General features: G+C 37.1%; 48 protein-coding genes (2 of these 48 cut by a window edge). 24 read left to right on the top strand and 24 right to left on the bottom strand.

Going from position 1 to position 57,671, the window contains the following annotated elements; all coding sequences use genetic code 11:
- Positions 1-23, top strand: the end of a protein-coding gene (gene dnaJ, locus AC0L6O_RS12015) for a molecular chaperone DnaJ (RefSeq protein ID WP_473302635.1). The gene continues 1,141 nt to the left of window position 1, outside the view; 23 of the gene's 1,164 nt are visible here — the last part of the coding sequence; its start codon lies off the left edge, out of view; its stop codon occupies positions 21-23.
- Positions 24-88: 65 nt separating this feature from the next.
- Here dnaJ and AC0L6O_RS12010 read toward each other — a convergent pair whose 3' ends face one another.
- From AC0L6O_RS12010 to AC0L6O_RS11995, 4 genes are all read right to left on the bottom strand, one after another.
- The gene (locus AC0L6O_RS12010) at positions 89-2,374 is read right to left on the bottom strand and encodes a TonB-dependent receptor domain-containing protein (RefSeq protein WP_473302634.1); all 2,286 of its coding nucleotides are present in this window, start codon (positions 2,372-2,374) and stop codon (positions 89-91) included.
- The gene (locus AC0L6O_RS12005) at positions 2,358-2,915 is read right to left on the bottom strand and encodes a hypothetical protein (RefSeq protein ID WP_473302632.1); all 558 of its coding nucleotides are present in this window, start codon (positions 2,913-2,915) and stop codon (positions 2,358-2,360) included. The genes AC0L6O_RS12010 and AC0L6O_RS12005 overlap by 17 nt, the downstream gene beginning before the upstream one ends.
- 137 nt (positions 2,916-3,052) lie before the next feature.
- Positions 3,053-6,037, bottom strand: a complete 2,985-nt coding sequence (locus AC0L6O_RS12000) for a protein O-mannosyl-transferase family (RefSeq protein ID WP_473302631.1) — start codon at positions 6,035-6,037, stop codon at positions 3,053-3,055.
- A gap of 162 nt (positions 6,038-6,199) precedes the next feature.
- Positions 6,200-6,844, bottom strand: coding sequence for a deoxynucleoside kinase (locus AC0L6O_RS11995; RefSeq protein ID WP_473302630.1), 645 nt, complete (start codon positions 6,842-6,844; stop codon positions 6,200-6,202).
- A gap of 110 nt (positions 6,845-6,954) precedes the next feature.
- Here AC0L6O_RS11995 and trhO point away from each other — a divergent pair, with 110 nt between their 5' ends.
- From trhO to surE, 5 genes are all read left to right on the top strand, one after another.
- Entirely contained in the window at positions 6,955-7,941 is a 987-nt protein-coding gene (gene trhO, locus AC0L6O_RS11990; protein WP_473302628.1) for an oxygen-dependent tRNA uridine(34) hydroxylase TrhO, read from the top strand.
- A gap of 392 nt (positions 7,942-8,333) precedes the next feature.
- A complete protein-coding gene (locus tag AC0L6O_RS11985) occupies positions 8,334-9,737 on the top strand; it encodes a tail fiber domain-containing protein (protein WP_473302627.1) in 1,404 nt (467 codons plus the stop codon).
- Between the two features lie 33 nt (positions 9,738-9,770).
- On the top strand, positions 9,771-11,348 hold the full coding sequence (locus AC0L6O_RS11980; RefSeq protein ID WP_473302625.1) for a tail fiber domain-containing protein: 1,578 nt from the start codon (positions 9,771-9,773) through the stop codon (positions 11,346-11,348).
- A gap of 33 nt (positions 11,349-11,381) precedes the next feature.
- Positions 11,382-12,965 (top strand): tail fiber domain-containing protein, encoded by a 1,584-nt coding sequence (locus AC0L6O_RS11975; protein WP_473302624.1) that lies wholly within the window; start codon positions 11,382-11,384, stop codon positions 12,963-12,965.
- 240 nt (positions 12,966-13,205) lie between these two features.
- Complete coding sequence (gene surE / locus AC0L6O_RS11970; protein WP_473302622.1) at positions 13,206-13,973, top strand: 5'/3'-nucleotidase SurE; 768 nt, start codon at positions 13,206-13,208, stop codon at positions 13,971-13,973.
- Positions 13,974-14,051: 78 nt separating this feature from the next.
- On the opposite strand, the gene AC0L6O_RS11965 is transcribed toward surE, so the two are convergent.
- Positions 14,052-15,866, bottom strand: a complete 1,815-nt coding sequence (locus AC0L6O_RS11965; RefSeq protein WP_473302620.1) for a DUF885 domain-containing protein — start codon at positions 15,864-15,866, stop codon at positions 14,052-14,054.
- Between the two features lie 135 nt (positions 15,867-16,001).
- Positions 16,002-16,550 carry an NUDIX domain-containing protein gene (locus AC0L6O_RS11960; protein WP_473302618.1) on the bottom strand — a complete coding sequence of 183 codons (549 nt, stop codon included), beginning with the start codon at positions 16,548-16,550 and terminating at the stop codon, positions 16,002-16,004.
- Here AC0L6O_RS11960 and AC0L6O_RS11955 point away from each other — a divergent pair.
- On the top strand, positions 16,549-17,598 hold the full coding sequence (locus tag AC0L6O_RS11955; RefSeq protein WP_473302616.1) for a cation diffusion facilitator family transporter: 1,050 nt from the start codon (positions 16,549-16,551) through the stop codon (positions 17,596-17,598). The genes AC0L6O_RS11960 and AC0L6O_RS11955 overlap by 2 nt on opposite strands.
- Before the next feature lie 128 nt (positions 17,599-17,726).
- Positions 17,727-18,404: a 3-keto-disaccharide hydrolase gene (locus tag AC0L6O_RS11950; protein ID WP_473302614.1), complete on the top strand. Its 678-nt coding sequence runs from the start codon at positions 17,727-17,729 to the stop codon at positions 18,402-18,404.
- A gap of 70 nt (positions 18,405-18,474) precedes the next feature.
- Here AC0L6O_RS11950 and AC0L6O_RS11945 read toward each other — a convergent pair whose 3' ends face one another.
- From AC0L6O_RS11945 to AC0L6O_RS11935, 3 genes are all read right to left on the bottom strand, one after another.
- Positions 18,475-19,224, bottom strand: coding sequence for a hypothetical protein (locus AC0L6O_RS11945; protein ID WP_473302612.1), 750 nt, complete (start codon positions 19,222-19,224; stop codon positions 18,475-18,477).
- Positions 19,225-19,371: 147 nt separating this feature from the next.
- Positions 19,372-20,088 (bottom strand): GTP cyclohydrolase I FolE, encoded by a 717-nt coding sequence (gene folE, locus AC0L6O_RS11940; protein WP_473302610.1) that lies wholly within the window; start codon positions 20,086-20,088, stop codon positions 19,372-19,374.
- Positions 20,051-20,467 (bottom strand): 6-pyruvoyl trahydropterin synthase family protein, encoded by a 417-nt coding sequence (locus AC0L6O_RS11935; RefSeq protein WP_473302608.1) that lies wholly within the window; start codon positions 20,465-20,467, stop codon positions 20,051-20,053. The genes folE and AC0L6O_RS11935 overlap by 38 nt, the downstream gene beginning before the upstream one ends.
- Positions 20,468-20,725: 258 nt before the next feature.
- Between AC0L6O_RS11935 and AC0L6O_RS11930 the strand changes: the two genes are divergently transcribed.
- Both AC0L6O_RS11930 and AC0L6O_RS11925 read left to right on the top strand, forming a co-directional pair.
- A complete protein-coding gene (locus AC0L6O_RS11930; RefSeq protein WP_473302607.1) occupies positions 20,726-21,706 on the top strand; it encodes a class I SAM-dependent methyltransferase in 981 nt (326 codons plus the stop codon).
- Between the two features lie 114 nt (positions 21,707-21,820).
- Positions 21,821-23,131, top strand: a complete 1,311-nt coding sequence (locus tag AC0L6O_RS11925; protein WP_473302606.1) for a sugar MFS transporter — start codon at positions 21,821-21,823, stop codon at positions 23,129-23,131.
- A 158-nt stretch (positions 23,132-23,289) separates the two neighbouring features.
- Here the strand turns inward: AC0L6O_RS11925 and AC0L6O_RS11920 are convergent, their stop codons facing one another.
- From AC0L6O_RS11920 to AC0L6O_RS11900, 5 genes are all read right to left on the bottom strand, one after another.
- Complete coding sequence (locus AC0L6O_RS11920; RefSeq protein ID WP_473302605.1) at positions 23,290-25,449, bottom strand: alpha-amylase family protein; 2,160 nt, start codon at positions 25,447-25,449, stop codon at positions 23,290-23,292.
- Positions 25,450-25,597: 148 nt separating this feature from the next.
- Positions 25,598-28,162, bottom strand: coding sequence for a 3-coathanger stack domain-containing protein (locus AC0L6O_RS11915; protein WP_473302604.1), 2,565 nt, complete (start codon positions 28,160-28,162; stop codon positions 25,598-25,600).
- Positions 28,163-28,166: 4 nt separating this feature from the next.
- Complete coding sequence (locus tag AC0L6O_RS11910; RefSeq protein WP_473302602.1) at positions 28,167-28,505, bottom strand: LytR/AlgR family response regulator transcription factor; 339 nt, start codon at positions 28,503-28,505, stop codon at positions 28,167-28,169.
- 277 nt (positions 28,506-28,782) lie between these two features.
- Entirely contained in the window at positions 28,783-29,526 is a 744-nt protein-coding gene (locus AC0L6O_RS11905) for a LytR/AlgR family response regulator transcription factor (protein WP_473302600.1), read from the bottom strand.
- Positions 29,526-31,463 carry a tetratricopeptide repeat-containing sensor histidine kinase gene (locus tag AC0L6O_RS11900; RefSeq protein ID WP_473302599.1) on the bottom strand — a complete coding sequence of 646 codons (1,938 nt, stop codon included), beginning with the start codon at positions 31,461-31,463 and terminating at the stop codon, positions 29,526-29,528. The genes AC0L6O_RS11905 and AC0L6O_RS11900 overlap by 1 nt, the downstream gene beginning before the upstream one ends.
- A gap of 384 nt (positions 31,464-31,847) precedes the next feature.
- Between AC0L6O_RS11900 and AC0L6O_RS11895 the strand changes: the two genes are divergently transcribed.
- Together AC0L6O_RS11895 and AC0L6O_RS11890 are read left to right on the top strand one after the other, a co-directional pair.
- A complete protein-coding gene (locus AC0L6O_RS11895) occupies positions 31,848-34,319 on the top strand; it encodes an Ig-like domain-containing protein (protein WP_473302597.1) in 2,472 nt (823 codons plus the stop codon).
- Positions 34,320-34,575: 256 nt separating this feature from the next.
- On the top strand, positions 34,576-35,559 hold the full coding sequence (locus AC0L6O_RS11890) for a sugar phosphate isomerase/epimerase family protein (protein WP_473302596.1): 984 nt from the start codon (positions 34,576-34,578) through the stop codon (positions 35,557-35,559).
- A gap of 143 nt (positions 35,560-35,702) precedes the next feature.
- Here the strand turns inward: AC0L6O_RS11890 and AC0L6O_RS11885 are convergent, their stop codons facing one another.
- Positions 35,703-36,428: a hypothetical protein gene (locus AC0L6O_RS11885; protein WP_473302595.1), complete on the bottom strand. Its 726-nt coding sequence runs from the start codon at positions 36,426-36,428 to the stop codon at positions 35,703-35,705.
- A gap of 84 nt (positions 36,429-36,512) precedes the next feature.
- Complete coding sequence (locus tag AC0L6O_RS11880; RefSeq protein WP_473302593.1) at positions 36,513-36,797, bottom strand: hypothetical protein; 285 nt, start codon at positions 36,795-36,797, stop codon at positions 36,513-36,515.
- 254 nt (positions 36,798-37,051) lie between these two features.
- Between AC0L6O_RS11880 and leuS the strand changes: the two genes are divergently transcribed.
- Entirely contained in the window at positions 37,052-39,895 is a 2,844-nt protein-coding gene (gene leuS, locus AC0L6O_RS11875) for a leucine--tRNA ligase (RefSeq protein ID WP_473302591.1), read from the top strand.
- Positions 39,896-39,979: 84 nt separating this feature from the next.
- Here the strand turns inward: leuS and AC0L6O_RS11870 are convergent, their stop codons facing one another.
- The 4 genes from AC0L6O_RS11870 to AC0L6O_RS11855 are packed head-to-tail and all read right to left on the bottom strand — an operon-like array spanning position 39,980 to position 44,677.
- Positions 39,980-40,264 carry a hypothetical protein gene (locus AC0L6O_RS11870; protein ID WP_473302589.1) on the bottom strand — a complete coding sequence of 95 codons (285 nt, stop codon included), beginning with the start codon at positions 40,262-40,264 and terminating at the stop codon, positions 39,980-39,982.
- 9 nt (positions 40,265-40,273) lie between these two features.
- Positions 40,274-41,659, bottom strand: coding sequence for a hypothetical protein (locus AC0L6O_RS11865; protein WP_473302588.1), 1,386 nt, complete (start codon positions 41,657-41,659; stop codon positions 40,274-40,276).
- The gene (locus AC0L6O_RS11860) at positions 41,656-43,011 is read right to left on the bottom strand and encodes an HlyD family secretion protein (RefSeq protein ID WP_473302587.1); all 1,356 of its coding nucleotides are present in this window, start codon (positions 43,009-43,011) and stop codon (positions 41,656-41,658) included. The genes AC0L6O_RS11865 and AC0L6O_RS11860 overlap by 4 nt, the downstream gene beginning before the upstream one ends.
- A complete protein-coding gene (locus AC0L6O_RS11855) occupies positions 43,004-44,677 on the bottom strand; it encodes a peptidase domain-containing ABC transporter (RefSeq protein WP_473302585.1) in 1,674 nt (557 codons plus the stop codon). The genes AC0L6O_RS11860 and AC0L6O_RS11855 overlap by 8 nt, the downstream gene beginning before the upstream one ends.
- Positions 44,678-44,800: 123 nt before the next feature.
- On the opposite strand from AC0L6O_RS11855, the gene AC0L6O_RS11850 reads away from it, so the two are divergent.
- Entirely contained in the window at positions 44,801-45,478 is a 678-nt protein-coding gene (locus AC0L6O_RS11850) for a TetR/AcrR family transcriptional regulator (protein ID WP_473302583.1), read from the top strand.
- 5 nt (positions 45,479-45,483) lie between these two features.
- On the opposite strand, the gene AC0L6O_RS11845 is transcribed toward AC0L6O_RS11850, so the two are convergent.
- Positions 45,484-48,336: a hypothetical protein gene (locus tag AC0L6O_RS11845; RefSeq protein WP_473302581.1), complete on the bottom strand. Its 2,853-nt coding sequence runs from the start codon at positions 48,334-48,336 to the stop codon at positions 45,484-45,486.
- Positions 48,337-48,527: 191 nt separating this feature from the next.
- Between AC0L6O_RS11845 and AC0L6O_RS11840 the strand changes: the two genes are divergently transcribed.
- The 3 genes from AC0L6O_RS11840 to AC0L6O_RS11830 are packed head-to-tail and all read left to right on the top strand — an operon-like array spanning position 48,528 to position 51,144.
- Positions 48,528-49,814, top strand: coding sequence for an amidohydrolase (locus tag AC0L6O_RS11840; RefSeq protein ID WP_473302579.1), 1,287 nt, complete (start codon positions 48,528-48,530; stop codon positions 49,812-49,814).
- Positions 49,814-50,440: an L-threonylcarbamoyladenylate synthase gene (locus AC0L6O_RS11835; protein WP_473302578.1), complete on the top strand. Its 627-nt coding sequence runs from the start codon at positions 49,814-49,816 to the stop codon at positions 50,438-50,440. The genes AC0L6O_RS11840 and AC0L6O_RS11835 overlap by 1 nt, the downstream gene beginning before the upstream one ends.
- Positions 50,437-51,144 carry a hypothetical protein gene (locus AC0L6O_RS11830; RefSeq protein ID WP_473302577.1) on the top strand — a complete coding sequence of 236 codons (708 nt, stop codon included), beginning with the start codon at positions 50,437-50,439 and terminating at the stop codon, positions 51,142-51,144. The genes AC0L6O_RS11835 and AC0L6O_RS11830 overlap by 4 nt, the downstream gene beginning before the upstream one ends.
- Here the strand turns inward: AC0L6O_RS11830 and AC0L6O_RS11825 are convergent.
- Both AC0L6O_RS11825 and AC0L6O_RS11820 read right to left on the bottom strand, forming a co-directional pair.
- On the bottom strand, positions 51,137-52,036 hold the full coding sequence (locus AC0L6O_RS11825; protein WP_473302575.1) for a lysophospholipid acyltransferase family protein: 900 nt from the start codon (positions 52,034-52,036) through the stop codon (positions 51,137-51,139). The two genes, AC0L6O_RS11830 and AC0L6O_RS11825, sit on opposite strands and share 8 nt — an antisense overlap.
- Positions 52,023-52,619, bottom strand: coding sequence for a nucleotidyltransferase family protein (locus tag AC0L6O_RS11820; protein WP_473302573.1), 597 nt, complete (start codon positions 52,617-52,619; stop codon positions 52,023-52,025). Before AC0L6O_RS11820 ends, AC0L6O_RS11825 begins: the two co-directional genes overlap by 14 nt.
- Before the next feature lie 101 nt (positions 52,620-52,720).
- On the opposite strand from AC0L6O_RS11820, the gene AC0L6O_RS11815 reads away from it, so the two are divergent.
- Both AC0L6O_RS11815 and AC0L6O_RS11810 read left to right on the top strand, forming a co-directional pair.
- Positions 52,721-53,737, top strand: a complete 1,017-nt coding sequence (locus tag AC0L6O_RS11815) for a vWA domain-containing protein (protein WP_473302572.1) — start codon at positions 52,721-52,723, stop codon at positions 53,735-53,737.
- Positions 53,738-53,826: 89 nt separating this feature from the next.
- Positions 53,827-54,480 (top strand): Crp/Fnr family transcriptional regulator, encoded by a 654-nt coding sequence (locus AC0L6O_RS11810; RefSeq protein WP_473302571.1) that lies wholly within the window; start codon positions 53,827-53,829, stop codon positions 54,478-54,480.
- On the opposite strand, the gene AC0L6O_RS11805 is transcribed toward AC0L6O_RS11810, so the two are convergent.
- Entirely contained in the window at positions 54,477-54,857 is a 381-nt protein-coding gene (locus tag AC0L6O_RS11805) for a hypothetical protein (RefSeq protein ID WP_473302570.1), read from the bottom strand. The two genes, AC0L6O_RS11810 and AC0L6O_RS11805, sit on opposite strands and share 4 nt — an antisense overlap.
- Before the next feature lie 145 nt (positions 54,858-55,002).
- On the opposite strand from AC0L6O_RS11805, the gene AC0L6O_RS11800 reads away from it, so the two are divergent.
- The 5 genes in view from AC0L6O_RS11800 to ybeY are tightly spaced (at most 2 nt apart) and all read left to right on the top strand, a layout consistent with a single transcriptional unit that may run on beyond the window.
- Positions 55,003-55,569: a YeeE/YedE family protein gene (locus AC0L6O_RS11800; protein WP_473302569.1), complete on the top strand. Its 567-nt coding sequence runs from the start codon at positions 55,003-55,005 to the stop codon at positions 55,567-55,569.
- Positions 55,570-55,571: 2 nt separating this feature from the next.
- A complete protein-coding gene (locus AC0L6O_RS11795; RefSeq protein WP_473302568.1) occupies positions 55,572-56,006 on the top strand; it encodes a DUF6691 family protein in 435 nt (144 codons plus the stop codon).
- Entirely contained in the window at positions 56,007-56,603 is a 597-nt protein-coding gene (locus AC0L6O_RS11790) for a phosphatase PAP2 family protein (RefSeq protein ID WP_473302566.1), read from the top strand. It abuts the gene before it with no gap.
- The gene (locus AC0L6O_RS11785; RefSeq protein WP_473302564.1) at positions 56,600-57,577 is read left to right on the top strand and encodes a DUF1028 domain-containing protein; all 978 of its coding nucleotides are present in this window, start codon (positions 56,600-56,602) and stop codon (positions 57,575-57,577) included. Before AC0L6O_RS11790 ends, AC0L6O_RS11785 begins: the two co-directional genes overlap by 4 nt.
- On the top strand, positions 57,574-57,671 hold the beginning of the coding sequence (ybeY, locus tag AC0L6O_RS11780; RefSeq protein ID WP_473302563.1) for an rRNA maturation RNase YbeY. 334 nt of this gene lie beyond the right edge of the window; the window shows 98 of its 432 coding nt (coding positions 1-98); its start codon is at positions 57,574-57,576; its stop codon lies beyond the right edge, outside the window. Before AC0L6O_RS11785 ends, ybeY begins: the two co-directional genes overlap by 4 nt.

Raw genomic sequence — 57,671 nt, 5'->3', positions numbered from 1 at the left:
TGAAAGATTTCTTTCAAGGATAATTAGCCATCTAAAAATTGTAAAATTAGGCTTAAAATCCCCGCTAAAAATTAGCGGGGATTTTTTTTTAGAACTTATAATTAACTCTCAGGTTAATACTCCTCCCTAATTCATCCGCAAAATAACGCTGACGGTTTAAATAGTCTCGGTAGACCTCATTTAAGACATTTTCTACTTTTAATCCTAAGCCTAGTGTATTCTTCTTCAAATGTAAAGAAGTATTAAATCCTATGTTAAAAAGCTGATAAGTAGCTGGTGGTGGTAAAAAATCCTGGTCTGACTCTAAATTTTTCTGTTCAAAAACTACCTGATGCTCTAAACTTAGCGTAGATTCTTTTATGGAGAACTTTAAGGTATTACTCCAATTATTTGACGGCATGTAAACCAAAGGCTTATCATTTGTCAAATCTGTTCCTTTCAGAATAGCTGCTTTAGAAACAAGCCTTACATGACTTATTGGCTCAAAAGACAGTAGGAAGTCCGCACCTATTAACTGAGCATTCGTTTGCTCATAGTTAAATATTGGAAATGCTCCTCTAATGGTTAAGGTATTCTCCGTTTGAGCCTGTAAATAGATAAAATCTTGAATGTTCTGATAATAGGTCAATACTTGAAAGAAGAGTTTCTTTTGTAAAGCCAAATCAAAGGCTGCCGTTACTTTAAAAGACTTCTCCGACTCCAAATCTACATTTCCTACTTCTATACTGCTCACACCTTGATGCAAACCAAAGCTGTAAAGCTCATTGACCGCAGGAGCTCTTAAGGTATAACCAGCGTTCAAATTAAACTTAAATGCTTTAGAAAAACTGTACTTAATTCCTGAGGAAACACTGTAGTTTTCAAATGTCCTATTATAACGTACTATCTTCCTCGGTAAATCTCTGCTTATAGTAGCGGCATTTAATTGACGAATGTCTGTCCTTCCTCCAAACTCATAAAAAGCTTTACCACTTTCTTTCTGATAAAACCCAAAAATTGAGCCTGTTAAGGCTACATAATCAGGAATCAAAGGTAAAATACCCGTTTCGGGGTTATTTGTATTGTCTTTTAAGTCGGCCTGAATCCCCGTTTTCACAAAGGCTTCGTTACTTAAAGTGGTGCTGTAATTTCCTTCTAAAAAGTGGCTATGCTGAAAAAGACTCAGTGCAGCTTGGTCTGACCTACCGGCTCTTCTAACATCAAATTCCTTTCTATTATCAATTTGGCCTGCATATTGAAAAGTCAAAACAGAGGAATTCTTATAACTTTTTGCCGTCTTTAGTTTTAACAAATGGTGATTTACTTTCTGAGAAGGAGCATCTATTTTGTAAGAAAAATCTTGCGAAGTAAAGAAGGGTTCCTCTCTATCAAAAGCAGACTCTAAATCAGTCAGATTACCAACATGGGCACCTCTTAATATCCCTATTTCGGTATTAAATGTACTGAAGTACAAACTACTGTTCCATTTGCCAATCACCTTTTCTAGCTGAACAGAGCCATTAGCTTCTTTCCTACCTGAATTGGTTAAATAGTAATTTGGTGTTTTCTGGTCGCCTATTCCTTTTATGCTTGCGTTTACACGCCAACCTAAGCCTTTTGAAAACTTGGTAAGTTCTGTATTAAAAGTATGGCCATGACCATTGCTCTGAAATATATAGTTCACGTTTCCGTGCAAATGAGGCTCATGATTTATAATATCAGGCTCTATCAGAACTACGCCACCCAGCGAACTTCCAGAAAACGCTAAAGCACTAACACCTTTAATGACTGAAATATGACCAGCCGAAAATGGGTCAATCTCAGGAGCGTGGTCGTTTCCCCACTGCTGCCCAGCCTGCTCTATTCCGTTATTAAGCATGGTGATTCTGTTTCCATAAAGCCCATCAATAATGGGTTTAGAAATACCAGAACCTGTTTTTAAAGAACTGACACCGCTGATAGTTTGCAGTAAATCGCTGATGCTTTTATTGCTTTCTTTGGCTATTAAATCCTTATCAATGGTATTACTATTTTGCGTGCTAAAGTCGGCTCTATCGCCATGTACCAGCACCTCATCCATCAGTTCTTCGTGATGATGTAGGTAAATATTTAATACCGTGTCGTTTTTGATAATCAGATATTGACTTAAAGGCTCACAGCTAACGTGGCTAATTTTTAAATGTGTTTTTGTCGGGCATAAGCCCTCAAATTCAAAATAGCCATCTATATTTGCAGATTTTCCCTGACTTATACTTTCTAAGTATATTGTAGCAAAGGGTAAGGCCTCACCAGTTACCTCGTCATAGACCCTACCCTTTAAACTAATTTGACAATCTTGAGCCTTTAGCGTTCCGCCAAAAACTAAGAGTACCAATATTTTATTCCACTTCCACATTAAACGATACTTCTATATCTGTTTCACCACCTGCATTTGCTATCAAACCATCAGAAACCCCTGATGCTGCTTTGCTCGGTTCATGCCTTAAAGTTATAACCAAAGTTCCGTTTGATACAGCTCCAGTCACTAAACGGCTCTTTAAACCTACAGGAGTTCCATTAACGTCGACATCATCATAAGAGATAGTGGCGTTCAAGCCAGATGAAGCCTCAAAGAAAAACTGATGCTCATCTCCCTCTTCCTCTACTTCCTCCGTAATATTGTCAGCAGGACTAACAGATTCATTAAGTAGTGTTAGCGTTCCTGCATAGGTTGTATTCGCTTTTAGAACGCCATTAGCTATTACTGGTGCATTTCCACCATCACCGTCAATGTCTTTAAAAGACAAGACTACCGTATCTCCACCGCCCTCAGGCACCAATTGGTAATTTAATGTAGTTATTAATTCCTCTTCATTCGGAATGACTGGGTCATCCTTTTCACAAGAAAAACTTAATAAAGCCACAAACAGAAAACCACTAATTACTTTCAAACTCATTTTTTTAAATGTTTATTTATGCAACAATGTTGCAAGTATAGCACTTTTTAATAAATGCAACAACGTTGCAAGTATTAAATTATCAAAAAAAATACCTGCCATTTCTGACAGGTATCTCTTATACTTTCATTACTAGCTTATTGTAGTGATGCTATGTGCTTATCATAAATCTCTTTATAACTCGCCGCCAGCACTTGGTCGTTTTGCTCAGTAATGTTTACCAGCATATTCAAGTCCCTTAAATCACTCTGAATAAAGCTCTGTACATTATCCATTCCCCACTGGGTTACTTCACCTGTTCGTTGCTTATTTATGAAGTAAGTGAGCTGCTCATCTGCCCTCTTAACTATTATATCTGATATTTCTTTGGCCTTTTCGCTTTCGCCAATCGCATAATAGAATGTTGCAAAATTAGCCGCTAGCTGGTCAAAAGGAATAGATTCGTCTGGCATTACTTCCAAAGCTCGGTCTAAAACTTCTTTTGCTTTTTCATTATTACCTTCTCTTACTAATTGGTCTGCCAATCTTAAGAAAGCAAAACGAGCAGTGATAATAGGCACTTTCAGATAGGTTTCAGAATCATAATAAATATCAGGATTATTAAGATTTCTCCACTCAAATTTATTCATGACGTTATCATACATCACATCGGTATTCACCACACCATCTCTAGCTCCAGGTACCTGTACCGGCATAAGTCTATATGCATAACCTTCTAATTCTAAGAACTCTTTCAAATTCAAGTAAGAATTAGGCGATAACGTACCACCGAAATAAATAGGTCTTTCCCAGTTATTTTGAGCAATGATGTCTAAAACCATCAGGTCATTTTTAAGCAAATCACGCTCACCAATGTTCCATTTCATTACACCTGTCAAACCAGCTTCATACTTTTCAGGAACAAAACCTTGAGCCTTAACAGCTTCCGCATCGTACTCTAAAAATAAATTGGTAGATGGCAGTGTATTGATAAGTTCACCCGTAGAAACAGACATTTGAATGGCTCTTTCATTGTTTCTAACCAAATTCAAGTATTGCTTAAGGTTGATACCCGCTTTTACTTGTTCATTTGGATTTTCAACATATGGTAACTGGTCGTTGATACCTTTTAACAATTGGTCTTTCGAGAAAGATATTGGTAAAGCCTCAGACTCATAAGTCTTACGCTTCATTTGGTCAATGTACCAGTCTGTACCTAATAAACTCAGGTTACATACTCTTACGTCCGTTCTTATACCTTCTACTTCCTGAGCATACCAAAGCGGGAATGTATCGTTATCTCCACCGGTAAACAGGATTGCGTTTGGTGCTACAGAATTAAGTAAGTTTTTAGCAAAATCTACTTGATGGTATCTGTCAGAACGGTCATGACCTTTATAGGTTTGGGTTACCATTTGAAGTGGTACTACTAAACCTACAGCTACGGCTGCTATTGATTTTGACTTATCATTCTTTAAAAACTTCAAGACAAAGTCGGCTATCGCCATTACACCCAAGCCTACCCAAATTGCGAAAATATAGAAAGAACCTACATAAATATAATCTCTTTCTCGCGGTTCCACCGGAGGTGAATTCAGGTAAACTACCAGTCCTAAACCTGTCAATACGAACAAGAGGAACATGACTAAGAAGTCTTTATCTCTTCTCAAGTATTGATAGAGTAAACCCAAGATTCCGAGAATAATTGGGAGAGCAAAGAAATTGGTTCTACCTCGATTAGTTTGCAAGGAAGTTGGCAAATCAGATGTCTTTTCAAAAATGGCCGTAGCACTGGAACCTTCTATATCTGATGCTCGTCCCCAGAAATTCCAAAGGAAATAACGCCAATACATGTGCCCAAACTGATGACTCATCATAAATCGGAGGTTCTCTCCCATTTTAGGTTCTTGTGTCTCGTTTAAGCCAAGTTTGCTTTTATAAAGAGCTACGTGTCTTGGGTCTTGACTCCAGATTCTTGGTAAAAGCATATTGCCACCCCAAACGTACTCTGGAGAGTAATCATAAATCTCATACTTATCTTCACCCATTTTATAATTGGGTGTTCCTTTATTAATGGCAGTAAGTTTTGAGGTATAAATTGGACCGTAAGTCAATGGTCTACTTCCGTACTGCTCTCTTTTAAGATAATATGTAAAGCTTAAAACGTCAGAAGGGTCGTTCTCGTTAATTGGAGGATTGTAATTTGACCTGATTAAGGCTAAGGAGTATGTAGAATAACCTACCAAAATAAAAGCAAATGAAATCAAAGCGGTATTAACCCAAACTTTACTGTTTTTGCCAGACCAGATAATTCCATAAGTCAGTGCGGCTATCAAAGCCAACACGAAGAAAATCATTCCTGAACCAAATGGAAGACCAAATGAATTGACAAATAATTTTTCAAAGAAGAAACTGAAAGATGGAATTCCGGTAATAACACCTACCATCAAAATTCCTAATATCACTAAACCTATCAATAGTGCCGAAATGATACCTGCAAGGCTTACTTTGTTTGTTTTTTTGTAATAAACCCAAAGTCCTAAAGCTGGAATAGTAACTAAGTTCAAAAGGTGAACTCCAATAGATAAACCAACTAAATAAGCTATAAAAATCAACCATTTGTTAGCGGCTGCTTCATCTTCTATTAATTCCCATTTCAATACTGCCCAAATAACAATGGCTGTAAAGAAAGATGACATTCCGTAAACCTCTGCCTCTACTGCTGAAAACCAGAATGAATCTGACCAAGTATAAACTAAAGCTCCAACTAAACTAGCTCCCAAAACCAATATGGTCTCAGAACCAGATAAGTCTTCTCCTTTTTTGCCAATAATCTTTCTTCCTAATAAAGAAGTAGTCCAAAACATAAAAAGAATGGTAAAAGCACTGGCTAATACCGACAGCATGTTTATGGTTAAAGCTACATTCTCCACATTGCCTCCGGCAAAAAGAGATGCTAAACGCCCTAACAATAAGAAGAAAGGTGCACCAGCAGGGTGAGGAACCTGAAGTTTATAAGCACAGGCTATAAACTCGCCGCAGTCCCAAAAACTGGCAGTGGGTTCCACCGTTAGTGTGTAGGTTACAAAGGCAATCAGGAAAGCTAGCCATCCGCCTATAGTATTCAATTTTTTAAAATCCATAAGTGTTTTATTAGATGCAGTTTGATTTAATGGGTTATCCGCGGTCAAAATAACAAAATTCAGTCCAAACCCTTTTCATGAATGGGTTTAAATAGTGTTAAAACTTAATTAAATGGTGTTTTGACCTATATTTGAAAGGCTTCTTTTTAATTCTCAGAAGCTTTATTCTTGGTCTTTTTTAATTTTTAGTTGTTTACCTAAGTTAATGTTCTTTTCAATGGCTTTGGTGATAGCAATAAAGTCATCTTCATTAGCCACAAAATCCATATCGTTTACATCAATCTCAATCAGTTTCCCATGCTCATATTGACTTGAGAATTTTTCGTAAAGTGCATTTAAGCTTTTAAGGTAGTTAGGGTCTATACTTTGTTCATAATCTCTCCCACGTTTTTTAATCTGCGTCAAAAGTTTAGGAATGTCTGCTTTGAGATAAATCATTAAATCTGGAGGACTAATTGCTCTCATAATAGTAGTAAAAAGCCCCTCGTAGGTTCTGAAATCGGTTTCATTCAAATGACCCGATTCGTATAAATTTTGAGCAAAAATATAGGCATCCTCATAGATCGTTCTATCCTGAATAATGGTTTTTTCTTCCTGAGACTTTATTTTCAAGACTTGTTCAAACCTTGAATTCAAGAAAAATACCTGTAAATGAAAGGACCATTTTGGCATATCGTCATAGAAAGGAGCCAAATAAGGATTGTTATCAACAGCTTCATAATAGACTTCCCAGCCATAATGTTCTGCTAATTTCTCTGCTAAAGTGGTTTTTCCGGCACCAATATTTCCGGTGATAGCGATATGCATATGATGAGTGCGAGTATAGGTTCAGACTCAAAATTAGGACTTATACTGTCAATAATCATAGAAAATGCTTAGAACCTTTATTAACTTTGCACTTGTATTTTGATATTGATATGAAAGAATTTAACGTAATACTTTATTACATCTACGCTCCCATTGAAAATTTGGTGGAATACAGAGATGTTCACCACCAATTTTGCTTAGACAATAATTTGCTAGGGAGAATAATAGTAGCACCCGAAGGACTAAACGGAACTGTATCTGGTGAGAAAGCTGACTGTGAAGCTTATATGCAATGGATAGAAGCCGATGGACGGTTTACTGGTGTTGAGTTTAAGATAGAATCTCATGAAGGACATGCTTTCAAAAAACTTTATGTAAGAATAAAGAAAGAGATAGTACACTCTGAGCTTGGTGTCAACCCTAATGTAAGAACGGGAAAACACCTAGAGCCCGATGAGTTTAAGGCTATGATGCATGATGAAGATGTGGTGCTGGTAGATATGCGTTCAAATTATGAACATGCTGTTGGAAAATTTAAGGGTGCGGTCACTTTTGACATGGGTAACCTTAGAGATTTGCCTGACCACGTTCAGGAAATTGACCACCTGAGAGATAAAAAAATAATTACTTATTGTACCGGAGGTATCAAATGCGAAAAAGCAAGTGCTTACCTTTTAGAGCAAGGTTTTGAAAATGTATATCAGCTTCACGGCGGAATCATAAAATATGGTTTAGAAGCTGGTGGAGAAGATTTTGATGGAAAGTGTTACGTGTTTGACGGTAGGTTAACTACGGATGTCAATTCTATAAATCCTGAAGTTATTTCCGAATGTCATGTTTGTCAGACTAAATCTGACAGAATGGTGAACTGTGCCAATCCTATTTGCAATCAGCATGTACCGATATGCGAAAAATGCGGTTGGGAATTAGAAGGAGCATGCTCCCCTGCTTGTAAAGAACATCCTAAGAAAAGACCGTATAACGGTACAGGATACTACCAAAAGACACTCGAAGGTTACAAACCTGAAATAGCTGCCAGAACAAGAAAGAATACCAAAAAACTACATATTGTAGAGGATTTGGGTTTGAAGGATTGATGATTTTTACAAGGCTAACTACTTAGTTTAGCTTGAATTTAATTTCAAATTAATCTAAACTCAATAGCCTCATTGAGTTCAAGAATGCTGTGCTAGCAGCTGACTTGGTTTTGTATTGAACTATATAATTTTACCATTACTCTTTGTTAATGCACACTTTAGAACGCCTTGAGTTCGAAACACTAAAAGTGTTTTATTTAACGGTTTTACTGGCTAATTAAGTCATCAGGAGGGATACTCTTTCCTTCGAACTAATGATTATCCTTTCCGTAAAATAAAACATTTTGTAACAACGGTTTATGAAAGATATATTAGTAAAGTAAGTTGAAAACTGTTTACGGTTTCAATTAAATATTGATTGTATAATTTCTTAAATCTAAAACAAAACTGCGATGAAAAAGTTAGCCTGTCTGGTATTACTCACTCTCTTTTGCATTGACCTGAGTGCCCAAATTCAAAGTATTTCTGATGCCGTGGATGGCTCTGTAACCATTCTGCCTCAGGGATTGGTTTCGGGTAAGACTGATAGCCAACATCATGGGTCAAATGTAGCATTAGGGCGTTCCGCCTTGTTATCAAATGAACTCACGGGTACTGACAATACGGCTATTGGTGATTCCTCTCTTGTGAATAATACTACAGGTATTCAAAATACAGGTGTTGGTGGATTATCACTTAAATCAAATATTAGCGGCTGGAAAAATTCTGCCATGGGTTATGGAGCTCTAGGGTTAAATACCTCTGGTAGTAACAATTCGGCCATGGGTTATGCAGCATTATTTAATAACGCATCCGGTGGTAACAACACGGCGGTTGGTGATTTTTCACTTTTTAATAATACCACGGGTCAAGTTAATACTGCCGTGGGCTCTAATGCCTTAAATAAAAATGAAGACGGAAATTATAATACAGCTATTGGTAACTCTGCACTTTATTCAAATATCTCTGGACTTAGAAATACGGCTATTGGCTCTTCATCGCTGCATAAAAATACTTCAGGTATTAATAGCACTGCCCTAGGATATTTTAGTCTATATAATACCACCACTGCTAGCAATAATACGGCAATTGGTTATTACTCTATGTACTCCAACACAACTGGTAGTCACAATACAGCACTCGGTTATGCGTCGCTGCAGTTTAATTCTGACGGTGAAAGAAACACTTCAATTGGTCGTAACTCGCTTGCTAATAGTATTGATGGAGATAAGAATACAGCAGTCGGCTACTATTCCCTAGATAATAATGCATCCGGACATAATAATACTGCTTTAGGTTATGGTGCTAATGTTTCATCTGGTAATTTAAGCAATACCATTGCCATTGGTTATCAAGCTACTGTTAACGCTAGTGATAAAATTAGAATGGGAAATGCTGCAATAACCGCCGCCGACATTGAAGTAGCTTGGAATGTAACCTCTGACCGTCGCAAGAAAGAAAAAATAGAAAGAGTGCCATTAGGTTTAGACTTTGTCAAAGAACTTAAGCCTGTCAGCTATCACCGTAAAAACAATGAGAAGCATGATTTAGAGTTTGGGCTTATAGCACAAGAAGTAGAACAAACACTAGCCAAATTCGGCTATGCTGAAAAAGATTTAGGCTTTCTCGACAAAGGGCCTGATGGCTATTACTCTGTACGTTATAATGACCTTATTTCAGTACTTATAAGTGCAATACAGGAGCAGCAGAATCTTCTTGACACACAAGACAAATCTTTAAGTCAATTAAACGCCAAGCTAGATAGAATTGAAGCGATGTTGATTTCTAAGAATGAAGACCTAAAATCCAAACGATAAGTTGATTTCTGAATTTTCCAGAAAAATAATATTATGAGAAAAATATTTTTCCTTTTTCTTTTAGGCTTTACTGCCAATGCCCAGATTCAAAGTATTTCTGATGATGCAGATGGTTCTGTGATTATCTTACCAAACGGTTTGATTTCAGAAAGAAGCGACCCACCACATTTGACAGGAAATGTTGCTTTGGGACCGAAAGCATTATTTTCCACAACAGGTTTAAATTTATTTTTGGGCTTAGACAATACTGCAATTGGATTTGAAAGTTTGTATACAAACGTTCTGGGCAATAAAAACGTAGCAATTGGGTATCACTCACTTCATAGCAATTATGATGGCGATGGTAATACCGCCCTAGGTAATTACACTTTACTTTCAAACATAGATGGTGACGGCAACACTGCAAGTGGTACTAATTCTTTGAGGTCAAATAGCGAGGGTAAGGGTAATACTGCTACTGGTTATTATTCATTAGCTGCAAATAAGACAGGAGATTACAATTTTGCAAGTGGTAATCAATCACTTAGATTTAATAAAGAGGGTACATATAATACTGCTATCGGTTATTATTCCCTTTACTATAATATTGGAGATTACAACACTGTTAGTGGTGGTAAATCGCTGTATTCCAATTTGGAAGGTGAATACAATACAGCTAATGGCTATTGGTCTATGTATAGAAACACCACAGGCAGCTACAATACGGCTACCAGTGAAGGTACTCTTGAATTTAACATGCTAGGTCAAAATAATACAGCTAATGGTTACCATTCCCTTAGACGGAATTTCAATGGAGCTAATAATGTGGCAGATGGAGCTTTGTCACTAACGAATAATGAGAATGGAGAGTTTAACTCTGCCACTGGCTATGCTGCTCTTATTGGCAATATAGAAGGTGATTTGAATACTGCAAATGGATATGCTTCACTTCCCTCAAATGCAAATGGATTTGCAAATACAGCCTTCGGTTCTGATGCTCTTCAATTTACAACTTCTATTAATAATACTGCTAGCGGACATGATGCACTTTATTCGAACACCACAGGGGAATTCAATACCGCTGTTGGAACATCTTCTCTTCATAATAACATCACGGGTGATTACAATACGGCTATTGGGTACAAAGCAGGTGTGACCTCTACCAACTTTAGCAATTCCACTGCAATAGGGTATAGTGCTAAGGTAGATACTAGTAATAAAATAAGAATGGGTAATACTCTTATAACAGCGGCAGAGATCCAAGTTGCGTGGAATGTTACATCTGACCGTCGATGGAAAGAAAATATAGAAACGGTTCCCTTGGGTTTAACTTTTGTCAATGAAGTAAATCCAGTGATTTATCATCGTAAAAACAATGAGAAACCTGATTTAGAAATTGGTTTAATTGCCCAAGATGTAGAGCATACCTTGGAAAAGTTTGGTTTCTCTGAAAAAGACCTCGGCTTTTTAGATAAAGCTCCTGATGGCTATAGGTCCATCCGTTATAATGATCTTATTTCTACACTTGTCAAAGCAATACAAGAACAACAGGAAATCTTAGATGGGCTACATACAAAATTTGAAAGAATAGAAACGCTTCTTCAATTAAACAACAACAATTCAAAACGATAAATAGAAATCTAAGTATTTCAAATATACATCAATATGAAAAAAACATTAATCATCCTTTTTACCCTTTTGTTTCACAATGACATTAATGGCCAAATTCAGAGCATTTCTGAAGATTTAGATGGCTCTGTAACCATTTTACCAAACGGGCTAATTTCAGGAAAAACGGATACGGCACATTTAGTAGGAAATGTTGCTTTAGGCCCAGGAGCCTTGTTTTCGAATAGGGGCATTGAAGGCTTTATTGGATTACGCAATACTGCAATTGGATTTAATAGTCTGTATTCTAACACCAGTTTTAATAATGTAGCTGTTGGTTATAATTCACTTTATACTAATATAGGATACAACAATACGGGCATCGGATTTTCTTCATTGTATTCTAACATTGATGGTTTTCAAAACACCGCGAATGGTTCTTATTCGCTTTACTCTAACACAGCGGGTTCAAACAATACCGCAAACGGTAGTTCTTCACTCTATTCCAATACGGAAGGGGCTTATAATACCGCCAATGGCTACTGGTCGCTTTATTCAAATACCTTAGGAGAGCACAATACAGCCAGTGGAAGCCATTCCCTTTACTCTAATACAGAGGGGCATAACAATACTGCAAATGGTTCTGCATCCCTTTATTCAAATATTGATGGAATTAGCAACACTGCTAATGGGTTCAGCTCAATGTATTTTAATACCGAGGGGAATTATAATACTGCGAATGGTAGTTTTTCACTTTATAAAAATGACACCGGCCATAGCAATACAGCTAGTGGAGCCTATGCTCTTTATTCCAATACTACAGGTAGTCAAAATGTGGCTAATGGATATAAAGCTCTTTATTCTAATATAGACGGTGAATGGAATTCAGCCACTGGCTATCAGTCTCTTTTTTCCAATACAGAAGGTAATTTAAATACCGCCAGCGGCTCTTCCTCACTTTATCTAAATACAACTGGATATGAAAATACCGCGAATGGCTCCTATGCTCTATTTTCAAATTCTGTTGGTTTTAAAAATGTAGCAATAGGTTCCTCTGCACTATACTCAAATACTAGAGGAGATCATAACACCGCTGTTGGCTATGCTTCCCTTTATTCTGTCACCACGGGGGGGCGAAATACGGCTGTTGGATATAGTTCTGGTGTAACTTCAGAAAGCGTAAATAACACCATTGCTATTGGATATAATGCGAAAGTGGACGTGAGTAATAAAATAAGAATAGGTAACGATATTATTACCGCTGCCGATATTCAAGTAGCTTGGAATATAACATCAGACCGCCGTTGGAAAGAAAACATTCAGACGCTTCCCTTAGGTTTGAGTTTTATCAAAGAGCTTAAACCTGTTAGTTATCATCGTAAAAATAATTCAAATCCTGATTTAGAATTTGGTCTGATTGCTCAAGAAGTAGAAGAAACATTGAAAAAGTTCGGTTTCTCGGAAAAGGAACTTGGTTTCTTGAATAAGGATTCTAATGGCTACTATTCCATTAGGTATAATGACCTTATCCCTACTCTTATTAAAGCGATTCAGGAGCAACAACAAGAGTTTGATGGATTAAATGCAAAACTTGATAAAGTAGAAGCAATGTTGCTTTCGAACAGCTCTAGTACAAAATAGTTAATGAATATTGGCTATTTCAAAAGTGTATTGGAGTCGAAAGTTAGACAAGTAACTCTGCTAAACCCTTCAAAAGAGCCTCTGTCTTCATTAAAATTATGTTAAAAATAAAACCTTAGAATTCACTAAGAATCTAAAAAAAAGGTTTTTACAAAACTGCTTTTTCCCTTAATTAAGATAGCTAAAAAAGCATGTTCCTTTTTTAGCTACTTTTGCCCTTGAATTAAAAATCAACAGAACATGAAGCCATTAATAGTAGTTAGTAATGATGACGGTATAACCTCTCCTGGTATTGCCACTTTGATAGCCGCGGTAAAAGAGATTGGTGACGTATTTGTGCTTGCTCCTGATAGTCCAAACTCTGGAATGGGACATGCCATTACGGTAGATAAAACATTGCACACAAAGAAATCAAACATTCATGAAGGAGTAGAAGCCTACGAATGTAGTGGTACTCCTGCCGACTGCGTAAAACTAGCCAAACACCATTATTTAAATGGCAGAAAAATTGATTTGGTAGTTAGTGGCATTAATCATGGCCATAATGCTTCGCTTTCGGTTTTATATTCTGGCACTATGGCCGCAGCTAGAGAAGCTTCTATTGAAGGGATACCTGCCATTGGTTTTTCTATTGACGATTTTAGTTACGATACGGACTTTTCGCATACAATTCCTTGGATTCAAAAGATATGTAAAGCCGCTTTGAAAAATGGAATTCCAAAGCATAATGCATTGAATGTCAATTTCCCTAAAAAATCAGACGAAACGATAAAAGGAATCAAAGTAGTTCGTCAAACAGATGGTTTCTGGAAAGAGGAATTTGACGCCAGAAAAGACCCGCATGGCAGACAATATTTTTGGATGGGTGGCGAGTTCATAAATCATGAGCCAGAATCTACCGATACCGACATCTGGTGCATTGAAAACAACTATGTAGCTATAGTGCCATGCCATTATGATATGACTAATTATGAAGGAGTTAAGAAGCTTTCTGCGTGGGAGTTTTAAGTAATTCTTAAAGTCCTTTTTCAGTAAACAAAACCCTATTTGCCAGTCTATTCGTAGATTGACAAATAGGGTTTTCTTTTATTTCGATTTCTCTGTAATCCAATTGTCAACTAGCGTTTCAAGCATGTTTAAAGGAAGAGCCCCTGAAGTAAGCACCACTTCATGAAACTCTCTTAAGTCAAACTTATCTCCTAAGACCTTTTTACTTTTAGCTCTTAATTCTAAAATTTTCATCATTCCAATTTTATAAGCAACGGCCTGTGATGGCATGACTATATGCCGCTCCACCATTCTTTCACACTCCCTATTGCTCTCTGCTGTATTATCTTTATAATAAGCTATTCCTTCTTCTCTAGTCCATTTTTTATAATGAATCCCAGTATCCACTACTAATCTACATGATCGCCAAAGTTCTGCTGCCAGCCTACCATAATTGGAGTAAGGATTAGAATATAGACCCATTTCCTTAGGAATAAATTCACTATATAATCCCCAACCTTCTACGTATGCAGTATAGCCACCAAACTTCCTAAACTTTGGAATATCTGTTAACTCTTGAGCAATAGACCTATCCATATGATGTCCGGGTATACCTTCATGATACGCCAGAGCCTCTATCAAATATTTCGGCATATCCTTAGAGTTTGCTAAATTGGCATAATACGTACCTGGCCTACTACCATCAGGTGCTGGTGCCTGATAAAAAGCTTTTCCTGCCGCATTTTCGCGGAAAGACTCAACCCTTTTAACTATAATATCTGCCTTTGGTTTCGTTATAAATAGTTCGTCCAGCCTTGACCTCATATTGTCAATAATAACAGTAGCACTATCTAAATAGTCCTGTTTGCCAGCATCGGTATTTGGATAGAAAAACTGCTCATCCTCTTTCAGGTACTTGAAGAAATCTTGTAAATCACCTGAGAACTCAACTTCTTTCATGATTTCTCGCATCTCATCATGTATTCTAGCCACTTCTGTCAATCCAATTTCATGAATTTGCTCAGCAGTTAAATCTGTAGTGGTAGTTCTTTTCAATGCAATATTGTAATATTCGTCCCCTCCATCTACTTTCCAAATGCCATCGTCGTCTGTGGCTCGCTCCTCTTGACTTCCTAGAAAAGCTATCAGCTTATTATAAGCAGGCAAAAGTGAACCAGTTAAAGCAGCATCTGCTTTGCTTTTTAATGCAGTTTTTGATGAATTACTAAGCTCTAGTTTATCTACCTTTTTGTAAAAATCGTCTTGAAGAGCACTTGATTTTCCTTTGTCAAACGGAGCTCCAGTTATGATATTTCTAGCTGAACCTATAACTCTAGGAAACACAAACTTAGGAGGAACAATACTCTCTTCTTCTCGAATTTTTAGGCCTTCAATTAATTGATCAAAATAGGTACCTACGCCGTTTAATCTTGCTATATAGGCTACAGCATCACTTGAATCTGAAATAGCGTGCATGTTTATTAAAAAAGAAGCGACATCGGCATGAGGTCCGTACATTTGATTTACTGGGTAGTTATGATGCCGCCATTTATAATCCGCTATCTCATTTTCTGCATTTTCTTTAAATAGTTTATAACTAATAAGATCCTGTCCTTTTAGAGCATCTACATTAATAGAATCAAACAGAAACTGTAGCTCTACCTTATTAATTTCTAATTCCTTTGTAGCGAAGGCATCTGAAAGGTCATCCCATTTGTCATAATCCTTTTTGATACCTAAATATGTTTGATACTCTGGACTTCTATCAACTCTGTCGTTGAAGCTCTTTTCAAAAAAAGCGTTTGCTTTGGCTGATTCTAGTTCAATTTCATCCGCTGTGTAAACCTTCTCCTCATTACAAGAGAAGCAAGTTAATAGTAGACATACGGAAATAAGAACGTAATGTTTTTTCATGGTTTAAGTTTCTTTTTTTATCTGAAATACGTAATAATTATTCGCGATTCCTATTCTTTCCAGAAATGGCGAATACTTGGATTTCCATAAGGAACGAATTGATGATAAGTAGCTTAGTCGATTCTTTTGAAGAAATTAAACATTCAAAATTCGAGCGACCTTCAAAATACCCGCCACACTTAATGAGTCTGTGATTTCATTATTCATTACCATTTCTAAAGCTTCCGAAATGTGCACTTTTTTGACCTTTAGGTCTTCCGTATCTTCTGGTTGAGCATCGCTTTGCGAAAGCCCTTTGGCTGTAAATACATAACCAACCTCTTTACAAACGGAGTTAGATGTGTGTATTTTAAGAAGTAGTTCATATTCTTCAGCTATTAAACCTGTTTCTTCTTTTAATTCTCTTTTAGCACATGCTACCCACTCCTCACCTATTGGGCAGCCACCTTCAGGAATTTCCCAAGAGTACTCATCTAAAGGCACTCGGTATTGCCCTACCAGCCATGTAAAGCCTTCATCATCAATTGGGATAATACCAATGGCTACGTTTTTGAAATTCACTTGTCCGTAAACAGCGGGGTTGCCATTTGGGTTAAGCATTTCTTTATGAACCACTTCTATCCAGTTATTTTCATAAACTGTTTTTTCAGAGAGTGTTTTCCAAGGACTTTTCTGCTGTATCATGGCTGCGAAATTAGTAGAAATAGGTAAGTTTGACAGTCTCAAACAGAAAGTAATTCTGGAACCGAATAGTAAAAATATAAATCAGAAGGCCATCACCCTTTCATTGGCATTAGGTGTCGTGCTGATGCTCATAAAATTCTTCGCCTACTTTCTAACTAATTCCACCGCTATTCTAACAGATGCTTCGGAGTCGGTAGTTAATGTAGCAGCGGCGGCTTTTGCTCTGTACTCTATTTACATTTCAAACCGACCAAAAGATAGGAACCACCCTTATGGGCATGGTAAAATTGAGTTTTTCTCTAGCGGATTAGAAGGTACCATGATAATCATAGCTGGTATTCTCATGATTATTCCGGCAGTATATTCCTTTTTGGAAAAGAGCCCAATTACCGAAATCAATAATGGTATTTGGCTTGTTTTAATGACCATGTTTATCAATGGCATTTTAGGTTATTACCTCATAAGCGTTGGAAATAGAAATGACTCTATTGCTTTAAAAGCTGATGGCAAACATTTACTAGTTGATAGTTTTAGTAGTGCTGCTCTGGTAGTTGGGCTTCTCTTGGTCAAATGGACAGGCAACAGCTACATAGATGGCGTATTAGCTTTGATTTTGGCAGCCTTTATCATATATAATGGCGTTAAAATACTTCGAAAGTCGGTAAGTGGCTTGATGGATGAGCTGGACGAAGACACATTTAAAACACTTCTTGAGATTCTAAATAAAAATAGAAAAGAGAGCTGGATTGATGTACATAATTTAAGAGTTCAAAAGTATGGGGCCGACATACATGTAGACTGCCACCTGACGCTCCCTTATTACCTAAGCCTTGAAGATGCTCATACGCAAGTAGGGCTTTTTGAAGACATGGTGGAGTCAAATTATCCTTCCGAAGTTGAAGTTTTCATTCATTCCGACCCTTGTATTCCTGAGTGCTGCCATTACTGTCAAGTGAAAAATTGTCAAGTTAGAAAAGAGGAATTTACGGGAATTAAGAAGTGGACCAGAAACAGGATATTGTCAAACGCAAAGCATTTTGTGGAGTAAGTAATAAACACTAGAGACAAAGCTTTAATCTACTTGCTGGTCAAGAATGGCGATAATCGGCTCTAGCTATTAAAACTAATTACTAATTTCACGCATTATTTTACTTTACTATTCATTTAATTATACACATGAAAAAGCAATTTTTCTTACTTTTTATAAGCTTAGTTAGCTTAGACGCTTCTGCCCAATGGATTAAACTATTTGACGGAAAAACTTTCGATAATTGGCATATTTACAACCACCCAGGTGAGCCGGTTAGCGACAAATGGACCATTAAAAATGGTGCCATGGTATTTAACCCAGAAGGTAAAAGTGACTGGAAGGTAAACGATTTGGTTACTGATAAAGACTTTGAAAACTTTGAATTACGCCTAGAGTGGAAAATTGAAAAAGGTGGTAATAGTGGTATTTTTTACGGTGTCAAAGAAGATGCTAAATTACGTACTCCTTATATGAGTGGTCCGGAAATTCAAGTTTTGGATAACGAAAACCACCCAGACGGGAAAAACGGAGCAAACAGATTAGCTGGTTCTCTTTATGACATGATTCCTTCTAAGTCAAAAGCTAAACCTTACGAAACCTGGAACAAAGTGAAATTAGTAAAGAAGAACAACGTAATGACCATTTGGCAAAATGGTGAATTAGCCGTTACATTCCCTACTACTGGCCCAGAATGGGACAAAATGGTAGCAGGTAGTAAATTTAAAGGTTGGGACCACTTTGGAAAATATGCTAGCGGAAAAATTGGTCTTCAAGACCATAGCAACGTAGTTTCTTTCAGAAAAATCAAGATTAAGGAGCTTTAGAATTAAGCACTCAAAAAGAAATTAGCCACCAAACTTAATCGGTTTGGTGGCTTTTTTTATGGTTTAATTTCTAAGCCAACTTTATACGAGTGAAAACCTGTCTCATGATTAAAGTAATAGCAATATCTACGGCTATACCTATCATAAAAGCATTATCAATACTCATGATTGGTAATAAATGAGCCTGTAAGTATAAAAATGTGGTGAAGCCGAAAATACCGGTAAGCTGACCAATGAAAATATTTCTTACTTGGCTTATGCCTTGCGTATAGTTCACAAAAATGGCTAAAACAGCCGTCATAACAGGAAAAGGAGTTAGAATACCACTCCAAGTAGGCCCTAATAAATCGGCAAAGTAAGTAATAAGAAGTACAAAGAGTGTAATCATTATCATTCTGAGTGGAATCTCAAAACGTAATATCTTTCGGCTTTTCGCTCTTTCTGTTTTAACTGTAGGAAAAAACTTTAAACATGGAAGAATGAAGAGCAATGTTATCACATACCATACATTGACACTAAAAAGTGGTGTAATTTGTTGCAGAGCTAATCCAGTCAAAAGGTAAGCCATATAACCAGCCATAATACTTACAAAAATGTTCTGCTTTTGGCCTACCACAATGTAGGTCATACAAAACACCAACCAAGCAATAATACCTACCATTACCCCTGGAATGGCACTTATAGCAAAATCCGCTCCTTGCTCTAAAGCAATAAATAGAATAATAGGACCTGCTACCCATGGCAAACTCGCTATGACACCACCAAGATTATTTCCCCACTTCTTACTTATGTAAGTCACCCCAGCAATTACTGGTGGCATTATCAGAAGTTTTATCAAAAACGTATTCATGCAGCAAATATGAATTGAATATTGAAATTAAGCCAAACGGCTATGTGTTTTGTGCTATATAAACAAAAAAACTCCATAAACTAGATGTCTATGGAGTTCAAAAAGAAGCTATACTTCTTAATATTTTAATTCACCCCTGCGTAAGCTTATCATTCTTATAAACTCATCTCTGGTTTCTGATTTGTTAAACTTACCTCCATAAAAAGAAGTCACGGTAGAAGATGTTTGGTCGTTAATTCCTCTTGAAGATACACACATATGGTCTGCATCTAAAATTACTGCGACGCTGTCTGTACCTAAAACCGTTTTGAGAGCTTCGCCAATTTGAATAGTCATTCGCTCCTGTACCTGTGGCCTTCTTGCAAAATGATTCACTACGCGGTGAAGTTTTGATAAACCTATTACATGCCCATTGGCTATATAAGCTATGTGTGCTTTCCCTACTATTGGCACAAAATGATGTTCACAATTAGAATGAAACATGATATCACGCTCCACCAACATTTCATTATACTTATAGTGATTTTTGAAATGCGTAAGAGCCGGCAAGTTTTTCGGATTTAATCCAGAGAAAAGCTCTTTTACGTACATTTTAGCCACTCGCCTTGGCGTTCCACTCAAACTGTCGTCTGTTAAATCAAGTCCCATGATTTGCATAATTTGACTAAAATGCTCTTCTATTTTCTGCATTTTAGTGTCATCATCCATTTCAAAAGCATCTTCACGAAGTGGTGTATCAAAAATATTGGTTGAGATGTGGTCATCGCCAATTTCATCAATCTGGCGTTCGATCTTATTATCCTGGGTATTCGACATAATTTCTTTCTGTTTCATAGAGCCTTACTTTAAGGTCTAGCTCGTGGTTATTTAAGGCTCTTTCTAATTTTTCGTAAATCACAATGGCGATATTCTCTGCCGTAGGATTTAACTCTTTAAACTCTGGTACATCTAAATTTAGATTCTTATGGTCAAAAGCATCCAAAACATGTTCTTTTATCAAATCTGAAAGTATTTTGATATCAATCACATAACCAGTTTCAGGATTTACCTCACCCACCACCTTGATGTCTAAGTTATAATTGTGTCCGTGAAAGTTTGGGTTATTGCATTTGCCAAAAACAGCATCATTCTTTTCATCAGACCAGTCTGCTCGATGTAATCTATGAGCCGCATTAAAGTGCTCCTTTCTAAAAACTGCTACTTTTTTATTCAATAGTTTGAGATTTGAGATAAAGAAATTAAAAACAAAGTCTGTGCTTCATATTTCTTATCAGAGATTTAAACTCTTTTGAAATTTGATAACTGAAATATCGGCGAATACGTTCATTTACGAATTCTAGTTTCCATAAGATCCACTTCAATTTTATTAAAAAGAATATTTTTCTAATACTTTTAGGTATTGAAAAATTAAAAACTATCTAATGGGGGTTTTCGTTGAGTTAAATGTCCTCTTTATAAAGCATCTATATCTATGAAAACCTTTCAATTCTTAACTTATATTGTATTTCAGATTGTTCTTCTTCCTATTAGCTTTTTTGGACTAATACTGAGCACTATAAAATATTGGGCTTTAAAAAGCTCGGTAAAACTTCCTGTTTCAGTAACCAATCCACTTTTTAATAAATGGGTGCTTCATACTTTTAAACAAAGAAAAGATGCGGATGCAGTAGAAATGCTTAGCAATTTACCTGAAATGTCGATGGCGGGGCTTTGGTATGTGTTTCTCCCAGCCATTCTCGCCAATAGATTGACAGGTTATTTACCAAGTTTTGCACGTATTTCTCAACCTGAAAAAGAATCCATTTATACCCTTTTGGCTTCTAGAACGCTCTTTTTTGACAAAATTTATGAAGAAAAACTCGAAGGCATCCAGCAAGTAGTGTTAGTAGGAGCTGGTTTTGACACACGTTTATTAAAATACTGCAAGCATAAAAACATAGCTGCATTTGAATTGGACAGTGAAGACGTGCTTAACCAAAAACATTCGGTTTCTCAAAGGGCCGCTTTAGACCAGTCTTGGATTAATACCATCTCTACAGACTTCAAAAGCCTTGATTGGGTAAAACAACTAACATTTAAAGGTTTTATGAAAGAGAAGAAGACCCTTTTCCTTTTAGAAGGTTATACCACCAATGCAGATGAAACCGAGCTAATCCAAACCCTAAAAGGAATTTCTACAATTTGCTCTAAAGGTAGCCAAGTCGCTTTTGACTTTTATTCCATGGAATTTCAAGAGCAACGCCAAGAATCTTTCAAATTAAAGGACAAACTTTTGATAAGGCTTAATGGTCAAAAACTGAAATTTGGAATAGAAATGACAGCAGCACCAAAGGTTTATCTAACTAACCTTATGACTTATGCAGACATGCTACTCACAGATTTTGTGATGATGGGCGACTTCACCCCTACTAGCCGACCTTTAGGTGCTTTAGTTTTGGCTCAAAAGCATTAAAAACAAAACTTTAGATTCATTCAGCCTACTAAAAACAAAATAATAGGCAGTTATTAAGAAATATATAAAGCATTTTATCTATTTTTAAAATAATTTAATAACTAACCTATTCGTATGACTGATAATCGTTCTAAAAACAATCTGGCTCCCATGCTCATTATTGGAGCTATGTTCTTCATTTTTGGTTTTGTAACCTGGATAAATGGGGTTTTAATTCCATTTATGAAAACAATAAATGAATTAACAGACACTCAAGCCTATTTAGTAGCTACCGCTTCCTATGTTGCTTTTGTGGTGATGGCACTACCCTCTTCCTACTTATTAAAAAAAGTAGGTTATAAAAAAGGAATGTCAATAGGCTTAATGATTATGGCTGTTGGAGCATTGGTATTTATACCTGCCGCAGAAGCTAGAACGTATTGGATGTTTTTAGCTGGCATATTTATTCAAGGTACCGGTATGACGCTTATGCAAACAGCGGCTAATCCGTACATTACCATTTTAGGACCCATAGAAAGTGGGGCAAAAAGAATAGCAATGATGGGCATTGCTAATAAGGTAGCAGGCTCCATTGGTTCCATCGTTTTTGGAACCCTATTATTGTCTGGCATAGGTGAGGTAAAAGATAAATTAAGTATTGTTTCGCCCGATGAAAAGTCACAATTACTTGACACCATGGCAAATAGTGTGGTAACACCATATATTATAATGGCCAGTGTTTTGTTTTTATTCGGATTGTTAATTTTAAAAGCACCATTACCAGAATTAGAAGGTGATGTGGATGAAGAAGTTGCAGATGGTAAAACAGCTAAAACTAGTATATTCCAATTTCCTCATTTATGGTTAGGCGTATTGGCACTCTTTGTTTATGTAGGTGCTGAAGTTATAGCCGGCGATTCTATTATTAATTATGGAATTTCTTTAGGATTACCCGAAGACCAAGCCAAAAACTTCACCTCTTATACCCTTATGGCTATGGTATTTACCTATGCTTTAGGTGTATTACTAATACCTAAATACGTAAGTCAGGGTTTAGCTTTAAAAATTAGTGCGGCACTAGGGATTGTATTTTCAATATGTATTTTAACTACCACAGGCTTCACCTCTGTCCTTTTTGTGGCAGCATTGGGGATTGCAAACGCCTTAGTTTGGCCCGCCATTTGGCCTTTAACACTTCATGGCTTAGGGAAATTTACCAAAACAGGATCTGCTTTATTGGTCATGGCCATTTCAGGTGGTGCCATTATTCCGCCATTGTATGGCAGAATAGTAGACGCAGGTAAACACGACCTAATGACTAATGGCATAGCGGAAGCAGAAGCATTAGCTAGTTCTGCTAATAGCAGTTATTGGATATTATTACCGTGCTATATTATCATTCTTTATTATGCTATTTGGGGGCATAAAGTTGGGTTTAAGAAATAAAATTATAGGTTTGTTCTAATAGCAAAAAGCGGCTGTCTCACACTATTGAGACAGCCGCTTTTTATTTGGAGCTCCTAACTAAGAATATTTTCAAATATCCAATTCTCCGAGCTTAATTTCACTTATAAAACTTTCTCTTATATGCGTAGCAGTATGTTTTATCTTTCAATAACTATACCTTCAAAATCCTTCAAACTGGGTAATATCAATTTCAAATAACCATTGGAGTAAGTGAAAGCTAACTTCTCCTCCCCCTGCATGGTCCAGACCTTACTTGGTTTAAAGTCCACCTTTACTTCAAATGCGATGTTTTGCTGCGTATGTGGTTCAAAGTAGGTATTACCGCTAAACCCAGTCAAATTCACTAAATGTAGAATATGTCCATCTGATTTAAAGGGCGTATGGATAGTTACACCTTCTTTATTCATCATAAAATCCTGTAAAATCAGTTCTACTCTTGGATGAGCATTATTGATAAGTTCTTTGAATCCGTCAGGATGGATATTTTGCAAAGCATCCAAAACTATGTTTTTATGCTGTTCGTAGCCATGTTGATAGTAAATCTTACCAATATTCATTGGCATCAATATATTCTTACCTACCGTTTTCTTTTTAATGCCAAATCCATAATAGCCCGTTGGCTCATGTCCACCTATCATTTCTGGTGGCCCTGGGCGTCCTTTGCTTAAAATTGGCAGTAAGGTTTCTACATCTTTATCAAAATCGTATAATCCAAGATTGAACTTGAAATGGATCATACTTTGTCCATCAAAACTTTTGAAAAAGTCTTGCTTAAGGGGCTTCAAATAGTTTCCTGCTCCATCATTATCTTTATTGACAACACTTGCTCCAAACAAGCTCTTGAGAGCTTCAGTGTTATCAAAAAGGCTGGTATTAGTGGCTATTAACTGCACGCCAGCATCAGAAACCTCCTTTAACGCTTCAATATCTTTATCGCTCAAATAGTTGATATCTGGCAATATCAAAACCTTATATTTTCGTTTCAGTTTTTCCTTAAGATTGGCCAAATGATTATCCTGAATGACATCGAACTGCACATGAGCTTCTTTTAGCATTAAAGACAAACCTCTGTATTCTTCCATCTTATCTCCTCCTGGCCAGTAACCGGGTGCTATAACGCCCACAGAAGCTATGCTCTCATATTTTCCAAAGTACGGCTCATACTTTTTCTGATGGCCGTATATCTTCTTCATGGCACCAAAATTCCGTTCGTCTTCATAGTCTCTTAAATCGCCCATCAGACTAACATCAGTTCCACTACCATTGGCAATATTTTCATACAACCTTATACTGATTTCCTCAGGTTCTATGGCGTTGTATCTACTTTGAAACGAAATCTGCTGGATACTGGCATTGCTTACTATTTTGTCCGGAAAAGTTTGCTCTATGTGGGTGGTATTATCCGAAGCTGTGTATGGCCAATATGGTAAACCATGCGTCTGACTTTCGTGTCTAATAATATCTACAGACTCTTCTAAATAAGTACAAATCGCTATTTTCTTTCCTGAAGATCGCAGTATTTCCCCTTTTGAAGAAACTTTCTCTTGCGAAGATTTAACTACGGCATGAAGCCTTTTTGACCAATCTTCAATACTCGCTGTTTTAAATTCTAAATACTTATTAAAAACGGGGTCTGTTCTGTCTTCTTTTAGGGGTAAGGTTAATCCGCCGCTCCATGCTGCAAATGCCTTTTTGTCGTACTCATTTTGGTCAATCCCCACATAAATATTTTCATATGGATTTCGGGTTTGATAACCCGGCATGTTTAAGAAAATACCATCAATGTCAAATTTGCTTATGACCTCTTCCACTATCTTAAAAGCCTTTTCTTGCACATAAGGAGCATTAATACTGACCACATATTTATCAGTATTGATAATACGCTCGCCTTTGGCAGAAATATAAAACCAGTCTGGATGTGCTTTAAAAATGGTTTCATGTGCCCTACTGAAGTCAAATCTGATAATCACCCGTATGCCATTTTCATGGCATTTTTCTACTATCCTACCCATTTCACCAGGTTTCATGAAAGGATTAGTGTATTCAAAATCTAAATCTGACTGGTAAAAGGACATAATACCTGCACCATTGATAATTAAGGTATTGGCGGAAAATGCTTTTAAATCTTCTACAATTTCATCAGCATCAATATTGGCCGCCTCATAGGCAGGTAAATTCATTTGAATGAGTCGAAGGTTGTTCCGTTTCCACCATTCGGAGTCATCAGCAGGAGAAATTGGCTTTTGTGCTAAGGCACTAATTGAACAAAAGAGGCAGAGTAGTTTTATAAATTTCATTTATGGGAGGTTGAATACCTGAAATTTACGAGGGAATTAACTAAAGCCCAAAAGGAATAGATGAAAGGATAGGAATGGCGGTCAATAAACATGAAAACCTCCCACTACTATTTGGTAATGGGAGGTTGAAGAAAAAATAGCTTCGTTATTATGGACAGCCGCCTATTTCGGCGGAGAAAAGGCCTCTTTCTCCCAAAGTTTCAAAGCCTGGTAAAAGAGTGACACTGTTTCCAGCTCTAAACGCTGTTGGATAAAGACGTGTATTATTATTATACGCAGATACCTCCAGTGTTTCATTGGCTACATAGTAACCAAAATGAGTATAACCAGTAAGGTTTAAGTTGTCGACGGTTGGCTCATACGACTGATATAGCCTCCCAAAAAGAACCCGAGGAGAAATATAATTGTCCGACTCACAACTGACATAATAGTTTGTCCTAATGCTAGGATCTATGTTTGTAAGGACAAAAGGTGACCCTTGACCTTCTTCAAGTCCACCAACTTGGGATGTATACCAATGTGGTACAGTACCATTAGTACATGTAGTTGTTAAGGTTAAGTCTTGCACACCTTGACAAAGTAGAATAAATCTATCCCTATTTTCTAATGGTAGGGGACCAAGTGTTGGAGGTGGCGGGGTGGCCCAACTGACGTTTGCCAATATGGAAGCCTCAATCTCAGTGTCTTCAATTGGGTAAAGTTTGAATTTTAAATCGCTGAAGCTCATCTCACTTGTTGCATACCTTCTGCTTAGGTTAACTTGGTACTCTTCTACTCTACAGCCATTCGCAGGAACAGTAACTTGACCTAAATTAAACCCAGAACTACCATTAGCAGTGACTAAAAGATCTCCCGAGTTAGACTGAGTTTCAAATCCGAGGTGATAAGTTCTTTGCTCTGTAGAATTATCATTACAAACTTTAATCTTAAATGTCGCAGGTGACCCAAGTGTTACGTTGTTAATGTTTGTTGTATTTCCACTTACTCCTACAATCTCTAATCGTGGCTGATCTCTTTGATACCCGCCTTCGTAAGGAGCACTAGTTCTGGCACCAGAAAGTATGTCAAAAACTGGCGTTCCAAACATTGGATCTCTATAAATTCGGATTGGAATATTATCCCCTATATCCCCATCTTTAAGTTCGTAACCAATGGTTGTGCTGTTTGAGGCAGTATTTTCGGTTTTTTCAGAAAAAGTATTAGTTGTGTTGAAATTTACACCACCTGATATCCCTGCACCGCCATATTCCGCAAGAAAATCAACGGCAATACCTCCTGTAAAGTAGCTTGAAGTCTCTATTCCTTTAACTACAGTAAAATCGACAGATTTACTGTAACCTTTAAAAGCTTCCCCTCCTTCTATTACTTTATCACCATCAATAGGTGTAGACGCCTTTGCCGCCAGCTTATTTTCATCATTAAGAGCCAACACCCTTTGCCAAGCTTCTACTTGATTTTGTGCAATGGTTCTTTGGACAGAATCAAGACTCGTATTGGCGGCAATTAATTGATTGGCAGCCATGTCACCTCTAATACCACTTTCTGACCATGCAAACTCGCGAACAGGGTTTAGCTGCACCAGATAAATGCCTTTATTGTACTTCACTGTGAAGTCCGTATCTATATACAAGTTATTGCCAAAACCATATTCTGCATCAAAACCATATCCTATAAATAGGTCTCCTCCTTGCGAACCATCATCTACAGAGTTCATCGTTATAGTACTTTCGGTCTCTACACATGTTTCTTTTGAGCTACTTTCAATTTTAACATCACCGCCTCCTATAGACCCAGTAGCTTGAACATAGGCCTCCAGCTCTTGGGTGACAATAATACCTACTTCGGCCTTTACACCCCATTTGATGGAAGCGTAGCCAGATAAATCATTTTCGTATTGGAAGGTTTCTTCAAAATTCCTACAGGTTTTTTGACCGCTAGTAATAAATGCAGTGCTCATATCACCTGGAGGACGATGAATAACCATGTGAGGGATTTTAGGTTTTGTAACTACCCCTAAAATTGGAATTTCCCTTTCAACCGGCCCTTCTACTACAAATGGGATTAAGAGCACTGTGGTATGGCTATTCGTTGTAGGGAGTGCTCCACCAAAACCAATATCTTCATATTCTCTTTCTTCAAGTCTAAAAACAATGTATCCGGTATTACTTCCTTTAGTAAATACAAATTCTTTTTTATAGTTCTCATAGTTTACACTTCCTGGTGCGTAATAGGTAAGCGGCGTTTTTTGTTCCCAGCTAAAGAATTCAGAAAAGGTCGTAAGATCTCCACTTTGTCCTATTCCATTTGGCATTTTTGGGTTTGTAGTTGAGGTATAAATTCCACTTGTATCTACATTCCAAAATGGAAGGTAAGGGGCTGGGTTAGCGAAATTTGTGCCCGCATAGCCTGCTGTATGTACATCAATTGTAAATGGTTCTCCAGCTTTTGCCTTTAATCTTTTAGTTAATGGTACTTGTGCTATAAGTGCATTAACATTTACGGATTCTATTTCATAATTAGTACCAGGGACCTTAATAGCAGTGAAGTTCCCACCGTCTACACTTTTCAGGCTACTATAGATACTTACAAATCCTCCAGAGCCACTTGCGTTGCCATTGAGAGTGCTGCCCCAGGCTGAATTATTCCACTGTGCCTCACTGCTAATGGTTATTAGGGTGAAAAAATAAGTTAAAAAAGTAAAAGTTCTTTTCATCGTTCTATTGATTTAAATAGTCAAAAAATGGGTTTACTCTACGTCGTGAAATTTTGATTTGATGCGTATTTCTGCTGTCTTGTCCTTTCAGCTCTAGTGTAGCAGACTGTAGTTTCCCTAAGTAATTAATGTTAACTATGGTAGACCTATTCACTCTAAAAAAGTCAAAACCATCTAGTCGTTTTTCAATAGTTCCTATGGTAGTGGAGCTCAGTATTTTTGAGCCATCCATAAGGAAAACTTCTGTATAATTGACATCGGCTTTTAGCATCAAAATGTCATTGGGTGGAATTAGTGTACGTGCTCCTACATGGACAAGACGGCTCTTAGTATTAGTTTTCATGGTAAAAATTGTTAAAGGCTTAGAGGAATATATGGACCAAAGAATTGGTCACTGTTTTGCGTAAGCTAAAGAAGGAGACACCTTAGCTACTCATCTATTAGTTTGACATGTCTTAATAGAAAAGGGGTTTTAGTTTTCATTTCCTTATAGTTTTTGGTTTAACTATAGGAAAGTTCAGTTTTCAGCACTGAAACTAAAACCGATCTAGGACGAAGGCACCTAAATAGTGTCCGAAGGGTACGAATTATTGATCAAAGAGAATTAAGACGAGGGCTACTTAAACAGTTTGAATTCTTTTAAGTAGGTCTTTTTTGAAACCTTTGCTGATGGCAAGGGCTTTTTGATTAACCACCAAATGCGTGGTGGCTATTTCCGTAATTTGAGAAATATTTACAATATAGGAACGGTGAATTCTAATAAAGTGATTTTTAGGGAGCTTATCTTCCATTTCTTTGAGCGACAGCACCAATAAGTATTCTTTATTTAAGCTATGAATGCGGCAATAGTTCCTATCTGCTTCTATATACTGAATTTCGGCAATGGGTACTTTTACCATTTTATCTTGAAAGCGAACAAAAAGAGCGTCTTCAAAAACAGCAAACTCCTCTTCTATGCCTTCATTAGAGGAATCTTCTTCTTTTTCAGATGCCAACCTAGTCAATGTTAGTTCCAAGGCTCTTTGCAAATCCTTTTTCTTAAATGGCTTAGATATAAAGGCGTAAGGTCTGGTTTCTTTGGCTCGGTTAAAATGGGCATCATCTGTATTGGCCGTTAGGTAAACCACCGGAATGTCGAACTCCTTTTGCATTTCTGTAGCCACTTCTATCCCGTCTAAACTTCCTTTAAGGTTAATGTCTAGCAAAAGTATATCAGGCTGATTTTCGCGAATATGAAGCAAGGCTTCCTCGCCACGGGGAATAATACCAATAACCTCATAGCCCAAAGATGTTAGTTCCAAGGAAACATTGGCCGCTATTAGCATCTCGTCTTCTACTATCAATATTTTAACTGGCGTATTCATTAAGCGGCTTGGTCTAATTTAAATTCAAAAGAAATGATGGTTCCTTCTTTATTTTCTTCTTGCATTTTCCCATTAAGTTGCTGTGTCAGTAAACTTACCAATTGCGTTCCAAAACCAGTACCTTTTGGCTTAACTCCATCTGTTTTTCCTACGCCATTATCTCGTACTAAAAGGCTCAATATCTTGTCATCTTTCCTTTCTAGGCTAATAGTAATTTCGCCTGCCGCCTTTTCGGGAAATGCGTATTTTAAAGAGTTTGTAAGAAGTTCATTCACTATTAAACCTAGCGGCACAGCGGTGTCTACATCTAACTCTAGGTCTTCCATCACACAGGAAATCTTGATTTTATCTTCCGCATCAAAAGTATCTAATATCCCCTCCCCTAGGTTTAAGAAATAGTCTTTCATTTCTATACTGCCTAGGTTAGTACCCTGATATAGCTTTTGATGAATAATACCCATAGACTGCACTCTGTTTTGACTCGCTATCATGGCATCTTTGGTGGCGGAATCTTCTAACTGAGCAGATTGTAAAGAAATAAGGCTTTTAACCAGTTCTAAGTTATTTTTGACACGGTGATGAATCTCTTTCAACAGTAATTCATTCTCTGCATTTTTTGCACTAATAACTTTGGTAGCCTTTTGGTTTTTCCTGAAAGAATAAAATAGACCTGCTAGTAAAAGGGCTAATAAACCAGAAGCCGATAAAATGATGTTCTGTGTTCTGTTTTTTTGGTTTAGTAATGCCTCGGTAGCGGCTAATGCCTCATCTTTTTTCTCCGTCTCATACTTTATAATACCCTCACTTTCTAAGTTTGCCACTTGTTCTTTATGTACCAGCTCTTTGGCTTCTTTGGCTTTTTTCAGATATAAAAGAGCGTTTTTATGCTCACCTAGCTCCTCATAGCATTCCGCAATACTTTCATATGGCCTCGCCAAATGTGAGACATCTTGTTTATCATAAGCCTTTATACCCTCCAAAAGGTTTTTTAAAGCATTCTGATAATCTCCAAGTTTTAAATATGCCATACCCACTTCAGTAAGCCAAGTGGCGGCTCTTTCACGCCCAATTTGAACTTCACAGAGGTCGAATGCCTTTTGATAATCTTTAAGGGCTTGTTGATAATTTTCTTGATTAAAAGAAATATCCCCTTTAAAAGAATAAGCTCTTACTTCCACAAATACCTCACCTGGAACTTTGTTCTTTACTATAGAAAGACATTCCTCTGCAGCCGCATTTGCTTCTTCATACTTCCCAATTCGACTATATGCATCAATATAACTTAAGTAACAATACGATAAGGTGTTATAGTCTTCTACCTCTCTAAAAACCGAAGTTACCTTGTCTAAATAATCAATTGCTTTTTGAGGTTCGTCTGTGTAAAGATATGAAGAACTCAAATTTCTGTGAGCTTTGGCCACGCCTACCTTATCACCAAGTTCCTCATAAATAGCAATTGCCTTAAAAAGCTCGTTCTGAGCTTCTACGAGCCTTCTTACAGACATATAGTCATGAGCAAGGTTTTTTCTAGTTTCTGCTATTTTTGGCTTATTGTCCGTTTTTAAATAGTAAAATAGAGCCAACTCTGTTTGTTTAATAAGGGAGTCGCCACTATAAATTCCATGATAACTGTGCCAGTCGCCATAGGCACTATGAAAATCTCCTATTTTTTCGTTGTCACTAGTTTTTGTAACTCTTCTTAAACCCTCTGTTACTACTTTTTCAAAAATCTCAATATCTTTTTCTGCATTGTGCTGCACCCAAACCAAAATAGAATCTAAGGGTTGGCTTAAAACACTGTCAATTCTGGCGATTTGAGAATCTTGCTGCGAAAACCCTTCAGCCGAACTTAGAAGAATAAACAGGACAGATAAAAAGCTTTTGGCTAATTCGAATAAATAAGAAAACCCTTTTCGAAATTTAAGTTTACTAGGCATTAAGACTAATTATGTTAGGTAAAGATTAATACCATATTTCAGGCATTATTACTTTAGTCACAAAATACTTATAAAATTCGAACAATTCAGCATCTAGCATTAGGACGGTACGTGTAATATGCTTCAATTTTTATTAAGTGGTCATTCCTTAAGGTACAACTTTCTTGAGAACTGCGGAACTCTTTTCCCTATGAAATCAATAAATAACCGTTCTGGCTAACTCTCTGATTGCAATTATGCCACTTATCCAACGAATACTAAATCTTTTTTATGTCTATTTCCCTTTTAAACCACTCCCTAAAAAAGTACATCAATTTAATGTAAAACCTTAAAGTTGAACTAAATTCGTTCTACAGATAGCCTAACACCCGTATTTATTATACCATGAAAATATTAACTCGAGTCCTTCTCGCCCTTCTTGTCTATTGTTCCACTGCTCAAGCTCAAAAAAATGATAATCTATTTGAACGTAGAGATTTAAGTTCCATTAATTCTTTGGAATTAAAGTCTAATTTATCTGCTGTGCCCAGTGCACAACTTTTGACCCTTAATGAAACACAGGGAATAGAAATTTTTAATGAAAAAGGAAATTTAACACTTCAAATTCCATTACAAAAAGATTTCATTGAAGTAGAGTTAAGTCCAGCTACTATCTTCTCTCCTAACTTTAAAGTACTCAGTTCTAAGGGGAATGAAGTGCAAGTAGAATTGCCCAATTTTTATCATGGAAAAATAAAAGGTGAGTCTAAGTCTTTTGTGGCCATAAGTATTACCAAAGATGCCATAGAAGGCATGATTGCAAGCGATAAAGTCAACCTGACTATTGGCAGATTAACCAACACAAAGGAAAAAATACATGTGGTTTATAGTACCCATGATATTGAAAATAAAACGCCTATTTGTTCCGGTGCGAATGAAATAACATACGACGGAGAACTTCCACCTCTAGATGAAAATCAAACAAATGCAGCGGGCTGTAAAGCGGTAGAGGTTTATTTAGAAGCGGATTATCAAATGTATACTGACTGGGGCGGCAGTGTTCAAACTGTAGTTAACACATTGACGTCAATATTTAATAATGTCTCACTTCTTTATGATAATGAAGGTATTAATTTAGTACTATCGTCCCTATTTGTTTGGGAAACTGCGGACCCTTATACATCGGCCACCAGCACTTCACAAAGTCTTGCTCTTCTTGAAAACTACTGGACTAGTCAAGGTGACACCTTTGATGGTGACTTGGTTCATTTAGTTACTTCTAAACAACTTGGTGGTGGTGTAGCGAATATGTATAGTTCATTTGGTGGTGGTAGTTCTGTTTATAATGGCATGACTCAAAGAGCTGTTTTTGCAGGCTGCTCTAAAGCTATTGCAAAAGGCATGAGTGCGAATATTACCAATAGCGTCACAAGCATTCCTAGCTATTCATGGAATGTGGAAGTGATTGCTCATGAAATTGGTCATAACTTTGGACTTCCACATACGCAATCATGTACTTGGTCAGACGGCAACACTATTGGAGCATTAGACAATTGTTATACCCTGGAAGGTAACTGTAACCCTGGTCCACCTCCTACCAATGGTGGAACTATCATGAGTTACTGTCATTTAAATGGAGGGCCGGGAATTAATTTCGCAAATGGTTTTGGAACCTTACCTAGCGGAAAAATGAATGCGGAGTTTAATGCTGCTACATGTCTTTCAGGCTCAAAAGTGGCCCGTCCGGTCGTTCCAAATCAGGAACTTTGTTCTAGCCAAAGCGTTCAATTTACAGCTACGGGATGCACAGGAACTTACCAATGGTTTGATGCTCCTATTGCGGGTAATTTGTTGTCAAGTGTAAGCACATACACCACACCTACAATAACTCAAACTACCTCATATTATGTAAGTTGTACAGCAGATGGCTGTACCAGTAGAAGAAGAAAAGTGGATGCTATTTTGTACAGTAATAATGCCCCGCCAGTTCAAGATTTAGCAGTTTGTGGCTCCAATGCCACTGTCACACTAACTACCAACTGTAATGGAGCTAACATAAAATGGTATAGTGCAGCTACGGCGGGCACTCTTTTAGGTTCAGGAAATAATTTCCAATTGACCAATATTTCTTCTAGTATGACTGTGTATGCAGAATGTAGTTTGCCCTCATGTGGCACTTCTACAAGGGCTCCACTAAATATAACGTATATGCCAGTTTGCTCTTATTGTGAACCAACTGGATTAAATTGTTCTGATAATGATATGATTACCCAAGTAAAAATAGATCAGGGCAATGCAAACCTATATGAAAACACTTCGACTTGTTCTTCTGGGGGATACTCTCTAAATACTCCTAGCTCTACTGTTGAATTAATGAAAGGTAACTCATACAAAATTATTACTTCAAATCCTGGGTTGTATCAAGATGGCTTGGCCATTTGGGTCGATTATGATAGAGATGGTATTTTTCAAGAAAGTGAAAAAATAGAATCTTATTATACGGGTGCGGTTTGGACTTCAAGAGAAACTAGTTTTACTATACCTGCTTCGAGTTCTGTCGGTATTACTAGAATTAGAGTTAAAGTTGTCTATGGAGTGGCGTCTTCCTTACCGTGCTCAAGTACAGACGGCCAAGGCTTTGGTGAAATTGAAGACTACATAGTAACCATCTCTGCTAGTACACCTTGCCCTCCTACTTTAAATCATGCAGTAGGTAATTTGGCTTCTGGAACGTATTCAGCAAGTCAAACCATAACTAGCCGAGCCAATGTTTCCACGCCAACTACTTACCAAGCGGGTAATCACGTATTGCTAAATGCTGGTTTTCAGGCTGGCACAAATGAGACTTTCGAAGCTAAAATAGGTGGGTGTCCGTAGTAGAAATTCCTTTTATCAGATTTATTTATAGCCAGTAAGGTAGATGCTAGCTAAAACTTTGCTGAATTACCTTTTGGTATTTTAAGCATTTCCTATTTAAGGAAAGTTCAAGTTTATTTTAGATACACCTAAGTACTACGGAACGAATTGAATTAGCTACTGGTCAAGTAAAAGTACCAATTAGTCTAGTAAATACACCTCATATTAATATTCTGCACTATATTGAAACCTAGATACAACCCTTAATAATAATTACATGAAACGTAGAGATTTTATATACAGCTCTTCTGCTGCCATTCTAGGAGGTTTAGCCCTTAGTTCTAAAGCTTTTGCTTTTGACACAAAACCAAATTCATTGATAAATGGCGTGCAGATTGGTACCATTACTTATTCTTTCAGAAGTTTACCAGGAAGTGCTAAACAAGTCCTTCAATACTGTGTAGACGCAGGCATTTCTGCGATTGAACTCATGGGCGACCCAGCTGAAGATTTTGCAGGAAAACCTAAAAACCCAATTGATAGAAGTACTTTTTATGTCAATGGAAAAAGACGCAAACCAACAGACGCAGAAAAAGCTCAAATGGAGCAATACAGCAAAGATGTGGCTGCTTGGCGTGAAACGGTTTCCATGAAACCTTTTAAGGAGTTTGCCAAAATGTACAAAAAAGCTGGAGTGAGCATTTATGCTTTTAAACCAAATGCTTTTGGAACTGACAATACCGATGCCGAGATAGAATACGCTATGCGAGCAGCTAAAGCATTGGGAGCAAAATCTGTTACGGTAGAGCTACCAAGAGATTCGGCACAATCTGCCAGACTTGGAAAACTAGGAGAAAAAAACAAAATGTATGTGGGTTATCATCTTCATACCACGGCTACAGATACTATTTGGGATGAAGCCCTGGCACAATCTCCTTATAACTCCATGAACCTAGATTGCGGTCATTATATAGCCGCCGGTGGCAATAATACTAAAGAAAGCCTTTTAAAGCTGATAGAAGCTCGTCACGACAGAATCACGAGTATGCACATTAAAGACCGTCAATCAAAAGCGAACGGGGCAGAGAACTTGTCTTGGGGCGAGGGCGACACACCTATAAAAGAAATACTGACACTGATAAGAGATAAAAAGTACGACATCCCTTGCACTATAGAATTGGAGTACAAGGTTCCTGAAAACTCTGATGCGGTGAAAGAAGTGGGAAAATGCTTTCAGTTTGCTAAGGGGGCTCTTTCTTAGGAGTTCTTAATATTTAAAAGGGTTTGGTAAGGAATTATCAAACCCTTTTTTTATGCAATCCTATTTCTTCAGATTAGATTTTTTCCTTAAAATGCCGCAGTGTCCCTTTTAGGAGACACTGCTAAAGGGAATAAAAGTTGATACTAATTATCTATTTCCACACCTAAATGTCTCCACATCTCTAGTAAATTCTCCATGTCTTCAAAAGAATATAGCCTTGATTCTTTCATTTTTTTTATAATTTCAGCCATACTAAGTCTAGCTTCTTTTCTGTTTTCTATTTCTTCCTCTGTTGTTTTTTTCAGCCCCATTACTCTTAAGTGAGACGGTTGAGAAGCTAGCTCAAGTAACCTACTATTTCCCGCAAGTTTCTTTATATCTTCAAAATCTCCAGAATTAAGAAGATTCAGAAAAAGCTCCTGTGTTTTGGGCAGTTCTTTAGAAAGACCCACTTTAGTCTTAATACTCTGCAAATAATTTATCGTATTACCCAATATTTCCATTCTTTCCAGTATCGGATTCCATGAAGGCGTATTAAAAAAGAATGATAACCGCCAACGTTGATTAGGTTCATCCCATGCGTCCCCAAAAATATCCGAATTAATAATGGAAAAGTATTTAGCTCCTATTTTAAGTACTCTCTTGTGGAAGATAAATATAAATGCCTCCTGTTTGACAATTTTCGTATCTACTAAATTTATTAATTCCGAATACCTTTTAAAAAATTCAAAGTATTCAACTCCAAAATCAGGACGTATTTCCTTTGAAGGAAAACCTGCTTTAAGTAATTTGGATTGAGCAAAAAAAGCGTACCGTAATAAACCATTATTATAAACATATCCTTTTTCTTGAATAAGGTTACCAGCCAAATCCTTAATAGAAAAACTACTAATGTCTATTTCTAGGAGCTCTATTTCAGCTTTTATTTCTGCAAAAAGAACTTCTTCAAACTTCTACTGCTCCTGAATCAAACGATTCGCTTCAATCTGTTGACCAATGGTTATATAAATCAATATTGCACTTACTAATCCGATTAATGGAGAAAGCGTACCTCCCAAAGTATCACCAATTTCATTTGGGTCTAATCCATCCTTACTAAATAATGAAATAAACAAAACTCCGACGTACACTACAATTACCGAAATTGATGTTAGCAGGATAATTTTATTGCCCTTTTGTCTTAGTTTCCTAGTGGCTTCTTTTGATTCCTCTTTCTTGGATTTTTTGGATTGTGTCATTAAGTAATAAAAGTATTATTCTTATTTCTCAGAAACAAGTAATGCCATTGCGTTTGATTCTATCTTCTCTCCTAAAATGACTGGTCTCGTCTTCGCTCGACCTGACAGTGAAGAACTAGCACCTGACATCAAAGACCCAACATCCGGCACCAGACACCCAACTCCCTACAAAAAAACTCAATAGACAAACCCTTTCTAGCCACTCTCCCACCAATTCCCTATTTTTGCCAAAATTTTAAGTTTAAAAGGCAGAAATGGCAGTTTATAATCCTTCGGAAATAGAGAAAAAGTGGCAGGCGTATTGGGAGAGCAATGAGACGTACAAAGTCGATATTGACCACTCAAAACCTAAATTTTATGTACTAGATATGTTCCCATACCCTTCTGGGGCAGGTTTGCATGTAGGGCATCCGCTTGGGTACATCGCTTCTGATATCTATAGCCGCTATAAAAAACTGAAAGGTTTTAATGTGTTGCACCCTATGGGTTTTGACTCTTTTGGTCTGCCTGCGGAGCAATACGCCATTCAAACGGGGCAGCATCCTGCCATTACTACAGAAAAAAACATTGAGACCTACATAGGTCAAATGAAGAATATTGGCTTTGGTTACGACTGGAGCAGAGAAATTCGTACTTCTTCGCCAGAATATTACAAATGGACCCAGTGGATTTTTATGCAGCTTTTTAATAGCTGGTATAATAAAGACACCGATAAAGCAGAAGACATTGAAACATTAGAAGCATTATTTGCCAAAGGCGGTTCTGCTGCGGCCAATGCGGTTTGTGATGACGAATTACCAGAATTCACAGCGGCCGAATGGAATGCACTTTCTGAAGAAGATAAATACAAAACTACGCTAGATTACAGATTGACCTATTTATCGGAGTCTATGGTAAACTTCTGTCCTGAACTGGGCATGGTGTTATCAAATGATGAGGTAAAAGACGGTGTATCGGAGCGTGGTGGTTATCCTGTGATTCAGAAAAAAATGCGTCAGTGGATGATGCGTATCACGGCTTACTGCGACAGATTAATTGACGGTTTAGAAAACGTAGATTGGTCGCATTCGCTCAAAGAGCAACAAAAAAACTGGATTGGTCGCTCTCAAGGAGCTTCTGTCAAGTTTCCAGTGGCTGAGTCAGCTTTATTAAAAGAAAGAGGTTTTGAAGGCAAAGTAGAAGTGTTTACCACTAGAATTGACACCATTTATGGCGTGAGTTTTATGGTTTTGGCTCCTGAGCACGAATGGGTAGACACACTCACAACGCCAGAGCAAAAAGACGCTATTGAGGCCTATAAACTAGAAACACAGAAACGTTCTGAATTAGACCGTATGTCAGACGTTAAAACGGTTTCTGGAGCATTTACGGGTTCTTACTGCGTAAATCCTGTCAATGGCGAGCAAGTTCCTATCTGGATTGCTGATTACGTGTTGGCTGGTTATGGAACGGGAGCTGTGATGGCCGTGCCAAGTGGCGACCAAAGAGACTGGAATTTTGCAAAACATTTCAATTTGCCAATCCCTGCTATTTCGGACGCTCAGCAAAACTTAGAAGAAGCTGCTGACGCATCAAAAGAAGGAAAATACATCAATTCGGGCATGATTGACGGCATGGAATACCAAGAAGCCGTTGATACTTTAATAAACTGGATAGAGGCAAATAAAGTAGGAAAAGGTAAAATCAATTACAGACTAAGAGATGCTGTTTTTGCCCGTCAGCGTTACTGGGGAGAGCCTGTTCCTGTCCATTTTAAAGAGAATGGCCTACCCTATTTGGTGGACGAATCTGACTTGCCAATAGTTCTTCCTGAAATTGACGAGTACAAACCTACGGAAACTGGTGAGCCGCCTTTAGGCCGTGCTAAAGACTGGGCTTATCGACCTCACCCCCTAACCCCCTCTCCAGATGGAGAAGGGGAATATCCTTTTGAATTATCTACCATGCCAGGTTGGGCAGGAAGTAGCTGGTATTGGTACCGTTATATGGACGCCAAAAATGAAGATGCTTTCGCATCAAAAGAAGCGTTAGATTACTGGCAAGATGTTGACTTATATGTAGGAGGTACAGAACACGCCACAGGTCACTTACTGTATAGCCGTTTTTGGAATAAATTCTTGAAAGACAAAGGCTTTGTAAAGCAAGAAGAATTTGCCAAGAAACTGATAAATCAAGGAATGATTCAGGGACGTTCTAGCTTTGTTTACAGAGTAAAGAATAGCGAAATACCAACTTTTGTTTCATTTGGCTTAAGAAAAGAATACGACACGCAAAGATTACATGTTGATGTCAATATTGTAGACAATGACATTCTTGACGTAGAAGCATTTAAAACAACAAGAAATGATGTTCCTGCAAATGCAGAATTCATTCTTGAAAACGGTCAATACAAGTGCGGAAACGAAGTAGAGAAGATGTCAAAGTCTAAATTCAATGTCGTTAACCCCGATGTTTTAGTTGACCGTTATGGTGCTGATACACTTCGTCTTTACGAGATGTTCTTAGGACCATTGACTGAAGCAAAACCATGGGACACTAAAGGAATTGAAGGTACCTCAAGGTTCTTGAAAAAGCTTTGGCGTTTGTTCTTTGACCAGAATGGAGAGTCGCTTTTAGTAGATGAAAAAGCTACGCCAGCAGAGTTGAAAGCTTTACATAAAGCCATCAAAAAAGTGGGTTCAGATATTGAGACATTCTCTTTCAACACTTCTGTAAGTACATTCATGATTTGCGTGAATGAACTGACTGATTTAAAATGCCATAAAAAGGAAATCTTAGAGCTTTTATTAGTTATCATTTCTCCTTATGCTCCGCATATAGCAGAAGAGCTTTGGGCAAAAATAGGAAACGAAGAAGGCAGCATCACTTCGCAAGAATATCCTGATTTTAATGAGGAGTACTTAAAAGAGTCTGACATAGAATACCCTATACAAATAGGCGGAAAAGTTCGCGTTAAACTTAGTTTCCCAGCCGAAACGGGCAAAGATGAGATAGAAAAAGTGGTATTAGCTAATGCCGATGTTATTAAATGGATGGATGGCAAACCACTTAGAAAAATCATAGTGGTGCCTAAGAAGATTGTTAATATCGTAGTATAGTTCTTAGCACATCGTTTATAAAAGTAAGGCTGCATTTTGGTATATAATGCAGCCTTTTCTTTGTCCAATACTTGAGAATATCCATCAATTTGGATTCCAATTTTGATAGACAACTGGCACAGAATAAATCTCCTTTAAAGCATCACCACATTTCTCTTCAAGAGCCTTATGAATAGAACTAAACTCAGAGGCTTTTGATATAAAAGAAAGCTTGTGAACGGTCTCTTTTACCACTTTATCATTTTCAAGAATAAAGTGTTCTCGAGTATAATCTACCTCTACAGATACAGCTAAATTTTCCTTTAACAGCCATTCTGAAATTTGACTGAGCAAATCCTTATTATTGATTAATAAATGAATTAATACCATGGTTATAATTTATGCTGAGGGTACTAGCAAACCAGCCGCCCATTGTTGTTTAAAATAAGCTTTTAAATACTTAAAATTGACCTCTAATAGCTTCTTACGAGCATCTATGAGTTTGTTTTCTCTCGAAATCAATAAGAAGAGCGAACTCTCTCCTTGACTAAACTTTAGTTCTTCGTTTCTTAAAAGAAACCCGTAATTCTCTGCCAATTTGCGGGCCGTGAGTATCTGCTCAGCCAGTAAATCTGTTTCTACCGCATACTGCCTAATCTTATTTTCTATACTCCAAGTTTTTTGTTGTTGCTGAAGTGTAGTTGCCTGTATTTTGAAATTAGTCTTAGCAAATTTCCCTCTACCTTCCCTCAAAAATAATGGAATCTTGAAGTCTATCCCAAACTTATAATTGTTAGAAAAATATGGGTTTACAGCATATTCGGAAGAGAAATAGTCTTTGCCCAGTAAATTATACTTCAAATCTAAAGTAGGAAGCATAGATTGTCTATTGAGCTTGCGTTCCACACCAAGTCCATCCAGTTTAAACTGATACGTTTTAAGCTCAGGATGATTTAACTTAGCCAAAGCTACCATGTCGTCAATCTGCTCATTTTCCAGTTTTGAAGGCATGTTTTGTGGCTTTTGAGATTCATCCAACAAATAAGGATTCCCTTCTTCATCCCATAAATATGCAGCCAAACCTATGGCATTCTTTCTTAAAGAAATAAAAGCTTCTTGACTTAGTAAATCAATGTTTTGAACCTGCAAATAAGCTTCCACTGTGTCTGCACGAGATTTATAGCCATTATCAAAACCGAGTTTTGTCATTTCTAGCCTTTTCTGAGCATTGACGCTTTGACCTTTTAAGAGCTCATAATTTTGAAAGGAAGATGCCCAAAACCAATACTGCTCTACAGCTTCCAAATAAATATCATTAAGCATTTGACGCTGTTCTTCTGCACTTTGAGAAACCATGAACTCTGCTTGTTTTCTAGCAGCTCTTTGATTGTCCATAAGCAAACCCTTAAGTATTGGTAACTCCAAACCCATGTAAGACAAGTTCCCAGGAGTTTGCTGAGGATTTAAATACTTACCTGAGCTATATTCATTTCCCGCCTTCACTCGCAATCCATAAGGCGTTTGTAGTTTAATCTCTGGATTTTGAATGGTATAATACTCATCACCAGCCAAAGTTTTATTATCTGATTGGTACCCCAAAACTGGGTCAAAAGCACCTTTTGTAGCCAAATAACTTGCTCTAAACTGATTTACATTGGCTTCTGAAACCTTAAAAGCAGGATGATTCTCTTCAAAAATCCTTAAGAAATTCTCAAAAAACAGCACCTCCTGCCCCACTGATAAAAACGGGAGTAAAAGGGCTAAGAATATTAATCTAAATTTCATTTCGCTTTCGTTTTAGCTGATGTGCCTTCCACTTGATAGTACTCTGGCGGGAAACCGTTTATGTTTCTCCATAGCTCGTAATAAATAGGCACATCTTTAAGAAGTGATATCCCCTTTGCTCCACCACCCATACGTAAGGTAGTTGGCCATTTTCTTTCGGCTGGGTCTTCAGCAACCAACACTCTAAATTTGCCATTGGCACTTACAGAGGTCTCCACCACCGTTATGACACCACCAAAGGTACCATAACTGCTATTTGGCCAGCCACTAAATACGATTACCGGAAATCCATCAAAAACCAGTCTCACTTTTTGACCAATTTGCGTTAATGGCAAATCCATTGGTTCTATAAACATTTCAACGGCATAGCTAGGGTTTATTGGCACTATCTCTACGATGTTCTCTCCTTCTTTTAAAACCTCTCCTATCCCTGATTTTCTTGCTTTGGTAATCTGTCCATCTTGTGGAGCCAAAATATAATAGAGCTCACGTCTGGCATCATAATTTGCTAATTGGTTTTCCAATTTTGCAATTTCCGCTTCCCCATTCGCCGCCAAAGAAATACTACTAAATCGGTCTCCTTCTGTTTTTGACAGTTTTTCTAGATAATCCTGTACCACCGTGTTCTTCTCTATTTGAAGATTAAGATACTCTTGACGATTTTGCGATAACTTATTTTCTGTTGCATTCACTTTTGCACGCCCGTCTTGAAAAGCTATTCTACGCTTTTCTAAATCTGTGGTAGAAATAGCTCCACTGTCCAGCATCGTTTGAGCCGCTTTAAACTGCCTATCGTATGCCAAAAGAGCATTATTCGCGGCTACCAGAGCTACGCTATCGCTCGATATTTTCATTTTTTGCTGCAGCAGCTTATTGTCAACAGATTGAAGCTTATACTTCATAGCCGACTCTAAGGCACTCATTTGCTTGCCTGCGGTCTGAGCTTTTCCTTCATAAGCTTTAATGCTACCCATTTTCGCTTCAATTTGCCTTTGCGTTCTAGCAATAAGCACTGGGTCAAAGTAATCTACTTTAACTTCTCCTAGTTTTAAAATGGTATCGCCTTTGGCTACAAAATCTCCTTCTTTCACATACCACTTTTCTATTTTACCTGGTATTATGGTGTTGAGCTCTTGTGGCCTATCTTCCTGCCTTAGCGTACTCACCTTTCCCGTAGCTCTGATGTTTTGTGTCCAAGGCAAAATCAGAACAATTACAAACAAGGCACCCAGCCCCAAAAACCATCTTAGTGCGGAGTTTCTTTTGTCAATTTTATATATCTCAGAGAATGCTTTCACGCTCCCTCTCAAATCCTTTTTTAAAAAGGTATTTCCTTCAAAATGATTATTCATAACTAATTGCTCCGTTTTTCAAGGTGATAGTTTGGTCAGCTAAATCTTGGCAGTAATCATCTTTAGAGGTTATTATTACAGTACTTCCATCCGCCTTCAATTTAGCTGTTAAATCGTCCTTTTGAACTTGATTTAGATAACTAAAAGGCTCTTCCATGACCACCAGACTATGTTTACCTATTAATGCTCTAGTTAGTAAAACCTGATGCTTAATAATGGCAGAAATCCTTTTCCCTACAGGGTCCAAGACGCTGTCATAGCCATTTGGCAGACCTTGAATAAAGACATCTAAGCCTGTAATTTTGGCCATTTCACTGATATGCTCCATGCTAATATCTTCTGTACCCAAACTTAAATTTTGAAGTACAGTACCTTCAAAGATGTTTTGATGACCTAATAAAATACTCGTTTGATTTCTAAGAGAATCAATGTCATAATTCCTTATAGGTACGCCGTCAATTAAAATTTTCCCTGTAAAACCTTGAAAAGCTCCCGTTAACATTCTTAGAAGCGTAGTTTTACCTGCACCACTTTCTCCTTTTATTAATAACCACTCCCCATTAGCCACATCTAAATTGATATTTCTAAGTTGAATATTAGAAGGATGATAGGCAAACGACACATCTTCAAAACTTAAAGAGACTGAAGCCTTTGTTGGACTTAATTTTATGCTTCCTGTATGTTCTATATCTGCCTGAGCTACTTTATTAAGCTTTTCTACGGCAGTTAGAGACTCATAAACTTGGTCCATGTTTACTATCAGCTTTTCTACAGATGCTATAATTGCAATAATAACAATGTCAGACGCAATGAACTGCCCAATATTTATCTGTTGCCTTGTAAGAAGGGTAACACCTAAAATAAGCATAGCGGCAGTTATAAGTAGCTTAAAAGAAATCATGCTCCAATACTGTACTTTTAAAACAGCAAAGTGTTCTGTTCTAGCTTTTACGTATCTTGTACTAATACTATCTGTTTTATCTAAGTGAAAGTTGGTATCTCTTGCATACTTAAAGGTCTTTATACTTCGTGCCATTTCCTCAAACCAGCCTAACGTTTCATACTTATAATTGGATGTTTCCATCGAAGTTTTAAACCCCCTAGCAGAGGTAAACCGAATAATCAAAACAACTATTAGAAGTAAAACTAGGCCAAAGGCAATAAAAAGAGGGTGGTAAAAAGCCAGAAGGATAGTACCCAAAAGTATTTGAATAATAGAAGCCGGAATGTCTACCAGAAGTTTATGCAAACTTTTTTGCAGGCTTGCCACATCTATAAAGCGATTAACAAGTTCCGGTAAATGGTACGAATCTAATTTAGAAATATCCAGTTTTGGAATCCTGTAGGCATATTCCATGGCATATCTTACAAATATTTTCTGTTCTATTTTCTCAATAATTTCTAGCTGTCTAACCTGTAGCCAGCCTGTTAAAAACGTACCAGTAAGCACTAGTGCTATCAAAATACCTATGGAGGTAGACATCTGAGCTGCCATCACAAAAGTGATGATGCTTTGAATACCCAAGGGTAGAGAAAGGGCAACTAATCCTGCAAATACAGAATATATATAAATAGCAATGATATCTTTTTTGTCAAGCCAGAGTAGCCTAAAAATTTTACTTATGGCCTGCCTTATAGTGGTTTGTGAGTAATTTTCTTTTACCATTCTTTTAATATTTGATCAAATGTAGTAAAACTCTTTACATTAATAGTAATACTATCACTAATAATATTAAAACTTTTATATTTTAAATAAATACTATTACATTTGATTTTAGATAACTCAATTATGCAAGGAGATTTCAATATAAAACTAAACGACAAGCTGTACCTAAAGGATCCAAACAGCACACCAATAGGGGGAAAAATTGTTATAGAGGGGCTAAGGCTGCTCTCTGAAATAGGATATGAGAGCTTTACCTTTAAAAAACTTTCAAAAGAGGTTCCTACCACAGAGGCCACCATTTATCGATATTTTGAGAACAAACACAAACTGCTTATATACCTGGTAGACTGGTATTGGGCTTTTTTGGAATTTCAAGTGACTTTTCACCTAAATTCAATTAAGGAGCCAGAAGAGAAAATCAGAAAGATAATTGACCTCTTAGTTTGGGAAGACAGAGCTAATACTTTTTTCAGTCATTTAGAACCGAAATCTCTTTATGATTTGGTGATTGCCGAAGGCAGCAAAACATACCTCTCTAAAGAAGTGGATGTAAATAATAAGGAAATGTTATTTAAGCCTTACAAGGATTTGTGCAGCATGATTGCCCAAATTTTTAAGGAATATAAGCCAAACTTCAAATACAGTCATTCCCTTGCTAGTACTTTAGTAGAAACTGCTCACTTTCAACACTTTTTTATGGAGCACCTGCCAAGGTTGTGTGATTTCTCTGAGAGCAAAGACACCGAAGAATTAAAAAGCTTCTTAGAAAACCTAGTATTCGGCACTATGGATAGAGGCTAAATCTGTTAGTTTCCAAATATATAACTCCCAATAATCACGTTTATATAAGTAGGATTAAGGTCTGGGAGAAATTCATTTTTAAATCTATATCCTACTCTCACGCCCATAGTCATGTCTAGAATATTTAACACCGTCTGGTCAAAACTAAATTCGGCACCCACAGTGCTCAAATTAGTAGAAGTTTCTGTACCCTTAATGTGAGCATTATCAAAATAGGCATTCATTCTAACCCTTTTAATGTATGTCAAACCATTTACACCCCAGTCTGGGTAAAACAGCGGCATACGATAATTTACACTAGTTCTTAAAGCGTCTTGTATACCTAAAAGGCGGTGCCCTCTGCCTAGAGAGAATGTACTCGGCAGGCGGTATAAATTATTATTACTCTCTCTATAAATGGCCTGCTGAATCTCTAAACCATGGTTTCTCCCTATTCCAGGGAGTAATACATTTGCACTTGCATTAAACCTTTCTGCTATTCCTGCTTTAAAAGATTTGGCATAATACACATTTACACCACCGCCAAACCTACTTTGAAGGTACTGATAGGCTCTTTGTCTGCTAATTCCTAAACCTCCATTTAGTTCATATAATCCAAACTTTGAGTTATCAAACTCCACAAAACTATCTGACCTAAACTGCTGAATACCTTTCCAGTTTGCCACCACATCTGTTCTTATTACATAATTGCCTTTAATCATTTCTAATGGCACATTAAAACCTACAGTTGCTTCTTGTTCGTCAAACTCAAAAACTCTATCACCACGAGCTGCTTCAATTTTTCGTCCTCTGTACTCATATCCTAAATTCAGCTTAGCAAAATACTTTGCCATCACATAATCTACTGAATAAGCGTTTTCTTCCTCCGTTACATAGCGAGTATAATTAAAGCTTAAACTATTAGCCCCTAAAATATCATCCATCTGAATAAAGCCTGTGGCAGAAGCAATGCTAGGCCCTCCATCATCTGAATTAAATGCTGGCAGTAGACCATAAGAATGTAATCGCCATCCACGAAAAAAACCTTTGTAAGGCTTTACTTCATAATTTGTATCAGGAATTTTGTTTAAAATATTCTCATTTTCTGGTAAGGAATTTAAGTCATTATAAAACGTGATATTTTCCACCTCTTTTTTTGAAACAACTTCCCCAGAAGCCTCTCTAAGCGGCATTTCCGCCAAATGATAGCCCATGTTCGTTTGATTACCAAAAACCAGAGTCTCACGCTTGGCATCAATAAATGGATAACCTGCTCCCACAGGTACCGAACTAATCTTTGTCAATCTTTTATCACCTGCCTTACTAACTTTATAAATATTATCTATTCCCTCAAAATTAGCTCGGAAATAAATATCTGTTTTAGATTGGCTTAGCTCCACCATAACTGCATTTAACCAACCCGTAAGACTTACTCTTTCATCACTTTCTATATCATGTTTAATAATAGCCAATTTCCCACTATTCCTTGCCACATAGTATAAAGTTGAGTTCTGGCTGTCATACATAGGATAGGCTATATCCCAATTATCTTTATTACTTAGGGTTTTCTTTATTTCACCACTAATAAAGCTATGTGTACTTAGATGATAGTTTAAAGATTCATCTAAACGCACCGTAACAAATTCCGTAGTTTCTGGATTTATGGCCGCATAATAATAGCGGTCTTTTTCCAGTAAAACACGTTTAGAATCGTTTTCAAAATTGTAAAAAACTAGCCGAGCCAAATCTACATTTGACCATCTTGGGTTGGTTTGATTTTCTAACCAAAGCACACCTTTTTCTGAATAAGACAAAAACGCATTATTACTTATACCGACATCACAAAGCTTGGTTTCCTTTCCGTTTTCATCTCGTTTTATAAGCTTTGGTGTCTCTTTAAAAGATGATTTACGAACAATCATTTCGCCACCTTTTCTCTTATAAGGATAAGAATAATTAGTCACCGTTTTAGGTTTGGCAATAGAAAGTGTATCGAAATCTATCAAACTGGTATTTGACAGTAGTTCTTCCGTTTTTAGTTCAAAATCGGCATAAGATTTCTTGTATAACTTACTTGCCGATAGCCCAGTATTTCGCTTTATAGCTCCCGAGAAAGGGTAGAAAACAGATTTGAAGAAATTGGCATCATGAACCACATCAGCCCAAACACTATCTCCGTAAGTTTTACGAGCATAAAGGTTCATAACATAACCAAAAGGGTATTGGTTTGGTAGCTTGGTTTTGAAAGAGCCATTTCTAGATTTATTGTAAGAAAAATGTTTATCCGCATAAAGGTTTGCTCGCAGCTCATCCGTAAAAGAAGCCAATCGCCCTCTTCCTGCATCCGTCATAACAGATTCCGTCACCACGGCGTCTCCCTCAGCAAACCATGATGGGTCGGTAAACCTCAAAACTGCCGACCAACCTGCCCTACCCGTAAAAATTCGACTAAGTTTACTCAAACCTACATCGGCATTACTACTTTGAAGCACATGCCTATATTCGTGAATTGCGAGTGCGTCTAACCAGTTAGTCTGCCCTAAAACGTTAAAATTAGGTTCAGGTGCTGTGTAAACTTCTGTTCTAAAAGGTACGCCCGAAACAAAACCATTTGCTTGCATACTTTTACCATGAATCACAATAGGAATATGGCTCGATTTCTTACCAATAGTGCCTTTATGTTCCTTATCTAGTAAATCAACTATGGCGGCATAACGATAAGCGTATTGCTCTAAACCCTTTGGGAAAATTATGGTTGACTTATCATTTTCAATCTTTTGCCACAGAATAGAAGGGGGATTTGCGGATGTGGCACTAGCTTGTGCTAAAACATTTATACTCGATGTAGATATTAAAAAAAATAAAAGAATCTTCTTCATACAGCTAATAAGTTCCAAAAAATAATATTTGAAATAGTATAAAACTAAATACGAGCAAAAAGAGCCAAAGGTCTGCCAATGCTCTAATATCTCAATTAGAACGCTAAAAACACTTTTTTAGGACAATTTATTAAATGAAATTCAGCATAGATGTCAATCTTGTTTATATTGCATTAACCTAAATTACTACCATGCTCAATAAAGTTTATCTTCTTATAGTACTCTGCAGTTTTGGCCTATCGGCTCAAACGAACTACTTCCAAAGTGATGTCAATGCCATTGAAAGTAAAGTAATAGAATGGCGAAGAGATTTTCATCAACATCCAGAATTAGGAAATCAGGAATTTAGAACAGCAGAAATAATAGCAAAGCATTTAGAATCTTTAGGTTTAGAGGTTCAAAGAAACGTGGCCGCTACTGGCGTTGTAGGTCTTTTAAAAGGTGCTAAACCTGGCCCAGTAATAGCTTTAAGAGCTGACATGGATGGCTTACCAGTGACGGAGCGTGTCAATTTGCCCTTCAAATCTAACGTTAAAGTAGAATATGCAGACCAAACCACGGGCGTTATGCATGCTTGCGGACATGATAGCCATATGGCAATTTTGATGGGAGCCGCAGAAGTACTGGCTAAACATAAAAACGAACTTGCAGGAACTGTGAAATTCATTTTCCAACCTGCTGAAGAAGGCGTTTTTGGTGAAGGAAAGGCTTTTGGAGCCGACTTGATGGTTCAGGAGGGTGTTTTAGAGAATCCTAAAGTAGATGTAGCTTTTGGTTTGCATATTAACTCACAAACTCCAGCTGGTCATATTAAATATAAATCAGGAGCCACTATGGCTGCCGTAGACCAATTTTACATTACAGTTAAGGGAAAACAAACCCACGGAGCCTATCCATGGTCTGGTATTGACCCAATTTTAGTTTCCTCACAAATCATCATTGGCCTTAATACCATTATAAGCAGGAATGTCAATTTGATTGAAAACCCAGCAGTGGTAAGTGTGGGTGCTATTAATGCGGGAAATAGGCATAATATTATTCCAGAAGAAGCTAAGTTTTTAGGCACTATCAGAACATTTGATTTAGAACAACGTGCCTTGGTACATCGAAGAATAAAGGAAATTGCAGAAAACATTGCTAAAAGTGCAGGAGCAGTTGCCGAGGTCACCATTGAAAATGGCTATCCAGTTACTTACAATAATCCAGCTCTTACTGATAAAATGCTTCCTTCTCTTAGAACGGCAGCTGGCGAAAACAATGTTTTAGAGGTAAATGCGGTAATGGGAGCAGAAGACTTCTCCTATTTTGCCAGAGAAGTACCGGGGCTCTTTTTCTTTTTGGGGGCTATGGAACATGGTAAATCAGCTGCAGAAGTTGCTCCACACCATACACCAGATTTCTATATTGATGAAAGTGGGTTTAAAGTGGGCGTACAGGCTTTTTGTAATCTTGTGTTAGACTATATGAAAATGAAATAATGGCAGCAGAAATATTAAGAATATACGAGCAAGACCCCGACCCTCAGAAAATTGACCAAATAGTTCGATGTCTGAAAGATGGTGGTATTATCATTTACCCTACTGACACGGTGTATGCCATGGGCTGCGACATTTATCAAAACCGTGCGGTAGAGAAACTGAGTGCCTTAAAAGGATTTAAGGTCAAAAAGAATAATTTTTCCATAGTTTGCAGCGATTTAAGTAATATCGCAGATTATGCTAGGGTGTCAAATAAGGCATTTAAAGTCATGAAAAAGGCTCTTCCTGGACCATTTACTTTCATTTTACCTGCCACAGGAAAGCTCCCTAAGCTCTTTCAATCTAACAGAAAAAACATTGGAATAAGAGTACCAGACCACCCTGTTCCTAAGGCCATTGTAGAAGCTTTGGGTAACCCAATAATTACCACTTCTGTAAAAGACGATGTGGATGACATGTTAGAGTATCCAAACGAGATTGAAGTAATTATAGCTCAAAATGAAAACAATGCAGATTTGATTATTGATGGAGGTTGGAGCGGTATGGACCCGTCTACAGTCATTGACGCCTCCGACGACGATTTTGAAATCATTAGACAAGGTATTGGGATATTTGAAGATTTATGAAAACCTGGCTCGCCATATTGCTTTTTGCTGGCTTAACCTTTCTTTCCTTAGGTATTAGGTCTTATATCGAAAGTCCATTATTAGGATTAATTATAGGTAGTTCGCATTACATTTATCTTTCAATTATTCTCTTTTGCGGTACTATTAAGGAGAGCATGCTTTTTAAGTGTTTCTTGTTCCTTCTAATTGTTGGTCACTATACGCTAGACTCGTTTGTATTTTTTGAGGTTAAAATTTTAGCTGATTTTTTAGTCATTGCAATTAATGTCATCTACATCATGCTATTTTACCTCTATTTCATTTACCTTTTCAAGAAAAAAGGTTCTGCTTTTTATAACCAAAAGAAGTCAGATTGGTTGATAGGGTTCCCTACTGGTTTAATCAGTTTTTTGATAGTTCTTTCGCTGTTTTTTGGTAGAGTATACCCAAGCTATGAACCCATTCTTATTCTTTTAGGAGTCTTCATATCACTTTTCCATGTGCTGGGTGTCAACACTCCTTTGAAGACCAAAAACTATCAAATTTTAATACTCGGTTTAGTATTAAATTTCATAACATTTAATATAGCCATATATTTATTTCAAATAGAACCTTTCGCTGAAGGTGAAACAATTATGAAAGGTTTGTTTATGGTTGGCGTCTATTGTATGCTAGAAGCTATGTATGAAATAAGCAATGTCTTTAAAATACCTAAAATTACTTAATATGCTCAGGCTTTTTGTGCTTCCATCTTCTGTGACTCCATAACCAAAATTCAGGTTTCTCTTGAATTTGCTTTTCTAGCAAATTTGCGTGTCGCTCTAAAATCGAGTTCTTTTCTTCTTCTTTCGGCTTATCGGTTATTAACTCAAAAGTTACTTTGTAATAACCTCTTTTCACCTGTGATATGTACACAAATACTACTGGCATATCAAACTTAACAGCTATCATTTCAGTACCAAAAAAGAAGGAGGTATCTTGATTTAAGAAGGTGGTCCAGTATGATTTTAAAGGTGGTGCAGACTGGTCGTTTCCCAATGCCACAGTAAATGGCCCATCAAAACCTTGAGCTATTTTCTTATAAGTTTCTGTAGTGGTGTATAGAATAGAACCAAACCTAGTTCTAAGATCATAAAACATCTTATCAAAGTATGAATTTGACAATTCGTGATACGGAGCAGTTCCCTTATGTTTAAACTGAGAACCTAAAGTCTGAGCCAACCATTCATAATTTCCATAATGACCCAATGTCATCACAAAACTTCTATTATTATCATACCAATCATTTAACTGCTGCTGGTCTACCTCAAACACAAATCGTTTATCAAGCTCTTTTTTAGAAATTGTAAGCGATTTAAAGGATTCTAAAAACAAGTCGCACAGGTGATGATAAAATCCTTTTTCAATCTTAATTATCTCCTTTAAATCTTTTTCGGGAAAAGCATTCAATAAGTTTTCTCTAACTACCTTTTTCCTGTAACCCAATAAGAGATAAAGCACTGGATATAGAAAGAAATCTGAGATTAAATAAAGTACCCAAAAAGGAAGAATAGAAATAAAAAAAATGAAAGGTAGTGCCAAATAATAAGAGATGGCCTGCAGGTTAATTTTTGGCATTGATGTATTGTAAATAGTCTTCTTTGGTATCTAAGTCAATTCCTAAGCCTTCAAAATCTACTTTCTTAATTTTTGACTTAAACTTTTTGAAAATTTGACTGGCTCCCTTATCCCCTTTTAACTCCAACAAATCTAGAAAGGTTTCTTTTTTAAATAGAGCTGGAACCCCAACAGCCTTTTGATAGGCTGATGCCACAATGGCAGCTTCCTCATTTGATTCCGCAACCTTTATTATTTGGCTTAAGTATTCACCCGAAACTTCTGGCATATCAGATGTGCAAACAAGCACTGCGTCAATACTTTTGTTAATCATATAGCAGCCTGCCAAGCCACGAACTATTGACCCCGCCATACCCGAAGACCAATCTGCATTTTCAACAATATTGATGGGAAGGTCTTTTAGCTTCGGAAGTATAAGTTCTTTATTAGCCCCTATTACCACGCTAATAGAAACATTATCAATACTTAAGCATTCCTTTATAACTTTTACGACTAGTAAATCTCCATGGACGTCTAGTAATTGCTTGGGTACACCCATTCTTTGAGAGGCTCCAGCAGCCAAAATTATGATTCCTACATTCATATTTATATCTTTACACAAAATTACAAGAATTTCTCACGCTCATGTAATGAATTGAGGGTTCTTGTCGTTTGGTATTACGTGCTAACAAAATAAAATTTAACATGAAGCTTTTCAACAATTCCGCATTTCTGCGGTTGGCAGTTCTAGCTATGTCATTCAGTCTTTTCTCTTGTGGAGGAGGAAACGACCCAAACCCAAAGGGTTCAACTTTTGAAATTTACTTAGACTTTTGGAATACATCAGGTAGAACACCAGAAATACGTTTTGACGAACTAAATACTTCTAGAGAAATTAAGATTGATTTTAGCAAAACTTTCCAAGGAACAGCAGAAGGTAGTTCTTTTACGAAAGTTGAGATTGATAATTTTAGAATTATTGACCAGAACTCAAACAACTATAATATTGAAGATATCACCGCCTATGAATTAAGAGATGGTGTTTGGAAGAAAGATATTGAGTTCACCATGGATTTTGACCAGTCAGAAGATATTTCTGTGGTTTTAGTTTTAGACCGTTCTGAATCTTTGGGTGCTGATTTTTCTACTATTAAAAGCTACGCCAATGATTTCATTGACCAGGTTTTTGACGATAGAGAGGTTGTGAAAATGGGGGTAGTAGATTTTGCTGATGATGTTAGGTCACATCCTTTAACTACCCAACGTGAGGAACTTAAATCTTATGTCAATTCATTGGTTCAAGGTAAATTCACAACTTTATATGATGCCGTAGATATCGGAATTGATATGTTACAAGATTCTGATTCTCAGAGTAAAGTTCTTTTTGTATTTACAGATGGCTCTGATAACAACTCCTCTCCTAATGTAAATGTGGACTATCTACTGAACAGAATTAAATCAGACCAAAACGATTATAAAATCACAAGTTTTGCTATTGGTCTTGACGGTGATGGTGGTGTTGACCAAAATATTCTAACTAAGCTGTCTGGAAACGGTGGTACAGCAAGTTTCCCTAAAACTATTGGTGAAGCAAAAGGTGTTTTTGAAAAATTCTCAAGAGTTATCTCTAATGTATACAGCCTAGAGTATCTTAGAAACCAACAAGTTATACCAAGAAACTCACCAGCTAAGCTTAAATTTGAAATAACCACGATAAGGTAAAATTTCATTTAATTGTATATTTAAAGCTCTTCAGGAAACCGAAGAGCTTTTTTATTGCTTTACTTTGGAGATATATAATCAATAGACAAATGAAACTAGACCTAGATTTTTACCAGAATAAATTCCAGGGCATTTTCAGCCCAGACCTTATTAAAGAGCTTCATGAACATGGAACCTATGTTGAAATGGAAGCTGGTGGATATTTAATGAAACCTGGCGGCATCATGAGTTTCATACCCATTCTTTTAGAAGGCTCTATTAAGATTATGCGACAAGATGACGACGGCAAAGAAGTCTTGCTATACTACATTGGCGGGCTTGATAGCTGTGCCATGTCTTTAACCTGCTGTCAGCAGGGAAACACCAGTGAGATAATAGCCCAAGTGGAAGAAAATGTCAAATTGATATCAATACCTAGTCATAAAGTGGACGAATGGCTTTGCCAACACAGCACTTGGAAAACCTTTGTTTTTAATACCTACCAAAAAAGGTTTGAAGATATGCTTGAAACCATTGATAGCATAGCTTTTCATAAACTAGACCAACGATTGTTAGATTTGATTAAAAAGAAAATAGAAATTACTGGAGGAAAACGCATACTCTACGCCACACACGAAGAATTAGCAAACGAGTTAGCCACTTCTAGAGAGGTAGTTTCTAGACTATTGAAACAATTGGAAAAGTTAGACAGAGTGAAGCTATCAAGAAATAAAGTAGAGCTTTTAGCGGAAAAACAACTCTAGTCTTCAATGAACTCTAGTAAAGCATAATCAGAGTTTAAACCAGTCACAGAAATTTTATAAGTGTATTTCCCTTTTTCTAGTTGTACTTCCCCCACGTAGTCTGTAGGCTGAATGAGGTAAGCTTTGCCATTGATTTTGAAAGAAACAAAAGCGTAACGATAAGCTGAATCAAACCTTTTATACTCCGATTTCCCGTTTGATTCTAAATTACCAAAATCATTTTGACCATCGCTAGTATCTACAAAGACCTCATCTAGCCCCCATGATGAACCGTTCCAAATTCTAATTTGAATGTCACCATGACCATCAGGAATGGCATCGTCCTTTTTACAGGCCATGACACTAAAAAGAATAAAAATATACGCTATTGCTTTCATAAGTGGTTAGAAGACCCCTAAAGTACATACATGGTTGAAAGGTTACTTGATTTTTTCCATTATTTATCACTTTGTGCCCTAAAAGTCATACTTGAACTATTATTTATACTTTTGGGTTAGGCATATCAAGTATCATCAATCAAACATGATAGAAATAATAAAACAACCTTGGCCATGGTATGTGGCTGGTCCTTTAATAGGTTTAACAGTACCATTACTCCTTATATTAGGTAATAAAGCTTTTGGAATATCAAGCAGTTTAAGGCATGCATGTGCCGCCATAATACCTAGCAAAATACCATTCTTTCAGTACGACTGGAAAAAAGAAAAGTGGTTATTTTTCTTTGCTGGTGGTGTAATTCTAGGAGCTTTTATTGCAGCCAACCTTTTATCTGACGGAACTACAGCCCAGTTAAACCCTCAAACCATAGCGGATTTAGAAGCTTTAGGTATTACACAGTTTGACGGCATGCTGCCCGGTGATATTTTCAGTTTAGAAAACATATTCACCTTGAAAGGGCTAATTTTTATAATTATAGGTGGTTTTTTAGTTGGTTTTGGAACTAGATATGCTGGTGGCTGCACTTCAGGACACGCTATCATGGGGATTTCAAACTTACAGTGGCCTTCTTTAGTAGCAACCATTTTCTTTATGGTGGGTGGTTTCTTTACTACATGGGTTCTTTTTCCAATCATCTTTAAATTATTTTAATCATGGAAAATCAAACGAATTCGTCAGCCAACAACATTAAATATATCATAGCCGGACTTTTATTTGGAATCATCTTGGTCAAAAGTGAAGTCATTTCGTGGTTTAGAATCCAAGAAATGTTTCGTTTGCAAAGTTTTCATATGTACGGCGTAATAGGCTCAGCTATTGTTACAGGTATAATTTCTATACAAATACTAAAACGTTTCAATATCAAAACACTTGAAGGGCAGCCTATATCTATATCGCCTAAAACCTTTTCAAAAGGACAAATCATTGGTGGTTTTCTTTTTGGTCTTGGATGGGCTTTAACGGGTGCTTGCCCAGGCCCTATTTATGCACAAATTGGGGCTGGATTTTTAAGCACCGCTGTTACACTTTTGGCGGCTTTAGCTGGTGTTTGGGTATATGGAAGGTTTAGAAATAAACTACCTCATTAAGTGAAAATTAAAGCCGAACGTTTTGTATCTCATGCAATCTCCAGCATTGGTCATCCTATTCTCTTAGGAAGCTTAGCGGCTATTTATGTCAATTTCAGGGAATTTGATACTGAGAAAGCTTGGCAATTGACTTTGACTTTGCTCATAGGTTGTGTTTTGCCAATAATAGGGTTCCTCATTTATAAAATGAGAAAAGGCGATTACGAGAATTTTGATGTCTCAAATCAAAAAAAACGAAACAGCTTATACATCTTTTCCATTTTACTACTAGCTCTTTTTATGGGCTACTTATTTTTGGTAAACAGCACATGGCTTATAAAATGTGGTATTATTCCGGTGTTCTTACTGACCCTCTCCTCCTATTTTATCAATAAGAAAATCAAGGTATCACTGCATACTTCCTTCTCTTTTCTATTAGCCACCATGATGATTCAGGTAGAAACTTCTGCCGCTTTTACCATGTATTTGTTTGCCATACTAATAGGTTATTCGAGGTTACACCTCAAACGTCACAGCATTCCAGAAGTAGCATTGGGAGCTATACTGGGTGTGGGAATTGGTTTTGTTTTTCATTTTATTTATAGATTTGGGATATGAAAAAACTCATTCTTCTTTTAGCAATACCTTTTTTAACGCAAGCTCAATTCTTTAAACAAGATGATGGACTTGCTCATACTTTTTCCATTGTAGCCATTGACAAAGAAGCAGGAGAAATGGCGGTCGCTGTTCAGTCACATTGGTTTTCTGTAGGAAACGTGGTGGCTTGGGCTAAATCTGGCACTGGAGTAGTTGCTACGCAATCTTTTGTCAATAAGTCTTTCGGCATAAGAGGATTGGAGATGATTCAATCCGGTAAAACTGCGGAAGAAGCGTTAAAAACACTTCTTTCTGATGATGAAGGAAGAGAAGTTAGGCAAGTCGCTATTATTGATGCTAATGGGAATGTAGCCGTTCATACGGGAAATAAATGTGTGGATTATGCGGGGCATATCAAAGGTGTAAATTATAGTGTTCAAGCTAACATGATGCTTAATAATACCGTGCCTACGGTAATGTCAAAAGCATTTGAAGAAAACACCAATTTACCTTTAGCTGAGAAAGTTTTAGAAGCTTTAAAAGCAGCTCAAGCGGCTGGTGGAGACATAAGAGGAAGACAATCTGCCGCTATTAGAGTAGTCAAAACTAAAAAATCGGACGAACCATGGAATGATGATTTTGTGGTAGATTTAAGAGTAGACGACCATGAAAACCCAATCAAGGAAATAGGACGATTGCTTAAAGTACAGCGTGCCTATGAATTTATGAATGAGGGCGACTTAATGGTAGAAGTAAATGACATGGAAAAAGCCATGAACGCCTACAATGCTGCCATGCAAATGTTTCCAGAAAACTTAGAAATGAAATACTGGACAGCCATTACGCTAGCAAATAATGGAGAAACCGTTAAAGCCACTAAAATGCTTCAAGAAATTTATTTAAAAGATAAAAACTGGCGTGAACTAACACGAAGACTTCCTAAAGTAGGCTTACTCACCGTTGATAAAAACACACTTAAAGCTTTACTGAAATGATAACATTTCAATCGCAGGACATCAAATTTGACTTAAAAGGTAAGCTTAAAACAAAAGCTTGGCTAAAAGAAGTTGCCAAGAAAGAAGGTTTCAA

The organism is Arcticibacterium sp. GJ41-1, assembly GCF_055808875.1.
Note: the sequence above shows the minus strand (reverse complement) of the source record. Positions and strands in the feature narration are given on the sequence as shown.

Coding starts and splice junctions, on each gene's coding strand:
- AC0L6O_RS12010 (WP_473302634.1), bottom strand. CDS start 2,374: ATGTGGAAGTGGAATAAAATATTGGTACTCTTAGTTTTTGGCGGAACG.
- AC0L6O_RS12005 (WP_473302632.1), bottom strand. CDS start 2,915: ATGAGTTTGAAAGTAATTAGTGGTTTTCTGTTTGTGGCTTTATTAAGT.
- AC0L6O_RS12000 (WP_473302631.1), bottom strand. CDS start 6,037: ATGGATTTTAAAAAATTGAATACTATAGGCGGATGGCTAGCTTTCCTG.
- AC0L6O_RS11995 (WP_473302630.1), bottom strand. CDS start 6,844: ATGCATATCGCTATCACCGGAAATATTGGTGCCGGAAAAACCACTTTA.
- trhO (WP_473302628.1), top strand. CDS start 6,955: ATGAAAGAATTTAACGTAATACTTTATTACATCTACGCTCCCATTGAA.
- AC0L6O_RS11985 (WP_473302627.1), top strand. CDS start 8,334: ATGAAAAAGTTAGCCTGTCTGGTATTACTCACTCTCTTTTGCATTGAC.
- AC0L6O_RS11980 (WP_473302625.1), top strand. CDS start 9,771: ATGAGAAAAATATTTTTCCTTTTTCTTTTAGGCTTTACTGCCAATGCC.
- AC0L6O_RS11975 (WP_473302624.1), top strand. CDS start 11,382: ATGAAAAAAACATTAATCATCCTTTTTACCCTTTTGTTTCACAATGAC.
- surE (WP_473302622.1), top strand. CDS start 13,206: ATGAAGCCATTAATAGTAGTTAGTAATGATGACGGTATAACCTCTCCT.
- AC0L6O_RS11965 (WP_473302620.1), bottom strand. CDS start 15,866: ATGAAAAAACATTACGTTCTTATTTCCGTATGTCTACTATTAACTTGC.
- AC0L6O_RS11955 (WP_473302616.1), top strand. CDS start 16,549: ATGGCTGCGAAATTAGTAGAAATAGGTAAGTTTGACAGTCTCAAACAG.
- AC0L6O_RS11960 (WP_473302618.1), bottom strand. CDS start 16,550: ATGATACAGCAGAAAAGTCCTTGGAAAACACTCTCTGAAAAAACAGTT.
- AC0L6O_RS11950 (WP_473302614.1), top strand. CDS start 17,727: ATGAAAAAGCAATTTTTCTTACTTTTTATAAGCTTAGTTAGCTTAGAC.
- AC0L6O_RS11945 (WP_473302612.1), bottom strand. CDS start 19,224: ATGCCACCAGTAATTGCTGGGGTGACTTACATAAGTAAGAAGTGGGGA.
- folE (WP_473302610.1), bottom strand. CDS start 20,088: ATGAAACAGAAAGAAATTATGTCGAATACCCAGGATAATAAGATCGAA.
- AC0L6O_RS11930 (WP_473302607.1), top strand. CDS start 20,726: ATGAAAACCTTTCAATTCTTAACTTATATTGTATTTCAGATTGTTCTT.
- AC0L6O_RS11925 (WP_473302606.1), top strand. CDS start 21,821: ATGACTGATAATCGTTCTAAAAACAATCTGGCTCCCATGCTCATTATT.
- AC0L6O_RS11920 (WP_473302605.1), bottom strand. CDS start 25,449: ATGAAATTTATAAAACTACTCTGCCTCTTTTGTTCAATTAGTGCCTTA.
- AC0L6O_RS11915 (WP_473302604.1), bottom strand. CDS start 28,162: ATGAAAAGAACTTTTACTTTTTTAACTTATTTTTTCACCCTAATAACC.
- AC0L6O_RS11910 (WP_473302602.1), bottom strand. CDS start 28,505: ATGAAAACTAATACTAAGAGCCGTCTTGTCCATGTAGGAGCACGTACA.
- AC0L6O_RS11905 (WP_473302600.1), bottom strand. CDS start 29,526: ATGAATACGCCAGTTAAAATATTGATAGTAGAAGACGAGATGCTAATA.
- AC0L6O_RS11900 (WP_473302599.1), bottom strand. CDS start 31,463: ATGCCTAGTAAACTTAAATTTCGAAAAGGGTTTTCTTATTTATTCGAA.
- AC0L6O_RS11895 (WP_473302597.1), top strand. CDS start 31,848: ATGAAAATATTAACTCGAGTCCTTCTCGCCCTTCTTGTCTATTGTTCC.
- AC0L6O_RS11890 (WP_473302596.1), top strand. CDS start 34,576: ATGAAACGTAGAGATTTTATATACAGCTCTTCTGCTGCCATTCTAGGA.
- AC0L6O_RS11880 (WP_473302593.1), bottom strand. CDS start 36,797: ATGACACAATCCAAAAAATCCAAGAAAGAGGAATCAAAAGAAGCCACT.
- leuS (WP_473302591.1), top strand. CDS start 37,052: ATGGCAGTTTATAATCCTTCGGAAATAGAGAAAAAGTGGCAGGCGTAT.
- AC0L6O_RS11870 (WP_473302589.1), bottom strand. CDS start 40,264: ATGGTATTAATTCATTTATTAATCAATAATAAGGATTTGCTCAGTCAA.
- AC0L6O_RS11865 (WP_473302588.1), bottom strand. CDS start 41,659: ATGAAATTTAGATTAATATTCTTAGCCCTTTTACTCCCGTTTTTATCA.
- AC0L6O_RS11860 (WP_473302587.1), bottom strand. CDS start 43,011: ATGAATAATCATTTTGAAGGAAATACCTTTTTAAAAAAGGATTTGAGA.
- AC0L6O_RS11855 (WP_473302585.1), bottom strand. CDS start 44,677: ATGGTAAAAGAAAATTACTCACAAACCACTATAAGGCAGGCCATAAGT.
- AC0L6O_RS11850 (WP_473302583.1), top strand. CDS start 44,801: ATGCAAGGAGATTTCAATATAAAACTAAACGACAAGCTGTACCTAAAG.
- AC0L6O_RS11845 (WP_473302581.1), bottom strand. CDS start 48,336: ATGAAGAAGATTCTTTTATTTTTTTTAATATCTACATCGAGTATAAAT.
- AC0L6O_RS11840 (WP_473302579.1), top strand. CDS start 48,528: ATGCTCAATAAAGTTTATCTTCTTATAGTACTCTGCAGTTTTGGCCTA.
- AC0L6O_RS11835 (WP_473302578.1), top strand. CDS start 49,814: ATGGCAGCAGAAATATTAAGAATATACGAGCAAGACCCCGACCCTCAG.
- AC0L6O_RS11830 (WP_473302577.1), top strand. CDS start 50,437: ATGAAAACCTGGCTCGCCATATTGCTTTTTGCTGGCTTAACCTTTCTT.
- AC0L6O_RS11825 (WP_473302575.1), bottom strand. CDS start 52,036: ATGCCAAAAATTAACCTGCAGGCCATCTCTTATTATTTGGCACTACCT.
- AC0L6O_RS11820 (WP_473302573.1), bottom strand. CDS start 52,619: ATGAATGTAGGAATCATAATTTTGGCTGCTGGAGCCTCTCAAAGAATG.
- AC0L6O_RS11815 (WP_473302572.1), top strand. CDS start 52,721: ATGAAGCTTTTCAACAATTCCGCATTTCTGCGGTTGGCAGTTCTAGCT.
- AC0L6O_RS11810 (WP_473302571.1), top strand. CDS start 53,827: ATGAAACTAGACCTAGATTTTTACCAGAATAAATTCCAGGGCATTTTC.
- AC0L6O_RS11805 (WP_473302570.1), bottom strand. CDS start 54,857: ATGAAAGCAATAGCGTATATTTTTATTCTTTTTAGTGTCATGGCCTGT.
- AC0L6O_RS11800 (WP_473302569.1), top strand. CDS start 55,003: ATGATAGAAATAATAAAACAACCTTGGCCATGGTATGTGGCTGGTCCT.
- AC0L6O_RS11795 (WP_473302568.1), top strand. CDS start 55,572: ATGGAAAATCAAACGAATTCGTCAGCCAACAACATTAAATATATCATA.
- AC0L6O_RS11785 (WP_473302564.1), top strand. CDS start 56,600: ATGAAAAAACTCATTCTTCTTTTAGCAATACCTTTTTTAACGCAAGCT.